Here is a 57,479-nt window from a genome sequence, read left to right as displayed (position 1 = left end):
TTGGCGCGCGGCGAGAAGCCGCCGGCAATGGCGACGGCGCTTTCGACCGTCATGTTCGGCACGTAGGGATATTGGCCGGGCGCCGTGACCTCGCCGAGAATGAAGAACGGGCGATAGGTATCGATCTCGACGGCGACCGAGGGTTCGCGGATATAGCCGTTGCGCAGGCGCGCGGCGATTTCGCCGGCGAGGCCCGCCGTGGTGCGACCGCGCGCCGGCACGGCACCGATCAGCGGCATGGTGATGGAGCCGCCGGCATCGATCGCGTAGCTGTTGGTGAGACCTTCCTGGCCATAGACCACGACGCGCAGCTTGTCGCCGGCATCGAGATGGTAGGAAGCGTCGTAGCGCATTGGTGCCGCCATAGGCGCGGCATAGCCGACCGGCATCGGCGCAGGCGAGGAGGCAAAGGAATTGGTAAGGGCGCCGATCGCGCCGCCGCCGTTGGCGACGACGACCGGCTGCGGAGCATTGTAGGGCTGGCCATAGGCCATGGAATCGAGATCGGGGCGCGGCTGCACATAGGCGACGGGGCCGGCGGTCTGCATGCAGCCGCCAAGGGTCAGCGCGGCGGACGCTGCCAGGGACGCTGCCAAGATCGACCATCGAAACGCGCGTGCAACCGGCACCGGACCTATCCCTCGAAACGAGACAGCTCCAGTGATGCACCGGTTATGGTTAATAAAGCGTTGAGGGGGCGTGTGTGGCGGGTCGCACCCTCCCCTGGAGGGGGAGGGTCGGCTCATATTGAGCGCAGCGAAATATGAGACGGGGTGGGGTGGTCTCTCAACACGGGCAGTGTTCGATGCGGAGAGACCGTCACCCCACCCCGCTTCGCATTGCGCTTCGCTTCATGCGAAGCGACCCTCCCCCTCCAGGGGAGGGTAAGTGACACCTCGTTCGCGGCTGGCTTACGCGCTCACACCGACGCCGATGGGACACGACACGCCGGTGCCGCCCAGTCCGCAATAGCCGGCGGGATTCTTGGCCAGATATTGCTGATGATAGTCCTCGGCGAAATAGAATTCGCCTGATGGCGCGATCTCGGTGGTGATGGCCCCGAGGCCCTTGGCTGCGAGCGCCTTCTGATAGAGCGCCTTCGACGCGTCGGCCGTTGTCTTCTGCGCATCCGAGGTCGTGTAGATCGCGCTTCGGTACTGCGTGCCGACGTCGTTGCCCTGGCGCATGCCCTGCGTCGGGTTGTGGCTCTCCCAGAACGTCTTCAGGAGCTTCTCGTAAGGCACCTTCCTGGGATCGAACACGACCAGCACCACTTCGGTGTGGCCGGTGCGCCCCGAACAGGTCTCCTCATAGGTCGGGTTCGGGGTGTGGCCGCCGGCATAGCCGACGGCCGTGCTGTAAACGCCATCGCCAAGCTCCCAGAACTTGCGCTCGGCGCCCCAGAAGCAACCGAGCCCGAACACCGCCTGCTCGAGGCCGGCGGGATAAGGCGGCTGCAATGTCGCGCCGTTGACGAAATGAGTGGTCGCGGTCGGGATGGGTTGCGCACGGCCAGGCAGCGCTTCGGCTGCGCTCGGCAATGCGGTGGTCTTGCGCATGAACAGCATGGACGGATCTCCGAAACGAGCTGTCCGTCGCCCGAGCCAAAGCGCTCAGGCGGCGTGCTCGCGATGAGGTGGGAATATAGGCATTTACGTTGGCAAGGGCAGCCCCGTTACGCCGCCCGCGCGCGGGGTCAGTGCCGGCGGGAATTGAAGATCAATCCCGGCGGGAATTGAAAGATCAATCCCGGCGGGAATTGAAAGATCAATCCCGGGAATAGCCGATCAGCGGTTTCCGCGGACGGAACAGGATCATCAGGAGGATGCCGAGAAGGCCGAGGACGGCGAACACCGGCTGGTCCAGCACGAGGCGGATCACCGAGGTCCAGAGCCAGGGCGCCTTGGCCTCGACCCAGGTCCGGAACGCCGACTGGCTGGCCTGATTGATGTCGTTCCAGAACTGGCCGAACCGGGTGAATTTGAGGGTCTGGTCGGCCACCCAGCGGGCACCGTCATAGACCATGAAGATGAACCCGCCGGCGAGCAGCAACAGCCCAATCAGTCGGAAAAAGCCGCGGATCATGCTCTACCTTATATGGTCGTCCGACCGGGAGATCCCTGGAAATGCCGTCAGGCAATAGCCGCAAGGCGGCAGAAATTCAACCTCTTCAGGGCGTTACGGCAGCCATTCAGGCCGCCAGAGCCGGTTTTGCGGACCTTGAAAGCGTTGACGGTGCCAAAGACCCTCTCTATAAGGGCGCCAACTGGCGGCGGGCGCAATCCTGCCGCCGCTGTTCTTTGAGCAGTTGCAGGCTCCTTGAGCTTAGAGCTCTTTGAGGCCTCATGTTCCGGGAACAGCCTTGAACCGAACACCCTAAATCCGAGCGTCGATTACGCGGTCAAGCAAGCCGGCGCTACCCGACCAAGACGCGACCGGTACCCGCAAAGGATATTGAGACCATGGCCAATACCACCTCCGCCAAGAAAGCGACGCGCAAGATCGCCCGCCGCACCGCCGTCAACAAGTCGCGCCGCACCCAGATGCGTGGCGCCGTGCGCACCGTCGAGGAAGCCATCAAGACCGGCGACCGCGCCGCCGCCGTGAAGGCGCTCGCGAGTGCCGAGCCCGCCTTGATGCGCGCCGCGCAGCGCAACATCATTCACAAGAACAATGCCAGCCGCAAAGTCTCGCGGCTCACCGCGCAGATCGCCAAGCTCGCCAAGTAAGTCTGCAGAGCAAGTCTGCCGGGTTCGTTCGCGAACCGAGTTCGCCAGGCGATTTGGTTGCGATCATCCGATGGATTGATCCGATCGACATCGCGCTCGTCAATCAGCCCGGCCTCGCGCCGGGCTTTTTGTTGCCTGTCATATTCACGCAAGCGGTCACGCGCCGATCAATCTTCGATTGGAAGATTTGCATCGTCCGCATTATGATGCGCTCCGTAATTCTACCTGCAGTCTTGCTTGCGGTTGATATTGCAACAGCGGAAACTTTCACCGCGCTGCGAAAAACCCTTGCGGGACGGGGCTAACTCGCATCCGCGCGCGCGCCGAGTTCTGCACACCGTAGTTCACCGGGGCGCGTCATGCGATGGAGTTACCCTGTGAAACGAGACTCAAAAAACGATGTCTCGCTAATCACTTATCGACATAGTGATCACAAGCATTTGGAAAATTCGCCCGCGCGTCGCGCGCATGACGCTTTTATAAAAATTTTTTGGCGGGTGGCGGAGAATTGTCACACGAGGCGCGGCATCTTCGATTCTGTGCACGAATCCAAAAACTTGCTTCAGAGCCTGTGCACAAGTCGCGCGCGGCATTAACGATGGTCAAGTTTTTAAACGCCTCAAGTGTGAATCAATTTCGTTGCGAGTCTTTCCGCTTGGTGTATTCCTTAGTCGTCCGCAGCGCCCACGATCTTGAGACCAGCGCGGTTTTGGAAACGGGGCGAGCGTGCAAATCGGCGGCGGTGTGCACGTTGGCGGCGCTTCAACAAGCGATTGTCGGTTCAAACCCATAGCAATATGGGAATGGTAGTTCTTTGTCTGAATGTCTCCAAGCGGGAATCTTATGCATCCCGTTCGCGCCAGACGCACATGAGAGACATCTTGAGGCTAACCCGACACGCGTGATTGGCGCGGCCGAGCGGACGACACGTACAGACGGGCAGGGCATCCGCGGCAGGAGTACGGCGCGGTTGTCTTTTACGCAGGACCTTGCCGTGGGCGATCACGGCAGGACGGGGAGGTATCATGTCCTACGGATTCAACGCGGTATTGACACAGATTCCATCATTCGACGATGCCGTTTCCGATCCGTCCTGCGTTCAGCCTCTGACGTATGAGGACGCGTCGAGTACGCGCTGACCTCGCGAACTCTCCATCCCAGACATCGCTGATCTGACCCGCGGCGTTTGCGCCGAACGGTCGAGCCGTGCCTGACGATGGACTCGCTCGAGGTCGCGCCATGCCAGGAACCCTATGGCAGGAACCCTGCATGGCGCTCACAACGCAACCTAATCTCTCAAGAGAAGTTTTTTGACGATGAACACATCGGAACAGGATCGCTGGTCACGCGTGAAGAGCCGGCTGCGCTCGAACGTCGGCGAGGACGTCTATACGAGCTGGTTTGCGCGCATGGATCTCGAAGGCGTGCAGGATGAGAGCGTGCGGCTCTCGGTGCCCACCCGCTTCCTGAAGAGCTGGATCCAGGCCCATTATGCCGAGCGCGTGCTGTCGTGCTGGCAGGCCGAGATGCCGGAAGTGCATCGGATCGATCTCACGGTCCGCTCCGCAGTGCGCCCGGTCGCGCAGCCGAAGGAAGCGCCCGCACCGGTCGAGACACGCCGCGCGCCCGCCACCGAGCTGCGCTCGACCGCAACCGCGCCGGTCTCGGCCAATCATGACGCGCTCGGCGGCTCGCCGCTCGATCCGCGCCTGACCTTTGCGAGCTTCGTCGTCGGCCGCTCCAACACGCTGGCGCATGCGGCCGCGCGCCAGGTCGCCGAAGGACGCCGCGGCGACCCCGTGATGTTCAACCCGCTCTACATCCATGCCGGCGTCGGCCTCGGCAAGACGCATCTGCTCCAGGCGGTGACCTGGGCCGGCAATTCCGGCAACGAGCGCAAGGTGCTGTATCTGACGGCAGAAAAATTCATGTACGGCTTCGTTGCCGCGCTGAAGACGCAGACGGCGCTCGCCTTCAAGGAAGCGCTGCGCGGCATCGATGTGCTTGTCATCGACGACCTGCAGTTCCTGCAGGGCAAGTCGACCCAGGCCGAGTTCTGTCACACGCTGAACGCGCTGATCGATGCCGGCCGCCAGGTCGTGATCGCGGCCGACCGTCCGCCGTCCGACCTCGAGAGCCTCGACGACCGCGTGCGCTCGCGTCTGGCCGGTGGCCTCGTCGTCGAGATGGGCTCGCTCGGCGAAGAGCTGCGCCACGGCATCCTCAAGTCGCGCGTCGCGGCGGCCCGCGCCCATCATGCGACCTTCGACGTGCCGGAGGAGGTGCTGCATTATCTCGCGCGCACCATCACCCATAACGGCCGCGACCTCGAAGGCGCGATCAACCGGCTGCTGGCGCATTCCAAGCTCAACAACCAGCCGGTGACGCTGGAGATGGCCGAGCGCGAGGTGCGCGACCTGGTCCGTCCGCAGGAGCCGAAGCGGATCAAGATCGAGGACATCCAGCGCGTGGTGGCGCGGCAGTATAATGTCAGCCGCTCCGACTTGCTGTCCTCGCGCCGCACCGCCAACGTGGTCCGCCCGCGCCAGGTGGCGATGTACCTCGCCAAGACGCTGACCCTGCGCTCGCTCCCCGAGATCGGCCGCCGCTTCGGCGGACGCGACCACACCACGGTGCTGCACGCCGTGCGCAAGATCGAGGCGCTGGTCTCCAAGGACACCGCGCTGTCGGAGGAAGTGGAGTCGCTGAAGCGCCAGCTTCAGGAATAAACGCCTATTTCTTCTTTTCACCTCTCCCCGCTTGCGGCAGGGAGATCCCGCTTGAATTTTCACAAGAGGTCGTCATGCCCGGGCTTGTCCCGGGCATCCACGTTCTCTGTGCTGCGTGGCAAGGCGTGGATGGCCGGGACAAGCCCGGCCATGACGCGTGGGGGGCGCCTGCGCCCCGCCGAGGACGTTGAGCTTCGGCACGAAAACATCGGTTAATCGTGGGGAACTGCCACCCAATCCCTTGAATCCGGGGGCCATCCGCGCCACCTTGCGCGACCCTGACGGCTTTGGTCATATCGGCTGGAGACCCCGGCCTGCCGGGGTCTTCGGTGCCGCGGCGCTCTTCGGCTGCCCGGCCTTTTCAACGTGATGTTCTCTTGGGGATCGGGCGAGTAGTGCAATGAAGGTTACGGTCGAACGCGCGCAACTCCTGAAATCGCTGGGCCATGTCCACCGCGTGGTCGAGCGCCGCAACACGATTCCGATCCTCGGCAACGTGCTGGTCCGGGCCGAGAACGCGAAATTGTCGCTGAAGGCGACCGACCTCGACCTCGAGGTGACGGAGACGCTGCCGGCGGAAACCGCGACCGCCGGTTCCACCACCGTGCCGGCGCATATGTTCTACGACATCGTGCGCAAGCTGCCTGACGGTTCGCAGATCGTGCTCGAGGCCGACGGCGACCGCGCCGTGCTGGCGATCCGCGCCGGCCGCTCGCGCTTCACGCTGCAGACGCTGCCGGAAAATGATTTCCCGGATCTGGCGGCCGGCGACATGTCGCATTCCTTCTCGCTCGCCGCCAAGGACGTCAAGCGGCTGATCGACCGCACCCAGTTCGCAATCTCGACGGAAGAGACGCGCTATTATCTCAACGGCATCTATCTGCACGCCGCCGGCACCGCCAAGGCCGCGACGCTGCGCGGCGTCGCCACCGACGGCCACCGCCTCGCCCAGCTCGACCTGGTCCAGCCCAAGGGCGCCGACGGCATGCCCGGCGTCATCGTGCCGCGCAAGACGGTCGGCGAGGTGCAGCGCCTGATCGAGGACACCGAAGCCGAGATGACGATCGAGCTGTCGCAGGCCAAGATCCGCTTCACCATCGGCAATGTGGTGCTGACCTCGAAGCTGATCGACGGCACCTTCCCCGACTACGGCCGCGTCATCCCGCAGGGCAACGACAAGGAGCTCGTCGTCGACAAGAAGGATTTCGAGAACGCGGTCGACCGCGTCTCCACCATCTCCAGCGAGCGCGGGCGCGCGGTGAAACTGTCGCTGTCGCCGGGCAAGCTGGTGCTGTCGGTGACCAATCCGGATTCCGGCAGCGCGACCGAGGAGCTCGAGGTCGAATACGCCTCCGACGCCCTCGATATCGGCTTCAACTCCCGCTATCTGCTCGACATCGCCGCCCAGATCGAGGGCGACGTCGCAACGCTGCGGCTCGCCGACCCCGGCTCGCCGACCCTGGTGCAGGACCGTGACGACAAGAGCGCGCTCTACGTGCTGATGCCGATGCGGGTGTGAGGGACGTGCTCCTCCTCTCGCGACACCTTCTATGTGGAGGCAACCCCTCACCCGGCTTCGCTGCGCGAAGCCACCCTCTCCCACAAGGGGAGAGGGTGAAGCTACCACCTTCCCCGTCGAAACAAGCGCGATGCACGTTGCTGTGCCCTCTCCCCTTGTGGGAGAGGGCATCTCCGCTGGCGGATACACACTCAGTCGGGTGAGGGGTTCGTGCCAGAGGAGCCGTCCCATCGGCCAGTCCCCAAGCGTCTCCGCCAATTCGCGAAGAACATGCGGCACAAGCCGACGGATGCGGAAGCCGCAATGTGGCGCTTGCTGAGAGATCGTCGGCTCTCCACATTCAAGTTTCGCCGACAGGAGCCGTTCAAGAACTACATTCTCGACTTCGTCTGTTTCGCGAAAAGACTCGCGATCGAGATCGACGGCAGTCAGCACGCGGAATCGCAGCGTGACGCGGCCCGCGAAGCCGCACTTTCCGCCGAAGGTTTCGTCATAGCGCGTTATTGGAACAATGACGTACTATAGCAACCCACTTCTGTGTTGGAAGACATCCTTGCAAAGCTTGCCGGGCGGTAAGATACCCCTCACCCGTCGCCTCACTTCGTGAGGCGCCACCCTCTCCCACAAGGGGAGAGGGGAAGAATCGCGTCCATGACGAAGAACTGATGACCCCTTCCCGCATTCATCGCCTGACGCTGACGCATTTTCGCAATTATCGGGCGGCGGGGCTCGAGACGGCGGCTGACATGGTGGCGCTGGTCGGGCCCAACGGGGCGGGCAAGACCAATTGCATCGAGGCGATCTCGTTCCTGTCGCCGGGGCGCGGCCTGCGTCGCGCCACGCTGGAGGACGTTGCCGACAACCAGGGCGACGGTTCCTGGGCCGTCTCCGCACAGGTCGAGGGCGCACTGGGCCTGGCCACGCTCGGCACCGGCATCGACGCACCACGCGCCGATACCGCGGTCAGCCGGCGCGTCCGCATCGACCGCGAGCCGGTGAATTCGGCGACCGCCTTCGGCGATCACATCCGCATGGTGTGGCTGACGCCGGCGATGGACGGGTTGTTCATGGGCGGGGCGTCGGAGCGGCGGCGCTTCTTCGACCGCCTGGTGCTGGCGATCGACAGCGAGCATTCCAGCCGGATCTCCGCGCTCGAGCGCTCCCTGCGCTCGCGCAACCGCCTGCTCGAGACGCGCAATTACGACGACCATTGGTGTGACGCGATCGAGCGCGAGACCGCCGAGCTTGCGGTCGCGGTCGCCGCCACGCGCGGCCAGACCGCAGCAAGGCTGACCGGCATGCTCAATGCGCGCGCGCAGGCCTCCGCGTTCCCGTCGGCGCAGATCGCGCTCGACGGCTGGATGGAGAACGCGCTGCTTAACGAAACCGCGACGTCGGTCGAGGACCGCTACCGCCAGATCCTGCGCGACAACCGCCCGCGCGATGCGATTGCCGGCCGCACCACCGACGGCCCGCATCTGACCGATCTCCAGGTCATCTACGCGCCGAAAGGCATGCCGGCGCGCGATGCCTCGACCGGCGAGCAGAAGGCGCTGCTGATCGGCCTGGTGCTGGCGCATGCGACGCTGGTCGCCGAGATGACCGGCATCGTGCCGCTGCTGCTGCTCGACGAGGTGGTCGCCCATCTCGATCCGAACCGCCGCGCGGCGCTGTTCGACGAGCTGCGCAAGCTCGGCGCGCAGGTCTGGCTGACCGGCGCGGACCCCGCCGCCTTCGCCGAGATTGGCGCAGGCGGCGAGGTGTTTGACGTCGAGAGCGGACGGGTGTCGGCCCGCCGATAATCCCCGCTCTTGAACCGGTCCCGTTGTCGCCGCGACTAGTTGGCCAGAGGCCGCGTCGACGGTGTCGCAGCCGTTACCCATCGCGCGATGACATCATGCGCGATATCTCTTGGAGAGTGAGATGCGGACGGTAGGGCCCGGGGCGCAAGCCTCGGCACGATGGCGGGCGTTTGCATGCGGCCTCGTCTTCCTCGCGAGCTGCATGCTCGCGGCGAGCGCCAGCGCATGGGGGCCGCGTCTCTCAGTGCTGTTTTCCGCCGAGCTGACACCGGATCCGGAGTCCAAGCTGCCGGCGCCGACCCGCTACAGCTACAGGGGCATCCACATCACCGTCGTCCAGGGCGTCGAGACGCCGCTCCGCACCCGGCTGGAGGCCACCGTGCGCGCCGATCTCCGCGACGTCCTCGCCTTCTACCGCACCGAGCTCGGGAAGCTCGGCTGGCAGGAACAGCGCGAGGGCGCGGTGGTCTCCACCGACCACGTCCAGCTCGCCTTCGTCTCCCCGCTCGGACCCGGCCTGCTGGCGCTCGACCGCAAGGACAGCAGCACGGCGGTCAACCTCGTGCAGAAGAACGCATCCGTCGCGACCAGCGCGAAGGTCATGCCCGAGCCGGGCCAGGCCATGCTGGTGTTCTCCAATATCAGCGAGACCGAAGCCACGCTCGCCATCCACGACAAGACCCTCACGCGAGCCGCCGGCACCCGTGCGGTGTCGCTGGATCTGCCGCCCGGCAAATATTCCTACGAACTGAGCGTGCCGGGCCATCCCGCCACCACGAACATCCTCGCCATCGCCGCCGGCGATACCTGGGAGCTCACGGTCGGGCGCGACGGAGAGGCATGGTCGCCGCTCCAGCTCTATTGAACCTCACGGGTTCCTGCCGCGACTCCTCGTCCAAGGGCCGCGCCGACGGTGTCGCAGCCTGCCATTGCGCAAGAAACGAAGATCCGCGCGAAATCCGGGAGTTTTGACGATGTCGACGATCCCGCGCGGGACGCAGGTCCCGGCACGCTGGCGGCTGCTTGCCTGCGGCCTTGTCCTGATGGCGAGTTGCTCGATCGCGGTCGCCGCCGATGGAGGCATCGTCGACGTCCACGCGCTGCCCCAGCTCGAAGGCGCGGTGGAAGACACCTCCCGTCCCGAATCCTACCGCCTCGAATATCGGATGCCGACACCGGAAGCCGTGACGTCGCCGGCCGTGAAAAAGCTCCTGAGCGCCGACGGCTGGGTGCCCTATGTGCGGCCGCTGGAGGAAAAGAGCACCACGCTGAATTTCAAGAAAGGCAGGCAGGGCCTTTCGGTCTATCTCACGCAGGCCCCCGGCCGGCCCGACCAGTCCGTCGTCCACTACTCGACCGACCGGATCTATTCGAACGTACCGTTTCCCGACGGCGCGAGCGACATCCTGTTCGACGGCACAAGGCCCTATCTCGGCTGCATCGCACCCGACGCGCTCGATGCGACCTCGGACTTCTACAGCCGCGAGATGGCTGCGATCGGCTGGCAGAAACTCACGCAGGAAACCGCCGCGCGATGGACCACCAGCCTGGACGAGACCGTTCCCAACGGTTTTCGCGCGTTCTATGCGCACGCCGATAGCAAGGAAGGCGGCTTCTATCAGCAGAGGCCGGTCATGCTGACGCTGACCCGCCGCGACGACGGCCGCACCAATGTGGACATCCGCGTCGCGCCCTTTGCCTTGCCGGGCGAGCTCCAGGCTGACGGCGATCTTGCCGGCCTGCCGCGGCCGAATCCGACCAAGACGGCGAGGGGCCTCGGCAGCGCGAGCTCCAACAAGCGCGAGATGTCGGCCGCCGCGATGGCCGAGCTGCCCGCCGTGCTCGCCTTCTATCATCGCGAGCTCGCCGCGCGCGGCTGGCAGGAGGACGGCAGCGCGCCGCTCGCCCCCGGCGACGAGGTGGCGATCAAGATCTCCAACGCCGAGGAAACCGGCGTGCTGCGGCTCGGCCGCAAGTATGATTTCACCATGGTCAGCCTGACCGCGCAGGTGAAGGAGTCCGCGCTCGCCGCCCGCGCCAGGGCGAAGAAGGAAGCCGACGAGAAGTTCCTTGGAGATGCGCTGGGCGCGGCCACGCAGCTCATCGCCGCCGACGAAGCGAGGCGCAAGGTGCAGTCGGCCGCGCTGTCGGATGCCCCGCTCAACGCACTCACCGACAGCAACACGCCGGTGCCGCTGCCGGAAAACGCCGAAGGCGTGAAGTTCGAAGGCGGCGACGGCCGGCTCGAATTCTCCTCGGCGTCGAGCGTGAAGGCGCTCACTGCGTTTTATCGGGCGGCGTTGAAGCCTGCAGGCTGGAAGGAGCAGCCCTCCGTCATCAACCAGCCCAACATGGCGGTGATGGCGTTCTCCAAAGGCGGCAAATCGATCTCGATGACCGTGATGCAGATGGGTCCGAAGGTGAATGTCAGCGCCACCGGCTCCGGCCTGGTGATGGCCGCAGCGAAGCCGGTCGAGACCAAATCGGCGGACGCCAGGCCGGTGCAAGCCAAATCGACCGAGCCGCTCAAGCCCGATCCCGATTCCGCGCTGCCCGTGCCGACGCAGCGCAGTTCGAGCGGGATCAGCTCGACGAAATTCCCCGGCAGCAACCAGCCGTTCCGCACCGAGCTCGAAGCCAGCATTCCCGCGGAGCTCTCGGACGTTCTCGCCTTCTATCGCGCGGAGTTGACCAAGCGCGGCTGGCAGGAAAAGGCCGACGGCGCGACGGTGACCACCGAGCGTGCAGAGCTCGCATATGCCTCGCCCGACGGGCCGGCCATGCTGAAGCTCGGCCGTGCCAGGGACGAAACCACGGTCAGCCTGGTGCAACGCAATCCGCAAGCCGCAGCCAAGGCCGACATCATGCCCAAGGCGGGACAGGCCAGGGTGATGCTCGGCAATATCGGGCCGAAGGAGGCATCGCTGACGATCAACAATCAAACGGTGAAGATCGCGGCCGGCGCCGGCGGCCCGCAATCGCCGAAAGGCCCGATGCTCGATCTGCCGCCGGGCAAGTACCAATACGCGCTACGCGTGCCCGGGCGTCCTGCGCGCAACGAGACCCTGACGGTGGCCGCCGGCGATGCCTGGGGCCTTCTGGTCGGTCCAACCGGGGACGTGCTGCCGCTGCAGATGTATTGAGCCAACCGCCGACTCCTTGATGCGGCGAGCGATGAAAATCCGACACGATGGTTAGCCTCCGAAGCACTGTCTCAAAGACAGCCGAGCACAGCCCGCTTGAAGGCGAAACGCTCGGTCTTGAAGTCCACACCGTAGCTCGCGGCGAACGGTGGTTGCGGATGGCATGACAGGGTCACGATCACGACATTCGCCGCGCGATTGACGTAGAGCGTCTGGCCCGCGAAGCCGGACGCGACCATGGCGCCATCCGGATCGATCCACCAACTGTAACCGTAGCCATCGGCGCCGTAGGAATTCGTCGCCGGATCGAGCGTGAAGGCGCGCGAGCCGGCGGCATCGAGCCATCCCTCCGGAAGAACGCGCTCGCCGCCGATCATGCCCTGCTGGAGCAGGAAGACGCCGAAACGGCCAAAGTCCCTCAGCGTCATGCCGGCGCGGCTTCCGCCGATCTCCTGCCCGCCCTCCGATTCGAGCGTATAGAACGCGTCGAACTCCATCCCGAACCGGGACCAGATCTTGCCAGACATATAGTCGGCCAGCGTCTGCCCGGTTGCCGCGGACAGCAGCGCACCAAGAACGTAGGAATCGCCGGTATTGTAGTTGAACTGCGTACCGGGCGAATGCAGGCCCCGCACGCCGCGCATCAACGCCAGCACCCCGCCGGGCACCTTGTCGCCCAGGGATTTGCTGTAGCGGTTCACATGCGAGTTGCGGTCGGTGTAGTCTTCGTTCCAGTCGACCCCGGACGACATGGTGATGAGGCTGCGCACGCTCACCGCATCGTAGGCGCTGCCGCCCAGCGCCGGCAGATGACGCGAGACCGCATCGTCGAGGCTCGCGATGGCGCCGTCCTGCAAGGCCGCGCCAACGAGCGTCGAGGTCAGCGACTTGATCATCGACATCGACGACCAGCGCAGCTGCTCCTCCAGCCCGAGCGCATAGCGCTCGAGCCGAATCGTGTCGCCGTGCAGCACCAGCAGCCCGGCGATATTGGTCCGATGGATGTAATCCTCGACGCCACGACGTTCGCCGTCCAGCTGGTATTCCGGCGCAATCTCGGAACCGCGCGCGAGGGGAAAGACATGTTGCCCCCGTGCGATGCGGCGCGTCGCGAACATGCTGTCGACATTGCGGTAGGCATAGGCCTGCCAGGTCGGCGAGAGCAGCAGGAAGTCCTCGCCGCGGGGAACGTAGCGGCGCGGTCGTGCGATGTCGGCGCTCATATCCTGCGTACTCCATAGAATAGCGGCAGCCCTTTCTGCACGCCCGTCAGATTGCTGCGATAGGCCGTCTGCTGGAAGTACAGGCCGGTCGGCGCGTAAGGCAGGGTTTCGAAGGCGACGCGCTGGATCTCGGCGCAGATCGTGGCCTGGGCTGACTCGTCCGGGGCCCGGAACCAATCCAAGCGCAGTTCTTCCAGACGCGGGATGTCGGACCAGCCGAAAATCGCGGACGCACCGCTGCCGCGCAGGAAATTGTTGCTCGACGGATTGAGCAGGCCCGCGCCGGCGGTGAAGGTGCCGACCAGATGCCAGCCGCCCTTGTCAGGCGCCTGGCGGTTGTTGGCACGGGCGAGCACCGTGCCCCAATCCATCACCTGCATGTCGATGTTGAAGCCGGCCTTCTTCAGGGCGTCCGTGACGACCTCGCCCTGGATCTTGAGCGTGGCGAGGTCTCCGGGCACGAGGTAGACCAGCGGCTCTCCCTTGTAGCCGGCTTCCTTGAGCAGGCGCCGCGCCGCATCCCTGTCCGGCGGCTCTTTCAGCGCGTCGAGGCCGACCCCGCTCGCCATCGGTGTGCCCGGGAGGAAGAAGCCGACCCTGTCCTTCCAGCGCTTGGGATCCTCGCCAATGACGGCGGTCATGACGTCCTTTTGGCTGATCGCCGCGAGCACGGCTCGCCGCACGAGCACGTTGCTGGTCGGTCCCTGCAAGAAGTTGAAGCGGATGACGCCCGCCGATCCAAACGTGTCGATCTGGTCGAGCTTGACGTTCCTGTTCGCCGCGAGGAGGTCCCAATAGTCCGAGGCGGGCTGCTCCCACCAGTCGATCTCGCCGGTCTGGAGAGCCGATGCCGCCGTGGCGACGTCCGGCATGACGATCCATTCGACACGGTCGAAATGGGCGAGCTTCGGACCGGCCAGTGCGCTGGTCGGCCCGCTCGGCCGTGGCACGTAGCCGGAGAATTTCTCGTAGACGAGCCGGCTGCCGGAAACACGCTCTCCCGGCACGAAGCGATAGGGACCGCTGCCGACCATCTCGGTGACCTGAACCGTAGGCTCCGTCAGCGCGAGCCGCTCTGGCATGATCACGGCGTTGTTGGTCCCGAATTTCCCGAGCGCATCCGGCAGCATCGGGAAGCGGGCCTTGAGCCGGAAACGAATGGCGCGATCGGACACCGCCGAGAGCTCGTCCGTGCTCGCCGCCAGCACCTGACCGACATTGTCGCGCTTCCACCATCGCTTCAGGCTGGCGACCACGTCGCGGGCGAGCACCGGCGTCCCGTCGTGGAACAGCAGCCCCTCGCGCAGGGTGAGCGTCCACTGAAGGCCGTCCTGCTCGACGAGATGGCCCTCGACCATCTGCGGCTGCGCGCGATTGTGCTCGTCGGCGCCATAGAGCGTGTCGAAGATCAGCAGCGCGTGATTTCGCGTGACGTAGGACACGCTCAGGATCGGATCGAGGATCGCCACGTCGGACTGCGGAGCGAACTTGAGAACCGACGCGCCCTGGGCGCGCGCGATGGAAGGCAGGCTCACCGCCGACGCCATGCCGGCGAGAAATCCGCGTCTTGTGATCATTGCCGATCCCCTCTTTCCTGATGATGATTGCCGCGTCAGACCGCACCGTCTCCCGGGCGTGCCGGGGCAGGGAGGTCGAGGTCGAGCAGCGCCGAGCTGAGCCCCTTGCCGTGGGCGTCCAGTGCCAGCGACCGGGTGACGCCACCGCCGAGCGCGCCCCTCATGACGAAGTTCAAGGCGCCGAGCCCCGGCAGCTCATAACGCGTGACCGGCCCTGTCACGACGCCGGCAAAGAGCTCGGCCACGCGCGCCGCCGTGACCTGCTCGGCAATGAGCGGGTAGTCCGCCTCGTCGAAGGCGATGACCGATATGGTCGAGACATTGCCCTTGTCGCCGGTTCGTGAGTGCGCGATCTGGCGTAGCTTCATCGCATCAGGCCTCGAACAAGCTCAATCGCGGCGCGACGAGTCCCTCGGGCACCAAGGCCGAGGCGATCGCCACGACCTGCCTCACCGACTTCCAGCCGCCGCCGCCGCCCGCGGGCCCGTTGGTGTAGAGCGCCTCGACCTCGTTGCCGACTGCCGTCGCGTCGGCGGCCGTGGCGGTGCGCGCGGCGGCGCGAACACGGATCTCGTAGGGCGATCCGCCGCCGGAGAGTTCGGCGCCGTGCAGCGCATCGAGGCCGATCAGGTCGAAGCGGACCTCCTGCAAGGGAACGCCGATCATCGCCAGTCGCTCGCGCAGGACGCCAAGCGCAAGACGGCCGCGCGCGACAGCGCCGGGGCCGGCATAGGACATCTGCCCCTCGCCGACGAAGCCGTCGACATAGCCGATCGAGACCTTGAGCAGACCGGTCTTCGCCGCGCCGGTCCCGCCATCGACGACGACGCGATCCGGTCCTGCGCTGCGCACGCGGACCTCGGAGAAGTCGGCGACGACGTCCGGCTGAAAATATCGGGACGGGTCCTCGATCTCGTACAGCAGCTGCTCCTTGACCGTCGCCGTCGTCACCGCACCGCCGCTTCCTTCGAGCTTGGTAACGATCAGATCGCCGTTCTCGGTCACCTCCCCGATCGGAAAGCCAAGGCGAGCAAGATCGGGAACGTCCTTCACGCCGGGGTCGGCGAAATAGCCGCCGGTGATCTGCCCGGCACATTCGAGAAGGTGGCCGACAAGGACCCCCTTGCCGAGACGTATCCAGTCCTCGGGGTGCCAGCCGAAGGCATGTATCAATGGCGCGAGAAACAAGGCCGGGTCGGCGGCGCGTCCGGTGACGACGACATCAGCCCCGGCGGCGAGCGCGTCGGCGATCGGCCCGGCACCGACATAGGCGTTGGCCGAAATGACGCGGTTGCCGAGGTCGGCCAAGGTGCCGCCTTCCAGCAGCGCGAGATCGCTGCCGCGTATGCTGTCGAGAACGTCGTCTCCCGTCACCGCGGCAACCTTGAGGCCGGCAAGACCCAGCTGGCGCGCGACGTCGCGGACGAGCTCCGCGGCCGCCAGCGGATTGGCGGCACCCATGTTGGTGACGATCCGCGTGCCGCCGGCGCGGCAAGCCGGGAGGACGGCGGACATCCTGCGCTCCAGCAAGGGATCGTAACCGCTGCTCGGATCCGCAAGCCGCGCCTGTTGGGCCAACGCGATGGTCCGCTCGGCCAGGCATTCGAAGACGAGATAGTCGAGTCTGCCGTGCCGGGCGAGCTCGACGGCGGGCTCGATCCGATCCCCCGCGAAACCTGCCCCTGCGCCGATCCGGATAGTCCGCATGCAGCCAGGGTGTGCCGCAACAGGCCATGAAACAATTGAAATGATTCAATGCCTTTAATAGCTTTAGGCTATGGATGTCAGCCTCCGGCAGATCAGGTCCTTCGTCGCCGTCGCACGATTGAACAGCTTCACGCGCGCCGCTGCGCTGCTGCATGTGGCGCAGCCGACCTTGACGGTGCAGATCAGGAAACTCGAGGAGGCTCTTGCCGTCCGGCTATTCGATCGAACCTCGCGATCGGTCGTGTTGACCCAGACCGGGCGCGACCTTCTGCCCGTGCTTGGGCGGCTCATCCAGGATATGGACGGCGTGCTCGACGAGGTTCGCAGCCAGGGAACTGGTTATCAGGGCATGGTGAGGATCGCTGCACTCCCCACGGCAGCGGCTGCCCTTCTGCCCAAGGCCATCAAGTCGTTCCGCGCCATGAACGCCGGCGTCGATTTCCGCGTCCGCGATGTCATTGCCCGGCGCGTGCTCGCGCTCGTCGAATCGGAGGACGTCGATATCGGCATCACGGGCGGTCCGACGAAGGCGGCCGATGTCGACGTGCTGCTCGCCGTCGAAGATCGCATGCACGTCGTCTTTCCACAGTCCCATCCGCTGGCACAGGTGAAGACCGTCACGCCAGAACTGCTGATGCAGCATCCGCTGATCATGATGGACCCCGACACCAGCGTCCGCGCCGTGGTGGAGGCGGGCTTCCACGCCGCGGGTCTCATCCCGCGGCCGGCGGGGGAAGCGACTTATATGATGACCGCGGTCGGAATGGTTCAGGCCGGGCTCGGCATCACGATTCTGCCGTCGTCGGCGCAAGAGATCGGCTCCGATCCGGCGCTGCAGTCGCGACCAATCGAGGCGGCTGGCTTCGTCAGGCAGATCAGTGTTGTGAAGAAGCGAGGGCGGATCCTGTCGCCGCTCTCGGCCCAGTTCGTCCACCACTTCCGCGAAATGACCACCAACTGAGAGCGGCGTCTCGCAACCTGCGAAACGCGAGCGACGCTCGGACCGTGGCGGCGGTTGCGCGGGGGGTCGATATCGTTCGCTCCAGGATGATCTGAACACCCCGGATTCACGAGCGCGCCGGTTGCAAAATCGTTTGGAACGGGTGGCCGAAAAAGCCCCTCGAATCGGGCTTTTCGCAGGCCCGGGAATCGGCCTTCGCGGGCCTTGAAAACCGGCTAAAAATCCCTATTTGATCAAAGGGTTGCCGGAGGATACTTTGCGCTAGGCGCAAGCGGTCTTTCATGGCACAAATAGCCTGCAAATCAGCGCCTTTTGCGCGGCTGATTCGGGCGACATCTCGAAGGCCTCTCATGACAGAACCTGCTCGGCAGACGCCTGCCGAAAACGAGCCCTCAAATCCAAGCGATTACGGGGCGGAATCGATCCGCGTGCTCAAGGGTCTCGATGCCGTCCGCAAGCGCCCGGGCATGTATATCGGCGACACCGACGACGGCTCCGGCCTGCACCACATGGTCTACGAGGTCGTCGACAACGCCATCGACGAGGCGCTGGCGGGCCACGCCACGCGCGTCGACGTGATCCTCAACGCCGACAATTCCGTCACCGTGCGCGACGACGGCCGCGGCATTCCCGTCGACATCCACAAGGGCGAAGGCATCTCGGCGGCCGAGGTCATCATGACCCAGCTCCATGCCGGCGGAAAGTTCGACCAGAATTCCTACAAGGTCTCCGGCGGCCTGCACGGCGTCGGCGTCTCCGTCGTCAACGCGCTGTCCAGCAAGCTCGGCTTGCGCATCTGGCGCGACAACAAGGAGCACTATATCGAATTCGCCCATGGCGATGCGGTCGCGCCGCTGGTGGTGGTCGGCGACGCGCCGGGCCGGCGCGGCACCGAGGTGACGTTCCAGGCCTCGACGGAAACCTTCAAGAACATCGAATATGATTTCGCCACGCTCGAGCACCGGCTGCGCGAGCTCGCCTTCCTCAATTCCGGCGTCAACATCGCCCTCTCCGACATGCGCCACGCGGTCGAGAAGCGCGAGGAGATGCACTATTCCGGCGGCGTCGAGGAGTTCGTCAAATATCTCGACCGCAACAAGAAGGCGATCGTGCCGGCGCCGATCATGGTGCGCGCGGAAGCCAACGGCATCGGCGTCGAGGCCGCTCTGTGGTGGAACGACAGCTACCACGAGAACGTGCTGTGCTTCACCAACAACATCCCGCAGCGCGACGGCGGCACTCATCTCGCCGGTTTCCGCGGCGCGCTGACGCGCCAGGTCAACGGCTATGCCGAGGCCAATGCCAAGAAAGAGAAGATCGCGCTGACCGGCGACGACTGCCGCGAAGGCCTCACCGCGGTTTTGTCGGTGAAGGTGCCAGATCCGAAGTTTTCGTCGCAGACCAAGGACAAGCTGGTGTCCTCGGAAGTGCGCCCCGTGGTCGAGAACGTGCTCAACGAGGCGCTCCAGGCCTGGTTCGAGGAACATCCCGGCGAAGCCAAGATGATCGTCGGCAAGGTGATCCAGGCGGCCGCGGCCCGCGAAGCCGCGCGAAAAGCGCGCGAGCTGACCCGCAAGAGCCCGCTCTCGGTCTCCTCGCTGCCCGGCAAGCTCGCCGACTGCCAGGAAAAGGATCCGGCGAAATCCGAGCTCTTCATCGTCGAGGGTGACTCGGCAGGCGGCAGCGCCAAGCAGGGCCGCAACCGCGAATTCCAGGCGGTGCTGCCGCTGCGCGGCAAGATCCTCAATGTCGAACGCGTCCGCCCCGACACGATGCTGAAAAGTGAGCAGATCGGCACGCTGATCACGGCGCTCGGCACCGGCATCGGCGACGAATTCTCGATCGAGAAGCTGCGCTATCACAAGATCATCGTGATGACCGACGCCGACGTCGACGGCGCCCACATCCGCACCCTGCTGCTGACCTTCTTCTACCGGCAGATGCACGACATCATCGACGGCGGCTATCTCTATATCGCCCAGCCGCCGCTTTATAAGGTCAACCGCGGCAAGTCCGAGCAATACCTGAAGGACGAGCGGGCGCTGGAAGATTATCTGATCGATACCGGGCTCGACGATTGCGTCTATATTCCCGGCACCGGCGGCGATCGCACCGGCCGCGACCTGCGCTCGCTGGTCGACGACGCCCGCGCCGTCCGCGGCATCCTGCGCAGCCTGCACACCCGCTACAATCGCAGGGTCATCGAGCAGGCCGCCATCACCGGCGTGCTCAACAAGGCGATCTACGGCGATCCGGAGAAAGCCGCCGCGGCCGCGCAATACATCGCCGCCCGCCTCGACACGCTCGCCGACGAGGTCGAGCGCGGCTGGGTCGGCCAATACGTGGAAGGCCAGGGTTTCCAGTTCGAGCGCACGGTGCGCGGCGTCAAGGAAGCCGCCGTGATTGACGACGCCTTCCTCGGCTCGGCCGAGGCGCGCAAGCTCGACGAATACACGGTGAAGCTCCAGGACGTTTATGCCCGCCCCGGCAAGCTCAGGCGCAAGGACGTCGAGCACATGGTCTACGGCCCGGTCGACCTGTTCGAAGCGGTCACCGACGCCGGCCGCAAGGGCGTCACGCTGCAGCGCTACAAAGGTCTGGGCGAGATGAACCCGGAGCAGCTCTGGGAAACGACGCTCAACGTCGACGCACGCTCGCTGCTCCAGGTGAAGGTCAAGGAGGTCGACGAGGCCGACGACATCTTCACCAAGCTGATGGGCGACGTGGTCGAACCGCGCCGCGACTTCATCCAGGAACATTCGCTGAGCGCGACGATCGATATCTGAGGCCGGTGGCTTTGGGTTTCGCACTGCCTGCCACATGCTCGCTGCAACCTCTCCCGCTTGCGGGGGAGGTCGGCGCGTAGCGCCGGGTGGGGGCTCTCTCCTCACGGAGATATTCTCCGTAGATTTCGGCAGCCCCACCGCGGTGATACCCCCACCCCGGCCCTCCCCCGCAAGCGGGAGAGGGGGCGCACTCTCCTCGTGCCGACACTGCGCCCCTGAACCTCGCCTCCCGCCATCGCGACGAAACGGCATGACCAGCTCTGCAACCACCAGTTCTGCCCTGCCACCCCGCCGTCTCGGCATCATCGGCAGCATTGTCGGCGTGCTGGCGCTGATCGCGGCCGTATTGCCGCACTGGATCGTGCCGGTGATCTATCCGCCGCCACCGGCAGACAAGGTGATTGTCGACACCGGGCACCGCCTGAGGGATCGCCTGATCGCGCGCGTCAAGGGCGTCGAGTATCAGGCACCGCCGCGGGAGAAGTCGACAGGCAGCCAGCTGCGGGAGGCATCCTCGATCGGTGCGATCTCGCTCGGCCTGCTCGCGATCCTGCTTTCCGTGCTCGCGCTGGTGTTTCGCGAGGAGAGGCTGTTGGCGGGCGTCGCGGCGGCGCTCGGGACCGGCGCCATCGCCATCGAGATATCGTTCCTGGCCATGGGCGTCTTGATGCTGATCGTGATCCTTTATGTGGTGGCGAATATCATCGGCTTGTTCTAAACGCCTGATACAGCGGGCCCGTTCGGGGCCACTGCGCGGCCTTCCGCCGCGACAAGTGCAGAATTGCTACCCTGCTCAATTCTCGGTAGTTTCCGCTTGCGAAGCAGCCCGCCCCACTGCAACAGGACGGAGAAAACCGACGTGGCGCCCATCCAATATATCGTCGAGGGCGGTCACCGGCTCTCGGGCTCGATCGAGCCGTCCGGCAACAAGAATTCGGCACTGCCCATCATCGCCGCCGCGCTGCTCACCGAGCATCCGGTGACGCTGGAGAACGTGCCGCGGATCCGCGACACCGAGACGCTGGTCGAGTTGATCCGCTCGGTCGGCGCGTCGGCGGAATGGACCGCCCGCAACACGCTTCACATTCACGCCAAGAGCATCCGCGCCGCCGATCTCGACCCCGAGCTGTGCGTGCGCATCCGCGCCTCGATCCTGCTCGCGGGCCCCCTGCTCGCGCGCTGCGGCGAGGTGATGCTGCCGCCGCCCGGCGGCGACGTCATCGGCCGCCGCCGGCTCGACACCCATGTGCTGGCGCTCGAACAGCTGGGGGCCAAGGTCACCGCCACCGACCGGCTCGAATTCCGCGCTTCGAAACTCACCGGCGCCGACGTGTTCCTGGACGAGCCGAGCGTCACCGCGACCGAGAACGCGCTGGTCGCGGCGGTCGCCGCCGACGGCGTCACCTATCTGCGCAACGCGGCCTCCGAGCCGCACGTGCAGGATCTCGCCAATTTCCTCGTGGCGCTCGGCGCCAGAATCGAGGGCATCGGCACCAACACCATGATCGTGCATGGGCCGGCGACGCTGGGGGAAGCGACCTACCGGATCCAGCCCGACCATATCGAGGTCGGCTCGCTGATCGGGCTTGCCGCCGTGACGCGCTCGCCGCTGCGCATCACACGCGCCGGCGTCGAGCATCTGCGCTCGATCCGCATGGGGTTCGAGCGGCTCGGCATCGTCTGCCGCGTCGAGGGCGACGATTTGATCGTGCCCTCCAACCAGACGCTGAAGATCCAGGACGATTTCGGCGGCCACGTACCGAAGCTGGAGGACCAGCCCTGGCCCGCCTTCCCGGCCGATCTGATGTCGATCGCGATCGTCACCGCCACGCAATGCGATGGCGTGATCCTGATGTTCGAGAAGATGTTCGAATCCAGAATGTTCTTCGTCGACAAGCTGATCGCGATGGGCGCGCGCATCGTGCTGTGCGATCCGCATCGCGCCATCATCGCCGGCCCCAGCCGCCTGCGCGGCGCCTCGATGATCTCGCCCGACATCCGCGCCGGCATGGCGATGCTGCTGGCCGCGGTCTGCGCCGAGGGCACCTCGACCATCAACAACGCCGACCAGATCGAGCGCGGCTATGAGCGCATCGACGAACGCCTCAACGCGCTCGGCGCCAAGATCAAGCGCGTGCCGGAGCGGAAGGGCTGAGGCTCTTTCTTCCCTTCTCCCCTTGTGGGAGAAGGTGGCGCGCGTAGCGCGCCGGATGAGGGGTTGCCTCCGCGTACTCGTTGCAAGAGAGCGCACGCGGATAGAGACCCCTCACCCGTCTCGCCGCAATGCGGCGAGCCACCCTCTCCCACAAGGGGAGAGGGTAACAAGCACGAGCCATGTTTTCGTCGCCTGCTCGTGCTAATGAGCCGCCATGCTCGACACCGTCCAGCCTCGTTCGCAGCCGCAAGCCGGCGTGCCGCAAGACCATCTCGCCGATGAATTCGTCGAGACGCTGCGGCTGGCCGTGCCGATGATGCTGACGCAGCTCGGGCAGATCGCGATGATCACGACCGATCTCGCGCTGATCGGGAGGCTCGGCGAGGACGCAGTCGCAGCCGCCGCGCTGGCGCATACGGTCTATTTCGTCAGCTTCACCTTCGGCCTCGGATTGATGGCTGCGGTGTCGCCGCTGGCGGCGCAGGCGTTCGGCGCCGGCGACATCAGGCGGATTCGCCGCTCGTTGCGCGTCGGCTTGTGGGTCGCGCTGCTGATCTCGCTGCCGATGATGGCCTCGCCGCTCTATGGCGAACACATCCTGATCGCACTCGGTCAAATGCCGCAATCGGCCGCGCTCGCCCAGCGCTATCTGAATGGCCTCGCCTGGGGCATCGCGCCGGCGCTCGGCTTCATCGCGCTGCGCAGCATGATGAGCGCGGTGAACCGGCCGCAGCCGCCGCTGTGGATCACGGTCGCGGCGATTCCCGTCAATGCCGCGCTGGTCTATGTCCTGATCCACGGCCTGTTCGGCCTGCCGGAGCTCGGCCTGTTCGGCGCGGGGCTTGCGACCACGCTCGTCAATCTCGGCACCTTCCTTGCCGTGCTCGCCATCGCCGCCTGGCGAAAACCGTTTGCGGACTACCGCCCGCTCGCCCATCTCTGGCGGATCGACTGGCCCCTGATGCACCAACTCATCGTGGTCGGCGCGCCGATCTCGTTTTCCCTGCTGCTGGAATACGGCCTGTTCTCGTCCGCCGCGCTATTGATGGGGCTGATCTCGACCGCGGCACTTGCCGCGCACCAGATCGCGCTCCAGGTGACGGCCGTGCTGTTCATGGTCCCGCTCGGCGTCGGCATGGCCGCCACGGTCCGCGTCGGCCATGCCTTCGGCCGCAACGACCCGGCCGCGGTGAAGCGTGCGGGCCTCGTCGCGGCGGGACTTGGCGTAGCGCTCGTCTCGGCGCTGACCATCGCCATCATCCTCGGCCGCTACGAGCTCGGACGGCTGTTCTTCGGCAGCAGCGAGGCCAGCACGGCAACTGTCGAATTGACGGCGACGCTGCTGCTGGTCGGCGCGACCTTCTTCATCGCCGACGGCCTCCAGACCATCATCGGCGGCGCGCTGCGCGGCATCAATGACACCAGGATGACATTGGTGTTCGCGGCGATCGGCTATTGGTGCGTCGCCTTTCCCGTCGCCTGGGTGCTGGCCTTCCACGCCGGGCTGGGCGCGGTCGGTGTCTGGATCGGGTTCTCGGTCGGGACGTTCGTCTATGCCGGACTCTTGATCTTGCGCTTCGGGATGCTGACGCGCAAACTGGCGGGATGACCGGACCCGTTCGCGAAATCACCCCCAATGTCGACGCCAGGACGGTACTGTCGGGCGCGCAGTTCATCGACGCGTTTCGTGCAGAGGTCGGCGCGAGGCAATTGAGCGCCCGCGAGGCCTGCACCCGAATGGTGCTGCACGGGCCGCGCTGGATCGATGCGCTGACGCGCTTGCGCAACGTTCTGGTGACACCCTTCGGCTTGAAGACATCGGGCGAAGGCACGCCGGCGCCCGGCGGCCTGATCGGCCTGTTTCCGGTGCTGAGCGAGACGCCCGAGCGGCTGATCGCCGGCTTCGACGACTATCATCTCGATTTTCGTATCGTGGTCGATGTCGCCGGCGAAGCGACGCTTCGCCACGTCACCGTGACCACTCTGGTCAAAACGAACAACTTCCTCGGACGGACTTATCTCACGCTCATCACGCCGTTCCACAAGCTCGTGGCCCGCAGCATGATGGGGAAGATCGCGGAGCCGGCCCGTTGAAGCTGTCCGTCGACCCGCAGTCCCTTCAGCTATCCGGCCCTGCCGGAGCCGCTCCAGCCTGGATCCGTTCATCGAAGAACGAGTTCGACTCCATCCTCTGCTTCGGCTCCGCCGGGACCATGGCGCCGGATTACCTCGACGAGCCAGTCGAATACTGTAGGTCCTTCGTGTCTCCGCGCCTCGGCGAGGTCATTTTCGACTGAAGCGATGTTCGAAGAGTGACATCCCTCCAACCTTTTCCGGAGTTGGCGAACGGTCTCCTCATATCCAAGATTTCGCCTCGATATGTCGTGGTTGTCCCAGCGGAAAATGAAGCCCTCGTCGGGCGTCCCAAAGCCACCACGCAAGATATCGTTGAACGCGTCGAGATTTTTGCCCCATTCGGCATCTGGGATCAGGTGAAGGCTGATCTGATCGTAAAATCCCTCCAGCGTCGAGAATTCAGACCCGTCGATGCGTAGCTCCGGCTTTGAGGCCGTCATGGTTGCACCTCTGATCCTTTGACTCATTCCGCCACGCGCGCGGACGTGTCGGACGAGGCCTCCGACCATTCCCCGACGACGCGGTCGAGATCGCAGAGATTCTGGTGCATCTGCTCCAGCGAGAAGCCGATCGCGAAGAAGCGCTCGGCGGTGTCGCCGGAATGGCCGCGGATCAGGCCGTCCTGGCGCACGGCGGCAACCGCCTCGGCGTAATGTTGGAGCGCGACATGCACGGGATGGATCGGCGGCGCGCCGGCGCCGGCCCGCAGCGCTTCGGCCGCCGACCGCAGGAAACGCACGATCGCCGCGCTGACCTCCGCCAGCGGGGCGGCAAGCCGCATCTGCACCTCGATCGGCAGCGGCACCACGGTGGCACGGCCGATCATCACGACGTCATGGCGCAGCCGCAGGACCGTTCGCAGCAAGGGACCGGTATCGGGTCCGCTCGACAGGCGCGCAGCGCGCTCGCGCTCGGCTTCGGCGCCGATCGCATTCATGCCGACCATCGCAGTGCCGATGCCGTCCTGGATCTGGTGCAGCGCGTCGTTGTCGCGGCCGCGCGTCAGGCCCGCGAGCAGCTCGGTGAAGGCATCCGCGATCAGCTCGAGCAGTCTTGCCGCGCTGGCTCGGATCTGCCGCACCGCGCGCGAGGGGAACACCAGGAAGGAAACGAGCAATCCCGTGATCGCACCGACCCCGACCTCGCTGACGCGATCGATCGCCGAGGTCATGGGATCGGAGTGATGCATGGTCGGCACCAGGAGCACGATGATCGCGGTCACCGTCGCCGCATTGAGGCTCGGGTTGATCGCGGCGACGAAGGCGAGTGGCGCGACCGCCAGCACCAGCAGGCCCAACAGGCCCGCCTCGGTCGAATAAGGGATCATAATCGCGATGGCACCGCCATAGATGGCGCCGCCGATCGTGCCGAGCACGTAGTCGCGCGTCGCCTTCAGCGAGCGGCCGACGCTCATCTGGGTCACGATCAACGAGGTCAGCACCGCCCAGAGCGGCAAGAGCAGATGCAGCGCGGTGGCGATCGCATAGGCCGCCACTGCCGCGACCGTGACCCGGATCGCCAATCCCAGTTGCGTCCGCCGCGCCCGGATCCGGTCGAACAGCTGCCTTGCGCGCGTCATACGAAATATCCCGATCCTCTTGCGCCTGCAAAAAGCATAGCTGATGCCCGCGCCCCCAAGGCCGCTTGAAAGGCCAAATCAGCCCGCCTAACTTGCGCGCCAAAACGAGGAAACACGATGGCCCACGAAACCGCAACGCTCGCCGCCTATGTCTTCAATCTGAAATACCAGGATATTCCGGCGGAGGTGCTGGATCGCGCCAAGGTGCTGACGCTGGACTTCCTCGGCAGCGCGATCCGGGCGCGCAGCGAGGCGGAATCGACCCCGTCGATCCTGAAGATGCTGGAGGCGCTCGCGCTCGACAGCAAGGGCAAGTCCACCGTGTTCGGCGATGCTAAGACCTGGACGCCGGCGGTCGCCGCCCTGCTCAACGGCGCGCTCGGCCATTCCCTCGATTTCGACGACACCCATGCGGATTCATCGTTGCATCCGAGCGCACCGGTCGTTCCGGCCGCCTTCGCCGTCGGCGAGATGGTCGGCGCTTCCGGGCGCGACGTGCTGACCGCGATCGTCGCGGGCTATGAGGTCTGCTGCCGGCTCGGCAACGCGCTCGACCCGACCTCGCATTACGCGCGCGGCTTTCACCCGACCGCGACCGCCGGCACCTATGGCGCGGCCGCTGCAGCCGGAAAACTGTTTGGTCTCTCCGAGCAGCAGCTCATTTCCGCGTTCGGCGTCTCCGGCAGCCAGGCCGCCGGCTCGCTGCAATTCCTGGTCAACGGCGCCTGGAACAAGCGCTACCAGGTCGGCGCCGCCGCGATGAACGGCGTGATCGCCGCGACGCTGGCGCGCAACGATTTCGTCGGCGCGACCGAATCGGTCGAGGGCAAGCACGGCCTGCTCGCCGGCTATACCGACGATGCGCATCCGGGCAAGGCTGTCGCCGAGCTCGGCAAGACCTACGAGACCATGAAGATCGGCGTGAAGCCGTATCCGAGCTGCCGCTACACCCATGCGGCGATCGACGCGCTGATCGCGATGCGGCGCGAGCACAATCTGACGCCCGACCAGGTCAAGCGCGTCGAGATCGGCCTGCATCGCAACGGCATCACGCTGACCGGCGATGCCGCGACCAAGCGGCACCCGACCTCGATCGTCGGCGGCCAGTTCTCGATGTTCTTCACCGGCGCGCTCGCGCTCGACCAGGGCTCGTTCGGCTGGGACGATTACAACCGCCTTGGGGACGCCGCCATCGACGCGCTCGCCGACAAGTTCGACGTGGTACAGGACGACCGGCTGGAGATCGGCCGCACCCACCCCTTTGGTGCGCGCGTCAGCATCACCACGGATGACGGCGTGCACGAGCGGCTCTATGCCGATCCCTCCGGCGAGCCGACCTCATTCCCCGACGCGCAGGCGATGCAGCAGAAATTCCTGACGCTGGCACGGCCGGTGCTGAACGCGCGCGCGGAAAAGTTTGCCGATGCGATCCTGACACTGGAGCGGTTCGACCGCGTGGCGAAGGCGACGGAGCTGGGGAGGTAGGGAAGTTCTCACCGCGCAGACGGTGCACCCTCGCCCCTTGCGGGAGAGGGTGGATGCGCGAAGCGCAGCCGGGTGAGGGGTCCCATCCGCGAGTCCCACTCTCATTGGAATGCGCGGAGAGAACCCCTCATCCGGCGCTTCGCGCCACCTTCTCCCACAAGGGGAGAAGGGAAGAGGAGTTCGCAGCTCAATTCACTCCCGCCATCTTTCCCTTCTCGCGCGTGGCGGCCACCACGTCGCGCACGAGATCGAACACGCCGTCGGCTTCCGGCGGCCAGTTCGGCGAGCGGCCGAGCCGCACGATCACGAGCCGTTCCGAGGGAATCATGATCGTGTACTGCCCGATCGTGCCCTTGGCGAAGAAGGCATCGCGCGGCCAGCCATGCTCGACGCGGAAATTCGCGCCGAAACTGCCGCCCTGGTTGGTCCAGAAGCCGGCGCCGACGCCGATCCAGGACTTCGGCGTGGCAGATGCCGAGTAGTTCACCCAGCCTTCCGGCAAGATGCGCTTGCCGCCGACGACGCCGTCATCGAGATAGAGCTGGCCGAACCGCGCCCAGTCGCGCGCGGAGGCCAGCATCTCGCTCGAACCCTCGATCGTGCCTGACCCGTCGACCTGAAGCGTGACATGGCGCATGCCGAGCGGCGCGAACAATTCGCGGCGCGCGAAGCGCAACGTGTCCGAAGGGTTGCCGCCGGCGGCGTTGCGGATCAGCTGCGAGAGAATGATGGTGTTGCCGTCATGATAATTCCACGCCGTGCCCGGCGCGGTCTCGAGCGGAATGCTCGCGGCATAGGCCGCCATGTCGCGCTCCATGAACTTCATGCGATTGACCGGCTCGAAGGCGGAGCCGAGCGAGGCCTCGAGCGAACTGCCGAGCGCAAGGCCCGCGGTGTGGCGCAGCAACTGGTCCACGGTGATGGCATGGCGCGGATCATTCGGATCGTTCCAGGCGGCGACCGGCGCGGGCCCGTCGAGCTTCAGCTTGCCCTGACGCACCAGCACGCCAATCAGCGCTGAAATGACTGATTTGGTCGCGGAGAAGCCAAGCAGCGGCGTGTCGATGCCGACGCCGTCCGCATAGCGCTCGGCGATGACGTGGCCGTCCTTCATGACGATCACCGCACGCGTGCGCCGGTATGGTGGCGACGCCGGCTCGGTGAAGGCACGATCGAGTGCGGCGGCCAATTGAGGGCTTTGCGGCGCGACGATCGAGGGCCCGGCGATCTCGGGCAACAGCGCGGGCTGCTTGTCATCCGGCGGCAAGGCGACGTCGGTCAACGCCGCGCCATGATCGAGCGTGCAGCCGAGCCCTTCGCGATAGACCGCATGGCTGCGGCCAAGGCCGAACAGCGTCACGGTGACATCCTTGCGCGAGCGATCGACCTGGTAGTCCATCGCCCAGGTGATCAGGCTGGTGCCCGGCATGGCGGCCATGGTGTCGGTGAAGGTCCGCCGAGGATCCAGGCCCGAGACGAACGTCTCGGCGCAGAGGATGTCGGCGACGAAGCCGGTCGCAACCTTCGGCACGTCGCGGGCCCGCGCCGCGCCGAGCGCGAGGCCGGCACAAGCGATGGTGGTGGTCAGGAGGATGATCTTGCGGCGGCGGGTCACGGGCTTTCTCCAGCTTCGAGGGGTGTGCGGGAGAGCAGGCCGGATGCGGGCGATACGCGCTCGCCGGATTTGGAAAACAGCGTGGCTGAAACTGAGCGGGGCTGGCCGATTCTGAAATAACTCAAATATTTCAAAGCAATGTGAAGATGCAGTCACGACGATGGTCCGCTCTCTCGCCCCGCTTGCGGGAGAGGCGAAGAGCCGGTCACGCCGCGTTCACCTTCAGCCGCCGGTACTCCGTCGGCGTCACGCCGGTCACCGCCTTGAAGGCACGGTTGAACGGGCCGAGCGACTGGAAGCCGGCGTCCATCGCGATGGTGATGACGGGGACCTCGGCCTGGGCGGGATCGGCGAGCGCGGCCTTGGCTTCCTCGATGCGGTGGTTGTTCAGGAACACATTGAAGTTGCGATAGCCGAGCCGCTGGTTGATCAGCCGACGCAGCCGGTATTCCGGAATTTTCAGCCGGCCCGCCAGCACGCCGATGGTGATGTTCTCCTGGCGATAGATCCGCTCGTCAGCCATCAGCCGCATCAGGGCGTCGACGAGCCTTTGATCGGCGGCGTCATCGGCCACAGGCTGGCTGAAAACAATCGGCGGTGCGGGCTCCGCCGCGGCCGGAAACAGATCCGCCCCGTCAACGCGCATCATGGCATAGACGATCGCCGCGACGGTGCAGGCGAGCGCGCCGGCATTGATGGTTTCGGCGACAGCGCCGACGTGGTGACCGGCGACGGCGATCTGGAGCACCGCGTTCAGCCCGCCATAGAGCGCGGTTGCGCAGACGATGAAGACACGAGCGCTGCGGCGGCGCTCGACCAGGTCGGTCGGCCAGGAGGCGATCATCTGCCCGACCGCAAGCGCGATGAAACCGAGCACGATCAGATTGACCACCGTCACCGAGAACCGCACATGGCCGCTGGGCGCAATCCAGACGCAGCCTGCGAAGCTGAAGGCCATCACCAGCGCCCAGACCGATCCGTGCCACCAGCGCAGGCGAAACTCGTCGTCGAACAGGGAGCGTGTGAACAGCCAGAACACCACGATGTCGCCGGTCGAGAGCGCAATCAGCGGAGCATGCCAGAGCGGGATCGGTGACGTGACATCCACCGAATAGCTCGCCGCATGCACGGCCGAGCCGAGCGCGAAGGCCGCACCGAGCCGGGCTGCCAGCACTTTGCGAAAGTCCTGTAACAGCGACACCGCCAGCATCAGCAGCAGCGCGACGCTGGCGGCGCGGAAGGCAAGCTCTGTTGCGGCAAGGGTCATCGGGTGACGCAATCGGTCGCGTTTGACATCCGCCGAACATCCTTCGTCAGGCCGCGCTTTTCAAGATCGATCACGCGGTCCCGATCCCGGGACCATCGACCTCGATCGAGCTTGCGCCCGGTTTGATCAGAGAAACCATCGCCCGCCCCTGTTTCCAGATTAGGTATCGCCGATATCGCACGATGACGGCAAATAGACCATCGCGGCGATGCGGCGGCGCCGCGACGGGGCCATCAAATCCTGTTACGCTCGCCGCAATAAAGAAGGAGTCCCCCCATGAGCTGGCAGCCCTCCAACGATCCCGTGCTCGGCGATCCCATGTCCTGCGATGCGCTCGACCTCGTCATCGTGCCGCGCACGCGCGATCTGGGCGATGGATTTCAAGTGCGGCGGGCGCTGCCGCATGGCAAGCGGCAGATGGTCGGTCCCTTCATCTTCTTCGATCATTTCGGCCCCGTGCAGTTCGTCTCCGGCAAGGGCATGGACGTGCGGCCGCACCCGCATATCGGGCTCGCCACCGTCACCTATCTGTTCGACGGCTCGATCATGCATCGCGACAGCGAGGGCAACGTCTGCGAGATCCAGCCGGGCGCGATGAATCTGATGACGGCCGGTCGCGGCATCGCGCATTCGGAACGCACGCCGGACGCGCAGCGCGCCTCGGGCCAGCAGATGCTGGGCCTGCAAAGCTGGATCGCGCTGCCGGCCGATTCGGAAGAGATCGCACCGTCGTTCCAGCATTACGGCGCCGGCGACCTGCCGATGATCTCCGAGCGTGACTTCACCGCACGGGTGATCGCAGGCTCGTCGTTCGGCATCACCTCGCCGGTGACGATGGTGTCGCCCTGGTTCTACACCGAGGTCACGGCCGTCGCAGGCGCCAGCGTGCCGCTCGACCCCGATCATGAGGAGCGCGCCATCTACATCGTGGACGGCGAGGTCGAGATCGCGAACGAGCGCTACGAGGCGCCGCGGCTGCTGATCTTCCGACCCGGCGACCGCATCACCGTGAAGGCATTGAAAGCCACGCGGATGATGTTTCTCGGCGGCGATGCGCTGGAGGGCCCGCGCCACGTCTGGTGGAATTTCGTCTCCTCCAGCAAGGAGCGGATCGAGCAGGCCAAGCAGGACTGGAAAACCGGCCGCTTCGCCGCGGTTCCGCAGGAACATGAGTTCATTCCTCTGCCGGAATAGGCTAATCCGGTGTCCGGCCGTGCCATCCGGTGCGGCCGGATTTCCTGTCGCAAGGCCCTGTTTCCGAAAGCTCTGCCGATGACCGCCATGCTCTCCAGCGACCTGCCCCTGCCCAAGATCGGCCGCGGCAAGGTGCGCGACATCTACGCCGTCGACGACGACCGCCTGCTGCTGCTCACCACCGACCGCATCAGCGCCTTCGACGTCGTGATGGGCGAGACCATCCCGATGAAGGGCGCGGTGCTCACGCAGATCAGCGCCTTCTGGTTCAACGAGCTCGAAGGCGTGGTGCCGCATCACATGATCAGCGCCGACACCGACGAGATCATTGCCGCCGTGCCGGCCTTGCAGCCGCACCGCGCCGAGATCCTCGGCCGCGCCATGCTGTCGCGCCGGACCACTGTGTTTCCGATCGAGTGCGTGATCCGCGGCTATCTCTCGGGCTCCGCCTGGAAGGAATATGCGGCCAGCGGCACGCTCGCCGGCGAGAAGCTGAAGGCCGGCCTGGTCGAGAGCGAGAAGCTGGATCCTGCGATCTTCAGCCCCGCGACCAAGGCCGAGACCGGCCATGACGAAAACATCACCATCGCGAAGATGCGCGAGGTGGTCGGCGACGAGACAGCCTACACGCTCGAGAGCATGACGCGTGCGATCTACACGCTCGGCGAGGAGCTGGCGCGCGAGCAGGGCATCATCATCGCCGACACCAAGTTCGAGTTCGGCCGCGACAAGGACGGCCGCATCATCCTGATCGACGAGGTGATGACGCCGGACTCCTCGCGCTTCTGGGCGGTCGATGCCTACAAGCCCGGCCAGCCGCAGGCGAGCTTCGACAAGCAGCCGCTGCGCGACTATCTCGACGTCGAGCGCCGCGCCGGCCGCTGGAACGGCGACGCCCCGCCCCCGCCGCTGCCGGCGAGCGTGGTGGATGCGACCAGCAAGCGGTATCTGGAGGCATATCGGCGCGTGACCGGGAAAGAGCTGAAGATTTAGCCAACGGCGGCGCGTCTCGCTCCGTCATTGCGAGCGCAGCGAAGCAATCCAGGCTGTCTCCGCGGAGGGATTCTGGATTACTTTGCTGCGCTCGCAATGACGGGCTGGGCGAAGCTCCCTCACACTCTCAACTGTCATCGCCCGGCTCGACCGGGCGATCCAGTCCTCCGAGACACCTGTGATTCACGGAGACGCCGCGGCGTACTGGATTCCCCGCTTTCGCGGGGAATGACAGCGGTGAACGTGGGACCACTTCCCGCCATGACATCGGGGGTGTGGCACGAGCTTCGGCTCTTATCTCAACCGTATGGTTGACCATTCACACGCCGTGAATGCAGATCCTCACCGTAAAACTGTCGGATACTTCATAGTTACAAGAATCCAGTTGCGCTAAGCCCGTAGTCGTCTACGTCTCAAACGGCACTTTTCAGGGGGCGAGCGCGACGGCGTGACCGATCCAGCAATTGTTCTCAGTCCGGCTCCGCGAGTCAGCCCAGCGCTCAAGCGTGCGCTGAATGATATGTTGGGCGGCAGCGCCGCCAGCGTCCTGACCGTCACATTCGGACTGTCCTACGCGCTGCTGATCTTCACAGGCCCGCTGTCGCCCTATCTGTCCTACGGGATTGCCGCGACTTTCATCAGCTCCGCGGTGCTCGCGGCCGTTATCGGGCTTGGCAGCTCGCTGCCTTTTGCCGTTGCCGCCCCCGACAGCTCGACCGCCGCAGTGACGGGCATCCTGGCAGCCTCGCTGGTCGAACGCATCGAGGCCGTCAATCCGTCGACGCAGCTGCTCGCGCCGGTTCTGATCACGCTTGGGCTGTCGACCGTGCTCACCGGGGTCGTGTTGTGCGGACTGGGCCTGACGCGGATGGGCCGCGCCATCCGCTACGTGCCCTACCCCGTGGTCGGCGGCTTCCTGGGAGCCACCGGACTTCTGATCGTCATGGGCGCGATCCGGGTGATCACCGGCCATCCGATTCAGCTCGCAACATTGTCGCGCTTTGCCGACGGCGTCACGCTTTCGGAGCTGGGTGCGGCCTGCGCGATGGCGCAGGTGCTGTACTTGACCTGGCATCGTTCGCGCAATTCGTTCGGACTGCCGATCATCCTGGTCGGCGGCATGCTCGTGGCGCACCTGGCCTTCTGGATCGCGGGCATCTCGACCGAGAACGCGCGCGCCTTGGGCTGGACTTTCCAGCCTCCGCCACCGGCGTCATTCATGCTGCCCTGGCATACCGATGATCTTGCCCGCTATCCCTGGTTTGCGGTTCCGGACCTGCTGGGCAATCTCGTCGCCGTCATCTTCGTTACGGCATCGAGCACCCTGTTCAACACCACCGGCATCGAGGTCGCCGTGCACCGCGAGGCCAATCTTGAGCGCGAGTTGAACGTCACGGGCGTCGCCAACATTCTGACCGGCGCGCTCGCCGGCTATGCCGGCTGCATCTCGGTCAGCCGCTCGATCCTGAATTTCAGCAGCGGCGGGCGCGGACGCCTGTCCGGACTCACGGTTGCGGCCCTGTCACTGCTGATGCTCGCGGTTGCGCCGGAGCTGCTCGGCTTCATGCCGAAATTCGTGCTTGGCGGCCTGCTGCTCTATCTCGGCGCAGACCAGCTCCACAAATGGCTCATCGAGTCGCGCAAGCGGCTCTCGAAGCTCGAATATTCGTCGCTGGTCGCCATCATCGCGATCATCGTCGTCTGGGGCTTCGTGCCCGGCATCCTGATCGGCGTGGTCATCGGCTGCGCGACCTTCGCGTTCAGCGCGGCGCGGGTCGAATCGATCAAATACAGCTTTGACGGCGCCGAATATCGCTCCTCGCTCGACCGCTCGCGCGACGACCAGGAGGTGCTGCTGGCTCATGGCGGCAAGATCCAGGGCCTCAACCTCCAGAGCTACCTGTTCTTCGGCTCCGCCAACCGGCTCTACCAGCATGTCAAGCAGCTGCTGCACGAACGCCCGGAGTGCCGCTACCTGCTGTTCGACTTCAAGCTGGTCACCGGCGTCGACTCGTCGGCGGCCTACAGTTTTGCGCAGATCAAGCGCAGCGCCGGTGACCTCGGCGTCGAGCTGATCCTGGTGCATCTGTCGGCCGCGGCGGAGAAGGTGCTGCGCTCAAGCGATTTCGTCGGCGACGGCGTCACCATCATTCCCGAGCTCGATCGTGCCCTGGAGTGGTGTGAGAACGAGCTCATTGCGCAGCATGCGGGGCTGGCGCAGGAAACGGCAAGCTTGCACGACTGGTTCGCGGGCATTCTCGACAGCGACGATGACGCCGACGAGCTGATCCGCCGCTGCCAGCGCCTCGAGGTGGAAGCCGGCGACATCATCGTGCAGGCCGGCGATCCCGCCGATTCCATGCACTTCATCCTCGACGGCCGCGTCGGCATCATGATTCCTGCCGAGGACGACCGCACCACGCGCGTGCGCAGCCTCGGCCGCTACACCACGATCGGCGAGATGGGCCTGGTGTCACGGACGCCGCGCAGCGCCACCATCCAGGCCGAGGTCGACAGCGTGCTGTATGTGCTGAACACGCACCAGTTCGACGCCATCAAGACCGAGGACCCCGCGCTCAGCCACAAGCTCTTGACCTATTTCGTGTCGGTCATGGCCGAGCGGCTGACATTTGCGAACCGGACGATCGCGGTGCTCAGGCGGTAGGCCTCGTCACCCGACCACAGACCCGGCGTCGTCCTGGCGAAAGCCAGGACCCATACCGCGAGGTCTATCGATTGCGAACGGTACAAGTACCGCACCGCCAATCTTCGCCAAACTTCTCCCTGGGGTAATGGGTCCCGGCTTTCGCCAGGACGACCAAGGAAGAGTACGGGCGTAATAGCGGCGCCTCACACCCCCGCCATCATCACGTATTTGATCTCGACATATTCTTCCATGCCGTGACGCGAGCCTTCGCGCCCGAGGCCGCTCTCCTTGACGCCGCCGAAGGGCGCGACTTCCGTGGTGATCAGGCCGGTGTTGACGCCGACCATGCCTGATTCCAGCGCTTCGGCGACGCGCCAGACGCGGCCGAGATCGCGGGAGTAGAAGTAGGAGGCGAGGCCAAACGGCGAGGCGTTGCACATCGCGACGACATCGGCTTCGTCCTTGAAGCGGATCACGGGTGCGAGCGGGCCGAAGGTTTCTTCCTGCGCCACCAGCGAATCCGGCTTGACGTCGGCAAGCACGGTCGGCTCGAAGAAGGAGCGGCCAAGCTCGCTGCGCTTGCCGCCGGTGACGATTTTGGCGCCGCGCTTCACAGCGTCCGCTATGTGCCGCTCGACCTTGTCGACCGCCTTCAAATTGATCAGCGGGCCCTGCGTGACGCCGCTCTCGGTGCCGTCGCCGATCTTCATCGCCGCGACCTTCGCCGACAGCTTCTTCACGAACTCGTCGTAGATCTTGTCCTGGGCGTAGATGCGGTTGGCGCAGACGCAGGTCTGGCCCATGTTGCGGTATTTCGAGACGATGGCGCCTTCGACTGCAGCATCGATGTCGGCATCGTCGAACACCACGAACGGCGCGTTGCCGCCGAGCTCGAGGCCGAGCCGCTTCACACCGACCGAGGCCTGCTGGTAGAGGATCTTGCCGACCGCGGTCGAGCCGGTGAAGCCGACGAAGCGCACCGCCGGATGCTCGCACAGCACCTTGCCGATCGGCGGCGCATCGCCGGTGATGATGTTGAGCACGCCCTTGGGAATGCCGGCCTTCTCGGCAAGCACGGCGAGCGCCAGCGCCGACAGCGGCGTCTCGTTGGCGGGCTTGAGCACCACGGTGCAGCCGGCGGCCAGCGCCGGCGAGACCTTTCGGGTGATCATCGAGTTCGGGAAATTCCACGGCGTGATGGCGCCGCAGACGCCGATCGGCTGCTTGATCGCGAGCAGGCGGGCATCGGGCCGCTGCGTCGGGATGGTCTCACCGTAGACGCGGCGGGCTTCCTCGGCGAAGAACTCGATATAGGCGGCGCCGATATCGACCTCGCCCAATGCCTCGGAGAGCGGCTTGCCCTGCTCGGAGGTGAGGATCAGCGCGAGGTCCTCGCGGTTGGCGGTGATCAGCTCGAACCATTTGCGCAGGATGTTGGAGCGCTGCTTGGCGGTGTGCTTGGCCCAGGCCGGGAACGCACGCTGGGCGGCTTCAACCGCCTTGGTCGTCTCGTCGGCACCAAGCTGCGGAACTTTTGCGAGCTCGATGCCGGTTGCGGGGTTGTTGACGGCGAAGACCGGCGTGCCGACCCAGGCGCCGTCGATATAGCAGGCTTCCTTCAGCAGCGAAGGGTCCTTCAACCGGTCGCGCAGGGTGGCGGTGGCGTGCTGGGCGCGTGCGGCGGCGGTTGGGGTCATGACGTTGCTCCCTGGGATGATCGGATCGGCCCGGAATATAGGGACAGCCGGCGCGCAATGCACCGTCCCGCAACGCACAGCTGCCTGTAGCTAAAGAGAGAGCGGCGATCTTATTGTTTGAGCATGATCTTTTCGGAAAACCGCTGCACACTTTTCCGGATCATGCTCTACGCCGCGCCGCTCATATAGGTCTCGCGCCGGCCGATCATGCGCTCGGCGGCGGCCTTGGCGTCGGCCTTCGAGGAGGTGGCACAGGTCCGGTATTCGAGATCGGGGACATCGGACGCGTTGCGGCGACCGAACCAGGATTTTGAGCCGACCGGCAGCAACGCCAGCGCCTGCGCCAGATTGTCGACCGCGCCGAACGAATAAAGCGCGCCGGTGCCGGCGATGCGGACCTCATAGATCCCGGGCGAGATCGGCGCCTCGAGATTCTCGCCCCGTCCGGGACGGGGATAGCGCTTCCATTCGCTCCAGGTCGAAATCATCTGAGGTCCCCCTCGCGGCCGGTGGCGGCCACCAAATTTGCATCAAGTCTTAACGTCGGCCGTCGATTGGGCCGAGTGCTGAACGCCGCATCGCACAAAATGTTTCAAGTGCTTCAAACGCTCGAAACATATCGCCAGAGCCCATCCACGGTCACGGTCGGTTGCGGCCATCCACCGCAGTTTGTGACGGAGTGTTGCAGTTCGGCCGCCTTGTCGTCCTGCGTGAGGCGCAGGCCGTCAAGTCACGACATCGCGACCGCCGCCGGCCCATGGCCGCGCTTGCCGCGCGGGGCATGTGGGAGGACAATCGACCGCTTCCAACAATAATCAAACCGGAGGAAACGCGCATGCGAAGCCAAGCCCAGATCGACGAGATTCTGCGTAAGACAAGCGACACCAAGGAGATTCCCGGCGTCGTGGCCGTCGCCGCCAGCGGTAACGACGTGCTGTATCAAGGCGCGTTCGGCAAGCGCGATCTGTCCAAGCCCGCCGCGATGACGGCGGACAGCGTGTTCTGGATTGCCTCGATGACGAAGGCGGTGACATCAGCGGGCGCGATGCAACTGGTCGAGCAAGGCAAGCTGTCGCTGGACGCGCCGATCGGTAACGTGCTGCCCGATCTCGCCCAGCCGCAGGTGCTCGAAGGCTTCGATGCCAAGGGCGAGCCGAAGCTGCGGCCGGCCAAGGGGCCGATCACGCTGCGCCAGCTCATGACCCACACCGCCGGCTTCTGCTACGACATGTGGAACGGCAATATCGGCACTTATCTCGAAAAGACCGGAACGCCCGGCATCATCACCTGCCAGAACGCCGCGCTGAAGACGCCGATCGCCTCCGACCCCGGCACACGCTGGGAATACGGCACCAATATCGATTTCGTCGGCAAGGCGGTGGAAGCCGTCAGCGGCAAGCGGCTTGATGCCTATCTGCGCGACAATCTTTTTGCCCCACTCGGAATGTCTGACACCGGCTTCAAGATCACCGACAGCATGCGTGAGCGGCTGGTCGGCATGCATGCGCGCGGCGAGGACGGCCAGCTTGCCGCGATCCCGTTCGAGCTCGAACAGAATCCGGAATTCTGCATGGGCGGTGGCGGCCTCTATGCGACCGCGGCCGACTACATCAAGTTCACCCAGATGATCCTGAACAAGGGCCGCGGCAACGGCAACCAGGTGCTGAAGGCCGAGACGGTCGCGACGATGGGGCAGAACCATATCGGCGATCTCAACGTCACCAAGATGACTTCGGTGGCGCCGATGTACACCAACGACGTCGATCTCTATCCGGACCAGGTGAAGAAGTGGGGCCTCAGCTTCCTCATCAACACCGCCAAGACGCCGGAAGGCCGCAGCCCGAACAGCCTCGCCTGGGCGGGCCTCGCCAACACCTATTACTGGATCGATCCTGCGCGCGACGTCACCGGCGTGATCCTGATGCAGCTACTGCCGTTCGCGGACGGCAAGTGCCTGGAAGCTTTTGCCGGATTCGAGCGCGGCGTCTATGCCGGGCTCGATGCGGGGAGCGGGCAGAAGGCGGCGTGAGAGGCTGAGCCACCTCGCCAGACGACGACTGTCATTCCCCGCCTTGTGCGCACTTGCGCACTGGAGCGGGGAATCCAGTACGCCGCGGCTTCTCGATAAACCATTGACGTCTCGGCGTACTGGGTCGCCCGGTCAAGGCCGGGCGATGACAGCGGAGAGTGTGGGAAGCGCGTGCCACAAGCTCGTCATTGCGAGCGTAGCGAAGCAATCCAGACTGCCGCCGCGGAGGGACTCTGGATTGCTTCGCTTCGCTCGCAATGACGGAGAAAGAGGCGAGCGTTACGCCGTCAGCCCGCGCTGCTCGGCCAGCTCCTTCAGCGACACAAGCGGACGTGCGCCGATGTGCTGGATCACTTCGGCCGCCGCGAGTGCGCCGAGCTCGCCGCACTGCTTGTACGGCAGGTTGCGCGCCAGGCCATAGAGGAAGCCGGCGGCGAAGAGATCGCCGGCGCCGGTGGTGTCGACGAGTTTTGCGATGGGAGCGGCCGGCGCGGCGACGGCGTCTTCAGCCGAAACCACCATGCAGCCCTTCTCGCTGCGGGTGACCACGCCGAGATTGACGTCATTGCGCAGCTGCTTCAGCGCGGTGTCGAAGTCCGAGGTCATGTAGAGCGAATGCAGCTCGGACTCGTTGGCGAAGACGATGTCGACGGTGCCGTTGCGCATCAAGGACAGGAACTCGTCGCGATAGCGATCGACGCAGAAGGAATCCGACAGCGTCAGCGCCACCTTGCGCCTGGCGTCATGGGCGATCTTGGCGGCCTTGACGAAGGCCTCCTTGGCGTTCTTGGGGTCCCACAGATAGCCCTCGAGATAGACGATGCCGGCGCCCGCGATCTCGGCCGGGTCGATGTCGGCGGGCGACAAATCCTGCGCGGCGCCGAGATAGGTGTTCATGGTGCGCTCGCCATCGCCGGTGACCAGGATGTAGGAGCAGCCGGTGGCGGGGCCGTCCTTGGCGGCGGGCGTGTTGAAGGCGACGCCGGCTGAGCGGATGTCGTGGACGTAGAGCTTGCCGATCTGGTCGTCCTTGACCTTGCCGACATAGGCGGCACGTGCGCCGAGGCTGCCGATGCCGACGATGGTGTTGGCGGCAGATCCCCCCGAGACTTCCGTCGCCGGGCCCATGTCGCCGTAGATGGCGGCGGCCCGCGCCTCGTCGATCAGCGACATGCTGCCCTTGGTCATGCCATGCTTGGCGAGGAAAGCCTCATCGGTCTTGACCAGCACGTCGAACAGCGCATTGCCGATCCCGAGAACGTCATATTTCACGTCAGCCATTCACCTTGATCCTCTTGCCGGATTGCGATTGCCGGGAAAATCCGCTTCCTGTCGGCCTGAAATCTGGCTCGCGGCCTATCACGACCGGGCCGGCACGGGCAAGCAACGGTATTATTAAAGAGCAATGATCCGCTCCTTCCTGACCGTCTCGACGGGAACACTGGCCTCGCGGCTGCTCGGTTTTGCCCGCGATTCCCTGATTGCGGCCCTGCTCGGCACCGGCGCGGTGGCGGATGCGTTTCTGGCCGCCTTCCAGCTCGTCAACGTGGTGCGGCGGCTGCTCAGCGAGGGAGCCCTGAACGCGGCGCTGATCCCGGCCTGGCTGCGCGTCCGTGACCGCGATGGCGCGGAAGCCGCCTCCGCCTTCGCGGGACGCGTGCTCGGCACGGTCAGCGCGGCCCTGATCGCGATCTCGGCCGTCATTGCGCTGGTGATGCCGCTGATCATCACGGTGATCGCGCCGGGATTTCTCGGAAGCCCCACGCTCGATCTCGCCGTCCAAAACGCGCGGCTGATGCTGCCCTATCTTGCCTTCGCCGGCCCCGTCACCGTGCTGATGGGGCTGCTCAACGCGCGAGGGCGCCTTGCGCTCACCGCGTTCTCGCCGCTGCTGTTCAACATCGCCCTGATCGCCGCGATTGCGGTGCTGCTCGTCTGGCACGCCGATGCAACCTCCGCCGCGTGGATGCTGGCGGCGACCGTCGGCATCGCCGGCCTTCTGCAGCTCGCCATGCTGCTGTCACAGCGCAGTGGACGGCTTGCGACCCCGTTGCGCGTCAGCTTCGACAAGGAGATGCGCGGCTTCTTCGCCAAGGCGATTCCCGGCATGATCGCGAGCTCAGGCCCGCAATGGCTGATGGTGGCAGGCGCGATCATCGCATCCGCCACGCCGTCCGCCGTCTCCTGGCTCTACTTCGCCAATCGCCTGATCGAACTGCCGCTCGGCATCGTCGGCGTCGCCATGGGCACGGTGCTGGTGCCGGAGCTGACGCGCGCCGTCACCGGCGGCGACCGCGACGCGGTGGCGCATGCGGAATCGCGCGCGCTGGAGCTCGCAGCCGGGTTGGCGCTGCCGGCAACCCTCGGCCTGATCGTGCTGGCCGGGCCGATCGTGCGGCTGTTGTTCGAGCATGGCGCCTTCAGCGCCGATGACAGCGCGGCCACCTCGCGCGCGCTGATGTGGCTGGCACTGGGCCTGCCGGCCCACGTGCTGATCAAGGCGCTGTCGCCGGCGTTCTATGCCCGCAGCGACACGATGACGCCGCTGCTCGCAACGGCCAAAGGCTTTGCGGTCGCGATCGCGCTCGCAGTGCTGCTCGGCCATTTTTTCGGCGCGAGCGGGATCGCCGCAAGCATCGCGGCCGGGGCCTGGAGCAGCGCGCTCTCGTTGCTGCGGAAGGGCACGGCCGAATTCGGCTTCTCGATCGACGCGAGCGCCCGCAAGCGGCTGCCGCGGATCGGGCTCGCCGCTGCCGCCATGGGCGCCCTGCTCTGGCTGACCGCGGGCCTGGCGCCTGCCGAAGCGCATGGCCTCGTCAAATTCATCGTTCTGGGCGTGCAGATCGCGGCCGGCATCGCCGTCTACGGCCTGCTCCTGCAAACCCTCGGCGCGGCCTCCTGGCGCGAGGCGGCTGCCGCATTCAGGCGGCCCGCACATTAGAGCGTCCGTCGGCCGGGTCTTCACCTCTCCCATGGGAGAGGTGGAATTACCCTTGACGGGGCAGCGCCGCTGTTGGAAACGACGGCCCGAATACATCCAGGAACACTCGCCATGCCATTCGTTGAACGGGTCTTTTCGGGCGTCCAGCCGACGGGCAATCTGCACCTCGGCAATTACCTCGGCGCGATCGTCAACTTCGTGAAGATGCAGGAAACCCACAACTGCATCTATTGCGTCGTCGACATGCACGCGATCACGCAGGGCGTGGACGTCTGGGGCGGACCGGCCGAGCTCGCGCGCAACACCCGCGAGGTGACCGCGGCGTTCATCGCCAGCGGCATCGATCCGAACAAGCACATCGTGTTCAACCAGAGCCAGGTCTCCGGCCACGCCGAGCTCGCCTGGATCTTCAACTGCGTCGCGCGCATGGGCTGGCTGGGCCGCATGACCCAGTTCAAGGAGAAGGCCGGCAAGGACCGCGAGAACGCGTCCGTGGGTCTGTTCGACTATCCCGTGCTGATGGCCGCCGACATCCTGCTTTACCGCGCCACCCACGTTCCGGTCGGCGAGGACCAGAAGCAGCATCTCGAGCTCTCGCGCGACATCGCGCAGAAGTTCAACAACGACTTTGGCGACTCGATCCGTAACCTCGGTGCCAATGACGGCCTGTTCTTCCCACTGCCGGAACCCCTGATCACGGGACCGGCGACGCGCGTGATGAGCTTGCGCGACGGCACCAAGAAGATGTCGAAGTCGGATGCTTCTGACAATTCGCGCATCAACCTCACCGACGATGCCGACACCATCGCGCAGAAGATCCGCAAGGCGAAGACCGATCCGGAGCCGCTGCCGTCAGAGGAAAAGGGCCTGGAAGCGCGTCCCGAGGCCGACAATCTCGTCGGCATCTTCGCGGCGCTCTCCGGCCGTCCCAAAGCGGACGTGCTCAGGGAATTCGGCGGCGGGCAGTTCTCCAGCTTCAAGAACGCGCTGGCGGAGCTGTGCGTCACCAAGCTCGCGCCGATCGCCGGCGAAATGAAGCGCCTTGTCGCCGACCCCGGCCATATCGACGCCATCCTGAACGAGGGTGCCGACCGGGCCCGCGCCATCGCCGACGAGACCATGAAGCTCTCGAAGGACATCGTCGGCTTCATCCGCCGGCGCTGACGATCGCTGCTGCGAAGTCTGGCCGATGCTACGGCGTCGGCCGACGTCCCCTCTCCCAATCGAACAGGGAGTGTGGCAGCATGCCAGTTGTGCACACGCCGGAACATGCATGACCAGCAAGCGACTTTGCTTCGAGCCGGGTCACAAGCCCAAATGCCTCGTCATCGTCGACGACACCGCCGAATGGGACCGCGCGGTCTATTACGCCAGCCGCTGGGCGATCCGCGCCGGCGGCGGCGTGGTGATGCTGCGCATCATCGAGCCTGAACAACAGACCCAGGAATGGCTTGGTGTCGCCGACATCATGCGCGCCGAAGCGCGTGAGGCTGCGGAAGCCGCACTCGACCACGCCGCCGGCCGTGCCAACGGCATCGCCGCGATCACGCCGGAACGGGTGATCCGAGAAGGCGCGGCGATGGAGCAGCTGCTCGCGGTGATCGACGAGGACCCCGACATCGCCATGCTGGTGCTCGCCGCCAGCCCCGGCGCAGAGGGGCCGGGACCTCTGGTCAACCTGCTGGCGCATACGCTGGGCACGTTTCCGGTGCCGGTGACGGTCATTTCCGGCGCACTCAGCGACGAAAGCGTGGATTCGCTATCGTAGCGCTTTGCACGGAGCGAAGCGACACGCGAAGCGGGGTGGGGTGGGGTGACGGTCTATCCTCATCGAACAGTGCCCGTGTGGAGAGATCACCCCACCCCGCTCGCGCTTCGCGCAATCGACCCTTCCCCTCCAGGGGAGGGTAAGCGGAGCTCAACCCTCTGAGAATCTTGAACTAATATCCCACGTCCCCTTGATCGTGCGTTCGCCGTCGCCATCTGCTAGGAAATAGGCCACGCGCCGGCCTTGAACCGGCGACGTCTGGAGAAAACCATGTTCATTCAAACCGAAGCCACCCCCAATCCCGCCACGCTGAAGTTCATTCCTGGCCGCACCGTGGTCGACGGCAGCCCGATGGAATTCGCGAGCCGCGAAGCGGCCGCGCAGTCGCCATTGGCCGAAAAGCTGTTCGAGGTGCCCGGCGTCACCGGCGTGTTCTACGGATCGGACTTCATCACCGTGACCAAAGCGAACGGTGAATGGCAGCAGCTCAAGCCCGCGATCCTCGGCGCCATCATGGAGCACTACATGTCCGGCGCGCCTCTGCTCGCCGACGGCGCAGCTCAGAGCGCTGCCGATCTCGACGACGAGGACGAGTTCTTCGACGAGTCCGATGCCGAGACCGTCGACATGATCAAGGATCTGATCGAGACCCGCGTGCGGCCCGCCGTCGCCAACGACGGCGGCGACATCACCTTCCGCGGCTTCAAGGACGGTATCGTCTATCTCAACATGAAGGGCTCCTGCGCCGGCTGCCCGTCCTCGACCGCGACGCTCCAGCACGGCATCCAGAACCTGCTCAAGCACTTCGTGCCCGACGTGGTCGAAGTCCGGCCGATGTGAGCGGTAGGTGAGTAGCGAATGGCGAATAGGATTCCGATCGGCTAGACTATTCGCTGTTCGCCAACCGCCAACCGCTTTTCCATGCTGATCCTTGCCATCGATACCGCGCTCGAGGCGTGCGCGGCCGCCGTGCTCGATACCGACGCCGGCGAGCTGCTTGCGCAGGAGCAGCTCCTCATGAAGCGCGGTCATGCCGAGGCGCTGATGCCGATGATCGCGCGCGTGATGCAATCGGCCAATCTCGCCTTCACCGCGCTCGGCCGCATCGCCGTCACAATCGGCCCCGGCAGCTTCACCGGCCTGCGCGTCGGCATCTCGGCCGCCCGCGGCCTTGCGCTCGCGGCGAAGCGGCCGGCCGTCGGGCTGACGACGTTGTCGGCCTACGCGGCCGCCGTCGTCGGCCAGAGCAAATCGGCACCGGTGATCTCGGCGATCGATGCGCGGCACGATCACGTCTATTTCCAGATCGTCGCCGGCGACGGCAGCCAGCTGGTGCGGCCGGCCGTTGCTTCCATCGACGAGGCGATCGCGGCCTCGCAATTCGGCGCGCCGCATCTGGTCGGCAACGCCGCAAACATCCTCGCCGATCGCTGGCCGAAGGATGCACCGCAACCCGTCGCGGTCGACGCGCAGGCCGCGCCCGATATCGGCTGGGTCGCATGGCTTGGCGCGGCCGCCGATCCCGAGACAAATCCGGCGCGGCCGTTCTATCTGAAGGCGCCCGATGCAAAGCCGGCCGCACAGCCGCCGCTCGCGGCTCAAGCCGCAACCCCATGATGAGATGGCTGTCGGAATGGTGGCGCGGCGGCACGGCCGCCGTCGAGCCCGCTTCCGCGCGTGATGCCGTGCGGCTCGCGCAGCTTCACGGCGCCTCGTTCGCGCACGGCTGGGGCGAAGGCGAGTTCGAGACCATGCTCAGCGAGCGCAATACGCTGGTGCATCGGCTGCGCCTCGGTCGCAAGACGATCGGCTTTGCGGTGTCGCGGATCGGCGCAGACGAAGCGGAGATCCTCTCGATCGCGGTCGACCAGGCCCATCGCGGCCGCGGCCTCTCCCGCACCCTGCTGATGACCCATCTCGGTCATCTCGCCGGGCGCGGCGTGCGCACGATATTTCTCGAAGTCGAGGAAAATAACCAGCCGGCGCGGCGGCTCTACGATCGAGCCGGATTCATGGTGGTCGGACGCCGCGAACGCTACTATAAGCAGCCGAACGGGGAACAATTGAACGCCCTTCTGATGCGACGTGACTTGTCGTAATATTGATGGCAGATAGCGCCCCGTCAGGCAGACAACACATGACCGGACTTAAAGCTTCCGCCGCATCCAAGGCCTCCGGCATCGAGGCGCGCTGTGCCGCCACCGGCATGCGCATGACCGAGCAACGCCGCGTCATCGCGCGCGTGCTGGCGGAGGCTGTCGATCATCCCGACGTCGAGGAATTGTACCGGCGCTGCGTCGCCGTCGACGACAAGATCTCGATCTCGACCGTGTATCGCACCGTAAAACTGTTCGAGGATGCCGGCATCATCGAGCGGCATGACTTCCGCGAAGGCCGCGCGCGCTACGAGACGATGCGCGACAGCCACCACGACCACCTCATCAATCTGCGCGACGGCAAGGTGATCGAGTTCACCTCCGAGGAGATCGAGAAGCTGCAGGCGGAGATCGCCCGCAAGCTCGGCTACAAGCTGGTCGACCACCGGCTCGAGCTCTATTGCGTCCCACTCGACGACGACAAGCCGACGTCTTGATGGGCAAAGCTTTCGGTGACCTCTCTTCACCTCTCCCCAACGGGGAGAGGTCGATTTGCGAAGCAAATCGGGTGAGGGGCCTCCGGTCCCACGAGAGATCAGATCCCCTCACCCGGCGCTTCGCGCCGACCTCTCCCTTTGGGAGAGGTGGCACCGTCCGCACCGCACCAAGTCATCTCAATCTCACCGCGAACTGATGTCCATCGACCTCATCATCTTCGATTGCGACGGCGTGCTCGTGGACAGCGAGGTCATCTCCTGCCGCGCGCATGCCGATGTGCTGACGCGGCACGGCTATCCGATCACATCCGAGCAGGTGTTCACGCGCTTCCTCGGCCGCTCGACAAAACAGGCGAATCTCGAGATCGAGACCGAACTCGGTCGCAAGCTGCCCGAGGCCTATCACGGCGATCTTCAGGACGAGCTGTTTCGCGCATTCGAAGCCGACCTCGAAGCGATCCGCGGCATTCACGACGTGCTCGACGTCGTGACGCAATCTGTCTGCGTTGCCTCGAGCGGCTCGCATCAGCGCATGCAGGTAAGCTTGGGGAGCACCGGCCTCCATGAGCGCCTTGCGCCAAACATCTTCTCGTCCTCGCAGGTCAAGAACGGCAAGCCGGCGCCGGACCTGTTCCTGTTCGCAGCCAGCGAAATGGGCGTGCCGCCCGAACGTTGCGTCGTGATCGAGGACAGCCTGGCCGGCATCGCCGGGGCGCGCGCGGCCGGCATGACCGTGTTCGGCTTTTACGGTGGCAGCCATTGTGGGGCCGGTCATGACGAGACCCTGCGCCAGGCCGGCGCCGACCTGACCTTTGCCGACATGCATCAGCTGCCCGAGCTGGTCCGGCGCGTCGAGGCGGACGCCCTGACGGGCTGATTTGGGGGCAAAACCTCTGGATTCGGCACCTCACGCTGGCGCTCGCCCGGAATGACGGCCCAACGACCCCCATTCGCTGGATTTTCCCCCCTCCAACCTATATCTGAGGGCCGTCCTCCACCTCCATTCCGGGTTCCATGACGCCGCCGCGCAAGCTGCACATCAAATCTTATGGCTGCCAGATGAACGTCTACGATGCCCAGCGCATGGTGGACACGCTGGCCCCGGAAGGATTCGTGGAGACGGCCAACGCCGAGGACGCCGACCTCGTCATCCTCAACACCTGCCATATCCGCGAGAAGGCGTCGGAAAAGGTCTATTCCGAGCTCGGGCGCCTGCGCGTCGCCAAGAACGAGGCCGCACGCGGCGGCCGGACGATGCAGATCGCAGTCGCGGGCTGCGTGGCGCAGGCCGAAGGTAGCGAGATCGCGCGCCGCGCGCCCGTCGTCGACGTCGTGGTCGGTCCGCAGAGCTATCATCACCTTCCGGAGCTTCTGAAGCGCGCGCGCGACGAAGGCCGCGCGATCGAGACCGAATTTCCGGCCGCGGACAAGTTCGGCTTCCTCGCGCAGCCGAAACCCGATGCGATCCGCGCCCGCGGCATTTCCGCCTTCGTCACGGTGCAGGAAGGCTGCGACAAGTTCTGCACCTTCTGCGTGGTGCCCTATACGCGCGGCGCGGAAGTGTCGCGTCCTGTGGCAAGGATCGTCGACGACGTGAAGCGGCTTGCCGACAACGGCGTGCGCGAGCTCACGCTGATCGGGCAGAACGTGAACGCCTATCACGGCGACGGACCCGACGGAAAAACCTGGCCGCTCGGCCGGCTGCTCGAACATCTAGCGGCAATTCCCGGCATCGCGCGGCTGCGTTATTCGACCAGCCATCCAAGCGACGTCGATGACAGTCTGATCGCGGCCCATCGCGATCTCGAGGCCTTGATGCCGTTCGTGCACCTGCCGGTGCAGTCGGGCTCGGACCGGATTCTGGCGGCCATGAACCGGAAACATACCGCCGATGATTATCTTCGTGTCATCGACCATTTCCGGGCCGCGCGCCAAGACATTGCTTTTTCATCAGATTTTATCGTGGGCTTCCCCGGCGAGAGCGAGCAAGATTTTCTCGCCACCCTCGCGCTTGTCACGCAAATCGGCTACGCTGCGGCTTATTCGTTCAAATACTCCGCCCGGCCGGGAACGCCGGCCGCGGACATGCAGGAGACGGTGTCCCCTTCCGAGATGGACCAGCGATTGGAGCGGCTCCAGGAACTGATCGACAGCCAGCAATCGGCCTTCAACAAGGCTGCGATTGGCTCAACGGTCGACGTGCTGTTCGAGCGTCCGGCCCGCAAGGACGGCCAGATCGTCGGCCGAACCGCCTTCCTCCAGCCTGCGCATGTGATGGCCTCGCCCGACATCATCGGACAAATCCTGCCGGTCCGGATCGACAGCCTCGAGCGCTACAGCTTCCTCGGCGAGCTCGCCACACCGCGCACCGCGCGCGAGCCCGCTTTATCAACCATCGCCACGGGAGCCTGAACCCTTGCCAAAAAGCGCATCGGATTCGCCTTCGTTCGCTCCCAGCCGCAAATTTGACCGCGACATGCAAGTTCCGCCCGAGACCCAGGTCGTCATCGACTTCGACGACAATCGCGCCGCATCGGCGCTGGTCGGCCCCTACGGCCAGCACCTCGCGCAGATCGAGCGACGGCTCGGCGTCGTCGTCGATTCCAAGGGCAACCACATCACCATCGGTGGCTCGCGTGACGGCTGCGATGCCGCGCGCCGCGTGCTGGAAATGCTCTACGCCCAGGCGGTGAAGGGGCAGGACCTCGACCAGGGCGAGGTCGAAGGCGCGATTCGCGCCGTGATCGCGCAGGGCTCGCTGTTCGAGTTCGACGCCAAGTCGGCCAAATCGACCTTCGACAGCATCAATTTGCGCAAGCGCCCGGTGCGCGCGCGCACCGCCGCACAGGACTCCTACATCCGCGCGCTGAAGCGCCACGAGCTGGTGTTCGGTATCGGGCCTGCCGGCACCGGCAAGACCTGGCTCGCGGTTGCGCATGCCGCGCAATTGTTCGAGCGCAAGGAGGTCGACAAGATCATCCTGTCGCGCCCGGCGGTGGAAGCCGGCGAGCGGCTCGGCTTCTTGCCCGGCGATCTCCGCGAGAAGGTCGATCCCTATCTGCGCCCGATCTATGACGCGCTGTACGATCTCATGGACGCGCGCATCGTCGAGCGCGCGCTCCAGACCGGCGAGATCGAGATCGCGCCGCTCGCCTTCATGCGCGGCCGCACGCTCACCAATGCCGCCATCATCCTGGACGAGGCGCAGAACACCACGTCGATGCAGATGAAGATGTTCCTGACCCGTCTCGGCGAGAACAGCCGCATGATCGTGACCGGCGACCCCTCGCAGATCGACCTGCCGAACGGCCAGACCTCGGGTCTCGCCGAGGCGACCCGTCTGCTGGGCGGCGTCGAAGGCATTGCGCAAGTTCATTTCAAAGCCGAGGACGTGATCCGCCACGAGCTCGTGGCGCGGATCGTCGCCGCCTATGAAGGGTCGCCGCAGCGGCCGGCCAACGGCAAATCCTGACGAGACAGCAACCGGACCATGCGGGCGCGGACGCCGGCGCCTTTTCGTTCCGAACAAAGACAATGTCACACCCCAACCTTCCCATGACCGAGGTCCTCGTCGTCGCCGATTGCTGGCAGCGCGAACCCGATTCCGAAGCCGTGATCCAGCGCGCGGTCGCGGCCGCCGCCGAGAGTGTCGACGAAGACGTTGCGGAGGCGGAAGTGGCCGTGATGCTGACCGACGATGCCGGCATCCGCACGCTCAACAGCAACTGGCGCGGTATCGACAAGCCGACCAACGTGCTGTCGTTTCCCGCACTCCAGCCCGAAGGCGAATGGAAGGAAGGCGATGCGCCGCGCATGCTCGGCGACATCGCGATCGCCTACGAGACCATGCGGCGCGAGGCCGACGAGGAAAAGAAGCCGTTCGACCACCATCTGAGCCATCTCGCCGTGCACGGTTTCCTGCACCTGATCGGCTACGACCACGAGAACGACGACGACGCGGAGGAGATGGAAGCGCTGGAGACGCAGATCCTGGCTCATCTCGGCATTCCCGATCCCTATGCCGACCGCGCGGGGACGCACTGACATGCCGGATTCCGAGCCGATCCACGACAATCCCCGCAACACGCCCAATTTGCCCGCCGTGGTGACGCCAGGCGAGGTGCTGCGCCCGACCGCCGAAGGCTGGCTACTGCGCGCCATCCGCACGCTGTTCGGCTGGAAGGCGGGATCGGTACGCGACGATCTCCAGGTCGTGCTCAACGCCGCGACGCCCGACGACACCGGCTTCTCCGCCGTCGAGCGCACCATGCTGCGCAACATCCTCGGTCTGCACGAGCGCCGCATCGCGGACGTCATGGTGCACCGCGCCGACATCATCGCGGTGAAGCGCGACATTCCGCTCGGCGAGTTGATGGACCGCTTCGAAAGCGCCGGCCATTCGCGCCTCGTCGTCTACAACGAGACGCTCGACGATCCCGTCGGCATCGTCCATATCCGCGACCTGCTCGCGTTCATGACCGCGCGGGCACGCGTGTCGGACGCCGCCAAGACCAAGCGCAAGAAGCCGCTGCCGGCCGGCCTCGACCTTCGTACCGTCGATCTTGCGCTGCCGCTCGAGGATGCGCGCATCATCCGCAAGCTGCTCTACGTGCCGCCGTCGATGCGGGCGATCGACCTGCTCGCGCAGATGCAGGCCACGCGCATCCATCTGGCGCTGGTGGTCGACGAATATGGCGGCAGCGACGGACTGGTCTCGCTCGAGGACATCGTCGAGCAGATCGTCGGCGAGATCGACGACGAGCATGACAGCGACGAGCCGCCCTCGATCGTGCGCCTGCCCGACAACGCCTTCATCGCCGACGCCCGCGCCAGCCTCGACGACGTCCGCACCGTGATCGGCGAAGACTTCGTCACCGGCGAAGCCGGCGAGGAAGTCGAGACGCTGGGCGGCTATCTCGTCAGCTTCGTCGGGCGCCTGCCGGTGCGCGGCGAGGTGATCTCGGGCCCCGGCAATTACGAGGTCGAGGTGCTCGACGCCGATCCGCGCCGCGTCAAGCGGCTGCGGATCGCGACGCGGAAGGAACGCCCCGCGCCGCGCACCCAGCGCGAGAGCCGACGCCGCGAGGCCGCGCCGGACAGCGGTCAACCGCCGGCCAGTGACACGCCGACCCCGCCGCCGAGCGACGGGACCGGTCCACAGTGAGCGCGTTCCAGCGACTCCGGCAGATTGCGCTTGCCATCATCCTCACCTGGGGATGGAAGCGCGCCCTCATCGCGATGGCCGCCGGCGCGCTGTCGGTGCTGGCGCTGGCGCCGTTCAACGCCTTCCCGGTGCTGTTCCTCACATTCCCGGTGCTGGTCTGGCTGATCGACGGCGCCGGCGCCGGACGATACGGCGGGGTCCCCGCCGCGGCGCTGACCGGCTACTGGTTCGGGCTCGGCTATTTCGTCCCCGGCCTCTACTGGATCGGCTACGCCTTCTTCGTCGACGCCGACGTGTTCGCATGGCTGACGCCGTTCGCCGTGCTGGGCCTGCCGGCCTATCTGTCCATCTTCACGGCGATCGGATTTGCGCTCGCCCGCCTGCTCTGGACCAAGAACGCCACGCGCGTGCTTGCGCTCGCGGCAAGCCTCACCATCGCCGAATGGCTGCGCGGTCACGCGCTGACCGGGTTCCCCTGGAACGCGTTCGGCTATGCGCTGTCCGAACCGCTGCCGCTGGCGCAGACGGCGTCGCTGATCGGCCTGTGGGGCATGACGTTCCTGACGGTTGCGATCTTTGCGAGCCCTGCGACGCTGATCGACCGCACGCCAGACCGCCGCGTAGCCTGGCACGCGTCGGCCGCCGCAGTTGCGCTTCTGATTGTCATGAGCATCTTCGGCGCGATCCGCCTGTCGCTGCATCCGACCACGATGGTCGCGGGCGCCAAGCTGCGCCTGATGCAGCCGAACCTCCAGCAGGACGCAAAATTCAACTACGCCGCCAAGGCGGAGGTGATGAAGAAATACCTGGCGCTGTCGGACCGCGCCTCCGGACCGCAATCGACCGGCGTGCGCGATGCCACTATCCTGATCTGGCCGGAATCCGCCTTTCCGTTCTTCCTGACCCGCGAAGCCGACGCGATGGCGCAAATCGCCGAGCTGCTGCCGAAGGGCACGGTGCTGATCACGGGTTCGGTCCGCGCGCCCGACCTGCCGCGGGGAACACCGATCACGCGTGCCTATAACTCGATCTACGTGATCGATCACGATGGCAGCGTGCTCGCGGTCTACGACAAGCTGCATCTGGTGCCGTTCGGAGAATTTCTTCCCTACCAGGACCTGATGGAGAAGCTCGGCTTCGAACAGCTCACGCGTGTGCGCGGCGGCTTCATCGCCGGCACCGTGCGGCATGCGCTGCAGGTCGCGGGCGCGCCGCCCGCGCTGCCGCTGATCTGCTACGAAGCAATCTTTCCCGGCGAGGTTGCCGGACGCAACGAGCGTCCGGGCTGGATCGTGAACCTCACCAATGACGGCTGGTTTGGCATTTCGACCGGACCCTATCAGCATCTGGAGCAGGCGCGGATGCGCGCGATCGAGCTCGGCTTGCCGCTGGTCCGCTCCGCCAATACCGGCGTCTCCGCGGTGATCGATCCGGCGGGACGAACCGTCGCCAGCCTCGGTCTCGGCGTCGAAGGCATTTTGGATGCAACCCTGCCCGCCGCGATCCCGCCGACGATCTATGCGCGGGTGGGCGACGTGCCCGCAGCCGTGCTCGTCGCGCTGGCCATGCTTCTCGCGGTCCGCCGACGTGTTGCCAAACGGCACCCCTGATCCCGCCGTCACCGCCGAGGCGGCCGGAATCCTTTGACAACCGTGGTCCCACGGTTGACAGACTGCACGCGGGTTCCTCATTCTGCACCGGCTGCGAAAGACAGCGGTGCATTGCTAAATTTCTCCGCAATGTTTCCCAATAACAGGGTTTGATTTTGACGATGCTTGCACCTGAGGCATTCTTTCTGATTGCGCCGAAGGTGATGTTTGGAGGGCTGAGGAAATGTCGAAAGCGCCCAACCCTGTTGACAAGTATGTCGGCAGTCGCGTGCGAATGCGCCGCATCATGTTGGGCATGAGCCAGGAGAAGCTCGGTGAAGCTTTAGGCCTGACTTTCCAGCAGATCCAGAAATACGAGAAGGGCACGAACCGGGTCGGCGCGAGCCGCATCCAGCAGATTGCCGAAATTCTCCAGGTGCCTGTGTCTTTCCTGTTCGAGGGCGGACCGAGCGGTGTGGCCGGGCCGGACGGCTTCGCGGAAGGCGCCTCGCCCTCCTACGTCTCCGACTTCCTCGCGACCTCCGAAGGTCTCGCTTTGACCAAGGCGTTCACCCGAATCACCGATTCGAAGATGCGCCGCTCCATCGTCGATCTCGTCGAGCAGATCGCCGCCCGCGAGGGTCCCGACAAGCGCTGAGGCGCGCCAGCTCAATCCGAATTGAGGCTGCGCCAAATCTGGCCTATGTCGTCATTTGCGGCCGCGCCTTGATGCGCGTTCTCCCGGATGATGCGATTCAAAGGCATAGATGCGCCCATGGCGAGCTCCAACTGGTTCGATACCCAAACTATTCTCGACGGCATCCGACGCTGGGTGGAGATCGAGACGCCGACGGAGGCGCCCGAACAGGTCAACAGGCTGGTGTCGCTGGTCGCGGATCATTATCGCGATCTGCCCGTCACGCTCGAGCGCATCGCCGGCGTCGACGGCTGCGGCGATCATCTCCTGGCACGCTCGGCCTGGGGCCAGGACCAGCCCGGCATCCTGGTGCTGAGCCACCTCGATACCGTTCACCCCCTGGGATTCATCGAGCGCCTGCCGTTCAAGGTCGAAGGCGACATCGCATTCGGTCCCGGCATCTACGACATGAAGGGCGGCGCCTATATCGCCCATCACGCGTTTGCGGCGCTTTGTGCCACGGCCGAGCGTTCGCCGCTCGGCATCACCCACTTGTTCACCTCCGACGAGGAGATCGGCAGCCCCACCTCGCGCGCACTGATCGAGAAGGAAGGGCGCAAGGCCAAATACGTGCTGGTGACGGAGCCGGCGCGCGACGGCGGCAAGATCGTCACCGGACGCAAGGGCGTCGGGCGCTTCCAGGTGTTCATCAAGGGCGTGCCGGCGCATGCCGGCTCGCGGCCCGAGGACGGCCGCAGCGCCGTCCGCGAGCTCGCCAACGTCATCCTGGCGCTGGAGGGGATGAACGACCCGGCGCGCGGCGTCTCCGTGAATGTCGGTGTGGTCCGCGGCGGCACGCGCCCCAACGTGACGCCGGAAGAGGCCTATGCCGAAATCGATCTGCGCGTGCCGAGCTTCACCGATGCGGACGAATTCGTCGGCAAGATCCTCGGGCTGAGGTCGAAGACGGACGGCGTCACCGTCAAGGTCACGGGCGAGCTCAATCGGCCGCCCTACGAGAAGGGCAATGCAGGCGCCTCGCTGTACGAGCACGCCAAGACGCTCGCCGCGGAGATCGGCTTCGATCTGGTCGACACCTACACGGGCGGCGGCTCGGACGGCAATTTCACCGCTCCCTACACCGGCACGCTCGACGGGCTCGGCGTCGACGGCAAGGGCGCGCACACCCATTATGAGCAGCTCTATGTCTCGTCGCTCGAACCGCGCGCGCGGCTGCTCCATCGCCTGTATCAGACGCTGCGATGAGCGAACGCAAGTCGGATCCCGAGCGCGACGACAGCGAACGCGCCTTCTTCGGACGCCGCAAAGGCCACAAGCTCAGGCAGCACCAGGCCGAGTTGATCGATCATCTGCTGCCGCATCTTGCGCTCGACATCGCTGGCGAGAGGCCGGCTGAGGCCCGCGAGATCTTCGATCCTGCGGCGGAGGATGTGCGGCTCGAGATCGGTTTTGGCGGCGGCGAGCATCTCGCAGCCGAGGCACAGAACTTCGCCACGACCGGCTTCATCGGCTGCGAGCCCTATGTCAACGGCATGGCGAAGATCCTCGCGCAGATCGAGGCCGCCAACATCGCCAATATCCGCCTGTTCGCCGGCGACGCCGCCGAGCTGCTGGCCTGGCTGCCGAAGGAATCGCTGTCGCGGATCGACCTGATCCATCCGGATCCCTGGCCGAAGCGGCGGCACTGGAAACGGCGTTTCGTCCAGGACAGGACGATCGCCGCAATGGCGCGCGTGCTGAAGCCCGGCGGCGAATTCCGCTTCGTCTGCGACATCGACGATTATTGCGCCTGGACGCTGTCGCATCTGGCGCGCTCGGCGGATTTCGAATGGCTTGCGGAGCGCGCCGACGATTTCCGGCAGCCATGGGACGGCTACACGATGACGCGCTACGGCCGGAAGGCCGCGCGCGAAGGACGCAAGGCGGCTTACCTGCGGTTCAGGCGGCTCTAGATCGTCTGCCGGTTGCGCCAGAAATTCACGACGCGTTCGGCCGTCGTCGGCATCAGGCGCGTGAAGTTCATGCGGGCGGCCTCGAGGTCGGCATCGGCAGGGGTGCGATGCGGACCGTACCACAGCAGGATGAGTGCGCGCACCGTGGGCCAGCCGAGATTCAGCACGCGCCCCAGGATCAGGATCGGATCGTAGCGGTCGCCCGCGATCAGGCGGTCGAGGATCGCGAGGCGGACGCCGGCCATCGCCGAAAGCGAGGCGATCGATTCCTCGTATTTGTTTGCCTTGGCAAAGCCGAGCAGCGCGCTCTCGCCGAGATGCCCCTCGCGATGCAAGGCGAGCACCGTGCGCTGCGCCGCCGAGAAATCGCGCCGCGGTCCGGGCGGCAGCGCGGCCTCCTCGATCGCCGCCATGGCGCGTTTGATCTCGACCTTGCGCGCGGGATTGACCACGCTGGAGAGGCGGCGGCGGATGACGTCGAGCGTGCCGTCGAGAAGCTCTTTGAGGTGCTCGCCCGAAAGATCGTTGCGCTGGCCGATCCTGAGCGTCAGCACGCCGTCCTGCGCGGCACGCTTGATCAGCTCGGAATAGCTGCCGGGCGAGAACACGGCCCCGGCATTGCCCGCGGCGCGGCGCACCACGTCGCGATCGCCGCGCTCGACCAGCACGTCGGTGACGACAGAGGGCAGGACGGGGCGTTCCGTCATCGCCAGCAGATGACCCTGGCCCTTCAGCCGCGCGATCTCGACCAGCGCGGCCTCGTCGAGCACGGGCGAGCGGCGCAGCACGGGGCCTGCCACCATGATCTCGTTTTCGCGCGCGAGCTGATTCACCAGGTGCCGCGGCGCGTTGTCCAGGTGCGAGAGGCGCTCGGCGAGATCGACGCGCGAGGCGAGCTCGGCATGCGGGACGAGATCGATCAGGAGATCGTCGAAGAGATCGATGAGCTCGGGCCGGAGCTTGGCAGGATCCTGGAAGAACAGCTCGGCGATGGCCCGCGCGATTTCGCCACGGCGCCTGGGGTCGCCGCGTTTGACGATATCGTCCAGTCCGGGAATGAGCGACGTGGCAACGGTCATGGAAACGCAAACTCGTACAGGGCACGCCGCGGGTGCGCCCTTGGTCCAAGTCGCCCCACAATCAGGGAATTTAGGCTTGGTTGATGAAGGAAGCGTTGCGCGCGGGACCGCTCGACGGGCGCAAAAAGCCTCGCCTGCCCTGCGATGGGCCTTGTCCGGGAGGGCGGAACGGGCTATATCAGCGCCAATTCATCTTCTCATACGATCCGCGTAGTGAGAGTGGGCCCGAAAGGACCCGCTCTTTTTTGTTACCTGAGCGCGGCTTGGCGGAAGATGTGGCCCGGCGAGCTGCCGGGAGAGTTCCGAAGCGGGCTTTGAAATCTTAATCAAGCCTTAACCATCGAGCGCCTTGACCCTGGATATGACCGAACCGACCACTGGTTCCACGGATGCCGAGTTGCTGGCCGAGCCGAGGCTCGTGGTCGAGCCGGGCGTCGCGGCACGGGTGTCCGCGGTGGCAGCTCCCGTGCTCCAGGGCATGGGATACCGCCTGGTGCGGATCCGTATTTCCGGGGAGGCCGGCTGCACCGTGCAGATCATGGCCGAGCGGCCGGACGGCACGATGCAGATCGAGGATTGCGAGGCGATCTCGCGGGCGCTGTCGCCCGTGCTCGACGTCGCCGACCCCATTGATCGCGCCTATCGGCTGGAAATCTCCTCGCCGGGGATCGACCGCCCCCTGGTGCGGCGGTCCGATTTCGAGCGCTATGCCGGGCATCTGGTGAAAGTCGAGATGGCGGTCGCCCATGAGGGCCGGAAGCG

At 65.6% G+C, this 57,479-nt stretch carries 51 protein-coding genes (2 of these 51 only partly in view); 36 read left to right on the top strand and 15 right to left on the bottom strand.

Annotation, left to right across the window (positions count from 1 at the left end; genetic code table 11):
* From AC1RUR_RS19280 to AC1RUR_RS19270, 3 genes are all read right to left on the bottom strand, one after another.
* On the bottom strand, positions 1 to 629 hold the 5' portion of the coding sequence (locus tag AC1RUR_RS19280; RefSeq protein WP_492846774.1) for a polysaccharide biosynthesis/export family protein. The gene continues 118 nt to the left of window position 1, outside the view; 629 of the gene's 747 nt are visible here — the first part of the coding sequence; the start codon lies at positions 627 to 629; the stop codon falls past the left edge of the window.
* A gap of 282 nt (positions 630 to 911) precedes the next feature.
* Entirely contained in the window at positions 912 to 1,568 is a 657-nt protein-coding gene (gene msrA / locus AC1RUR_RS19275) for a peptide-methionine (S)-S-oxide reductase MsrA (protein WP_492846772.1), read from the bottom strand.
* Between the two features lie 199 nt (positions 1,569 to 1,767).
* Entirely contained in the window at positions 1,768 to 2,085 is a 318-nt protein-coding gene (locus tag AC1RUR_RS19270; RefSeq protein ID WP_492846770.1) for a hypothetical protein, read from the bottom strand.
* A gap of 377 nt (positions 2,086 to 2,462) precedes the next feature.
* Between AC1RUR_RS19270 and rpsT the strand changes: the two genes are divergently transcribed.
* From rpsT to AC1RUR_RS19230, 8 genes are all read left to right on the top strand, one after another.
* A complete protein-coding gene (rpsT, locus tag AC1RUR_RS19265; RefSeq protein ID WP_028178125.1) occupies positions 2,463 to 2,729 on the top strand; it encodes a 30S ribosomal protein S20 in 267 nt (88 codons plus the stop codon).
* Positions 2,730 to 2,782: 53 nt separating this feature from the next.
* The gene (locus AC1RUR_RS19260) at positions 2,783 to 3,034 is read left to right on the top strand and encodes a hypothetical protein (protein ID WP_492846768.1); all 252 of its coding nucleotides are present in this window, start codon (positions 2,783 to 2,785) and stop codon (positions 3,032 to 3,034) included.
* A 1,011-nt stretch (positions 3,035 to 4,045) separates the two neighbouring features.
* Positions 4,046 to 5,458 carry a chromosomal replication initiator protein DnaA gene (gene dnaA, locus AC1RUR_RS19255; RefSeq protein ID WP_492846766.1) on the top strand — a complete coding sequence of 471 codons (1,413 nt, stop codon included), beginning with the start codon at positions 4,046 to 4,048 and terminating at the stop codon, positions 5,456 to 5,458.
* Positions 5,459 to 5,858: 400 nt separating this feature from the next.
* A complete protein-coding gene (gene dnaN / locus AC1RUR_RS19250) occupies positions 5,859 to 6,977 on the top strand; it encodes a DNA polymerase III subunit beta (RefSeq protein WP_492846764.1) in 1,119 nt (372 codons plus the stop codon).
* Positions 6,978 to 7,187: 210 nt separating this feature from the next.
* On the top strand, positions 7,188 to 7,502 hold the full coding sequence (locus tag AC1RUR_RS19245; RefSeq protein WP_492846762.1) for a DUF559 domain-containing protein: 315 nt from the start codon (positions 7,188 to 7,190) through the stop codon (positions 7,500 to 7,502).
* Between the two features lie 140 nt (positions 7,503 to 7,642).
* The gene (gene recF, locus AC1RUR_RS19240) at positions 7,643 to 8,779 is read left to right on the top strand and encodes a DNA replication/repair protein RecF (protein ID WP_492846760.1); all 1,137 of its coding nucleotides are present in this window, start codon (positions 7,643 to 7,645) and stop codon (positions 8,777 to 8,779) included.
* A gap of 121 nt (positions 8,780 to 8,900) precedes the next feature.
* On the top strand, positions 8,901 to 9,644 hold the full coding sequence (locus AC1RUR_RS19235) for a hypothetical protein (protein WP_492846758.1): 744 nt from the start codon (positions 8,901 to 8,903) through the stop codon (positions 9,642 to 9,644).
* A gap of 109 nt (positions 9,645 to 9,753) precedes the next feature.
* Positions 9,754 to 11,922 carry a hypothetical protein gene (locus AC1RUR_RS19230; protein ID WP_492846756.1) on the top strand — a complete coding sequence of 723 codons (2,169 nt, stop codon included), beginning with the start codon at positions 9,754 to 9,756 and terminating at the stop codon, positions 11,920 to 11,922.
* 71 nt (positions 11,923 to 11,993) lie between these two features.
* On the opposite strand, the gene AC1RUR_RS19225 is transcribed toward AC1RUR_RS19230, so the two are convergent.
* From AC1RUR_RS19225 to AC1RUR_RS19210, 4 genes are read right to left on the bottom strand one after another with little or no spacing between them, the layout of a single operon-like run.
* Complete coding sequence (locus AC1RUR_RS19225) at positions 11,994 to 13,145, bottom strand: serine hydrolase domain-containing protein (RefSeq protein ID WP_492846754.1); 1,152 nt, start codon at positions 13,143 to 13,145, stop codon at positions 11,994 to 11,996.
* Complete coding sequence (locus AC1RUR_RS19220) at positions 13,142 to 14,722, bottom strand: ABC transporter substrate-binding protein (RefSeq protein ID WP_492846752.1); 1,581 nt, start codon at positions 14,720 to 14,722, stop codon at positions 13,142 to 13,144. Before AC1RUR_RS19220 ends, AC1RUR_RS19225 begins: the two co-directional genes overlap by 4 nt.
* 35 nt (positions 14,723 to 14,757) lie before the next feature.
* Complete coding sequence (locus tag AC1RUR_RS19215; RefSeq protein WP_492846750.1) at positions 14,758 to 15,090, bottom strand: AtuA-related protein; 333 nt, start codon at positions 15,088 to 15,090, stop codon at positions 14,758 to 14,760.
* 4 nt (positions 15,091 to 15,094) lie between these two features.
* Positions 15,095 to 16,429: an acyclic terpene utilization AtuA family protein gene (locus AC1RUR_RS19210; protein WP_492846748.1), complete on the bottom strand. Its 1,335-nt coding sequence runs from the start codon at positions 16,427 to 16,429 to the stop codon at positions 15,095 to 15,097.
* Between the two features lie 70 nt (positions 16,430 to 16,499).
* Between AC1RUR_RS19210 and AC1RUR_RS19205 the strand changes: the two genes are divergently transcribed.
* The 6 genes from AC1RUR_RS19205 (at position 16,500) to AC1RUR_RS19180 (ending at position 24,425) form a co-directional block, all read left to right on the top strand.
* The gene (locus AC1RUR_RS19205) at positions 16,500 to 17,390 is read left to right on the top strand and encodes a LysR family transcriptional regulator (protein ID WP_492846746.1); all 891 of its coding nucleotides are present in this window, start codon (positions 16,500 to 16,502) and stop codon (positions 17,388 to 17,390) included.
* 350 nt (positions 17,391 to 17,740) lie between these two features.
* Positions 17,741 to 20,176 (top strand): DNA topoisomerase (ATP-hydrolyzing) subunit B, encoded by a 2,436-nt coding sequence (gene gyrB, locus AC1RUR_RS19200; protein WP_492846744.1) that lies wholly within the window; start codon positions 17,741 to 17,743, stop codon positions 20,174 to 20,176.
* A gap of 250 nt (positions 20,177 to 20,426) precedes the next feature.
* On the top strand, positions 20,427 to 20,894 hold the full coding sequence (locus tag AC1RUR_RS19195) for a hypothetical protein (RefSeq protein WP_492846742.1): 468 nt from the start codon (positions 20,427 to 20,429) through the stop codon (positions 20,892 to 20,894).
* A 141-nt stretch (positions 20,895 to 21,035) separates the two neighbouring features.
* The gene (gene murA / locus AC1RUR_RS19190) at positions 21,036 to 22,331 is read left to right on the top strand and encodes a UDP-N-acetylglucosamine 1-carboxyvinyltransferase (RefSeq protein ID WP_492846740.1); all 1,296 of its coding nucleotides are present in this window, start codon (positions 21,036 to 21,038) and stop codon (positions 22,329 to 22,331) included.
* Between the two features lie 214 nt (positions 22,332 to 22,545).
* Positions 22,546 to 23,940, top strand: coding sequence for an MATE family efflux transporter (locus AC1RUR_RS19185; RefSeq protein WP_492846738.1), 1,395 nt, complete (start codon positions 22,546 to 22,548; stop codon positions 23,938 to 23,940).
* Positions 23,937 to 24,425 carry a DUF2867 domain-containing protein gene (locus tag AC1RUR_RS19180; RefSeq protein WP_492846737.1) on the top strand — a complete coding sequence of 163 codons (489 nt, stop codon included), beginning with the start codon at positions 23,937 to 23,939 and terminating at the stop codon, positions 24,423 to 24,425. Before AC1RUR_RS19185 ends, AC1RUR_RS19180 begins: the two co-directional genes overlap by 4 nt.
* A 68-nt stretch (positions 24,426 to 24,493) precedes the next feature.
* Here AC1RUR_RS19180 and AC1RUR_RS19175 read toward each other — a convergent pair whose 3' ends face one another.
* Together AC1RUR_RS19175 and AC1RUR_RS19170 are read right to left on the bottom strand one after the other, a co-directional pair.
* Positions 24,494 to 24,907: a barstar family protein gene (locus tag AC1RUR_RS19175; RefSeq protein WP_492846735.1), complete on the bottom strand. Its 414-nt coding sequence runs from the start codon at positions 24,905 to 24,907 to the stop codon at positions 24,494 to 24,496.
* 23 nt (positions 24,908 to 24,930) lie between these two features.
* Entirely contained in the window at positions 24,931 to 26,046 is a 1,116-nt protein-coding gene (locus tag AC1RUR_RS19170) for an FUSC family protein (RefSeq protein WP_492846733.1), read from the bottom strand.
* A 117-nt stretch (positions 26,047 to 26,163) separates the two neighbouring features.
* Between AC1RUR_RS19170 and AC1RUR_RS19165 the strand changes: the two genes are divergently transcribed.
* A complete protein-coding gene (locus AC1RUR_RS19165; RefSeq protein ID WP_492846731.1) occupies positions 26,164 to 27,531 on the top strand; it encodes an MmgE/PrpD family protein in 1,368 nt (455 codons plus the stop codon).
* Between the two features lie 187 nt (positions 27,532 to 27,718).
* On the opposite strand, the gene AC1RUR_RS19160 is transcribed toward AC1RUR_RS19165, so the two are convergent.
* Positions 27,719 to 29,146, bottom strand: a complete 1,428-nt coding sequence (locus AC1RUR_RS19160; RefSeq protein ID WP_492846729.1) for a serine hydrolase domain-containing protein — start codon at positions 29,144 to 29,146, stop codon at positions 27,719 to 27,721.
* Between the two features lie 205 nt (positions 29,147 to 29,351).
* Entirely contained in the window at positions 29,352 to 30,413 is a 1,062-nt protein-coding gene (locus tag AC1RUR_RS19155; RefSeq protein ID WP_492846727.1) for a helix-turn-helix domain-containing protein, read from the bottom strand.
* A gap of 276 nt (positions 30,414 to 30,689) precedes the next feature.
* On the opposite strand from AC1RUR_RS19155, the gene AC1RUR_RS19150 reads away from it, so the two are divergent.
* The 3 genes from AC1RUR_RS19150 (at position 30,690) to AC1RUR_RS19140 (ending at position 35,265) form a co-directional block, all read left to right on the top strand.
* Positions 30,690 to 31,607, top strand: a complete 918-nt coding sequence (locus AC1RUR_RS19150) for a pirin family protein (RefSeq protein ID WP_492846725.1) — start codon at positions 30,690 to 30,692, stop codon at positions 31,605 to 31,607.
* 78 nt (positions 31,608 to 31,685) lie between these two features.
* Complete coding sequence (locus AC1RUR_RS19145) at positions 31,686 to 32,600, top strand: phosphoribosylaminoimidazolesuccinocarboxamide synthase (protein ID WP_492846723.1); 915 nt, start codon at positions 31,686 to 31,688, stop codon at positions 32,598 to 32,600.
* Between the two features lie 448 nt (positions 32,601 to 33,048).
* Entirely contained in the window at positions 33,049 to 35,265 is a 2,217-nt protein-coding gene (locus tag AC1RUR_RS19140; RefSeq protein WP_492846722.1) for an SLC26A/SulP transporter family protein, read from the top strand.
* Between the two features lie 185 nt (positions 35,266 to 35,450).
* On the opposite strand, the gene AC1RUR_RS19135 is transcribed toward AC1RUR_RS19140, so the two are convergent.
* Both AC1RUR_RS19135 and AC1RUR_RS19130 read right to left on the bottom strand, forming a co-directional pair.
* Positions 35,451 to 36,944 (bottom strand): NAD-dependent succinate-semialdehyde dehydrogenase, encoded by a 1,494-nt coding sequence (locus AC1RUR_RS19135; RefSeq protein WP_492846720.1) that lies wholly within the window; start codon positions 36,942 to 36,944, stop codon positions 35,451 to 35,453.
* Positions 36,945 to 37,111: 167 nt separating this feature from the next.
* The gene (locus AC1RUR_RS19130; RefSeq protein WP_211395159.1) at positions 37,112 to 37,432 is read right to left on the bottom strand and encodes a hypothetical protein; all 321 of its coding nucleotides are present in this window, start codon (positions 37,430 to 37,432) and stop codon (positions 37,112 to 37,114) included.
* Positions 37,433 to 37,779: 347 nt separating this feature from the next.
* Between AC1RUR_RS19130 and AC1RUR_RS19125 the strand changes: the two genes are divergently transcribed.
* On the top strand, positions 37,780 to 38,973 hold the full coding sequence (locus tag AC1RUR_RS19125; protein ID WP_492846718.1) for a serine hydrolase domain-containing protein: 1,194 nt from the start codon (positions 37,780 to 37,782) through the stop codon (positions 38,971 to 38,973).
* A gap of 279 nt (positions 38,974 to 39,252) precedes the next feature.
* On the opposite strand, the gene AC1RUR_RS19120 is transcribed toward AC1RUR_RS19125, so the two are convergent.
* Entirely contained in the window at positions 39,253 to 40,254 is a 1,002-nt protein-coding gene (locus tag AC1RUR_RS19120; protein ID WP_492846716.1) for an adenosine kinase, read from the bottom strand.
* A gap of 124 nt (positions 40,255 to 40,378) precedes the next feature.
* Here AC1RUR_RS19120 and murJ point away from each other — a divergent pair, with 124 nt between their 5' ends.
* The 16 genes from murJ to trmB all read left to right on the top strand — a co-directional run bounded on the left by murJ (position 40,379) and on the right by trmB (position 55,638).
* Positions 40,379 to 41,914 carry a murein biosynthesis integral membrane protein MurJ gene (gene murJ / locus AC1RUR_RS19115; RefSeq protein ID WP_492846714.1) on the top strand — a complete coding sequence of 512 codons (1,536 nt, stop codon included), beginning with the start codon at positions 40,379 to 40,381 and terminating at the stop codon, positions 41,912 to 41,914.
* A gap of 111 nt (positions 41,915 to 42,025) precedes the next feature.
* On the top strand, positions 42,026 to 43,078 hold the full coding sequence (gene trpS, locus AC1RUR_RS19110) for a tryptophan--tRNA ligase (protein ID WP_492846712.1): 1,053 nt from the start codon (positions 42,026 to 42,028) through the stop codon (positions 43,076 to 43,078).
* 109 nt (positions 43,079 to 43,187) lie between these two features.
* Positions 43,188 to 43,682: a universal stress protein gene (locus AC1RUR_RS19105; RefSeq protein WP_492846710.1), complete on the top strand. Its 495-nt coding sequence runs from the start codon at positions 43,188 to 43,190 to the stop codon at positions 43,680 to 43,682.
* Between the two features lie 270 nt (positions 43,683 to 43,952).
* A complete protein-coding gene (locus AC1RUR_RS19100; RefSeq protein WP_492846708.1) occupies positions 43,953 to 44,522 on the top strand; it encodes a NifU family protein in 570 nt (189 codons plus the stop codon).
* A gap of 81 nt (positions 44,523 to 44,603) precedes the next feature.
* Complete coding sequence (gene tsaB, locus AC1RUR_RS19095) at positions 44,604 to 45,299, top strand: tRNA (adenosine(37)-N6)-threonylcarbamoyltransferase complex dimerization subunit type 1 TsaB (RefSeq protein ID WP_492846706.1); 696 nt, start codon at positions 44,604 to 44,606, stop codon at positions 45,297 to 45,299.
* Entirely contained in the window at positions 45,296 to 45,781 is a 486-nt protein-coding gene (rimI, locus tag AC1RUR_RS19090; RefSeq protein WP_492846704.1) for a ribosomal protein S18-alanine N-acetyltransferase, read from the top strand. Before tsaB ends, rimI begins: the two co-directional genes overlap by 4 nt.
* A 38-nt stretch (positions 45,782 to 45,819) precedes the next feature.
* A complete protein-coding gene (locus tag AC1RUR_RS19085) occupies positions 45,820 to 46,275 on the top strand; it encodes a Fur family transcriptional regulator (protein WP_008540193.1) in 456 nt (151 codons plus the stop codon).
* A 196-nt stretch (positions 46,276 to 46,471) separates the two neighbouring features.
* On the top strand, positions 46,472 to 47,152 hold the full coding sequence (locus AC1RUR_RS19080; protein WP_492846702.1) for an HAD family hydrolase: 681 nt from the start codon (positions 46,472 to 46,474) through the stop codon (positions 47,150 to 47,152).
* A gap of 137 nt (positions 47,153 to 47,289) precedes the next feature.
* The gene (gene miaB, locus AC1RUR_RS19075) at positions 47,290 to 48,687 is read left to right on the top strand and encodes a tRNA (N6-isopentenyl adenosine(37)-C2)-methylthiotransferase MiaB (RefSeq protein ID WP_492846700.1); all 1,398 of its coding nucleotides are present in this window, start codon (positions 47,290 to 47,292) and stop codon (positions 48,685 to 48,687) included.
* A gap of 64 nt (positions 48,688 to 48,751) precedes the next feature.
* On the top strand, positions 48,752 to 49,747 hold the full coding sequence (locus AC1RUR_RS19070) for a PhoH family protein (RefSeq protein ID WP_492846698.1): 996 nt from the start codon (positions 48,752 to 48,754) through the stop codon (positions 49,745 to 49,747).
* Positions 49,748 to 49,830: 83 nt separating this feature from the next.
* A complete protein-coding gene (gene ybeY, locus AC1RUR_RS19065; RefSeq protein WP_492846696.1) occupies positions 49,831 to 50,319 on the top strand; it encodes an rRNA maturation RNase YbeY in 489 nt (162 codons plus the stop codon).
* 1 nt (position 50,320) lies between these two features.
* Positions 50,321 to 51,439 (top strand): hemolysin family protein, encoded by a 1,119-nt coding sequence (locus tag AC1RUR_RS19060; RefSeq protein ID WP_492846694.1) that lies wholly within the window; start codon positions 50,321 to 50,323, stop codon positions 51,437 to 51,439.
* The gene (gene lnt / locus AC1RUR_RS19055) at positions 51,436 to 53,049 is read left to right on the top strand and encodes an apolipoprotein N-acyltransferase (RefSeq protein WP_492846692.1); all 1,614 of its coding nucleotides are present in this window, start codon (positions 51,436 to 51,438) and stop codon (positions 53,047 to 53,049) included. Before AC1RUR_RS19060 ends, lnt begins: the two co-directional genes overlap by 4 nt.
* Positions 53,050 to 53,272: 223 nt before the next feature.
* The gene (locus AC1RUR_RS19050) at positions 53,273 to 53,686 is read left to right on the top strand and encodes a helix-turn-helix domain-containing protein (RefSeq protein WP_008131807.1); all 414 of its coding nucleotides are present in this window, start codon (positions 53,273 to 53,275) and stop codon (positions 53,684 to 53,686) included.
* 87 nt (positions 53,687 to 53,773) lie between these two features.
* A complete protein-coding gene (locus AC1RUR_RS19045) occupies positions 53,774 to 54,931 on the top strand; it encodes a M20 family metallopeptidase (RefSeq protein WP_492846690.1) in 1,158 nt (385 codons plus the stop codon).
* Positions 54,928 to 55,638, top strand: a complete 711-nt coding sequence (gene trmB, locus AC1RUR_RS19040; protein ID WP_492846688.1) for a tRNA (guanosine(46)-N7)-methyltransferase TrmB — start codon at positions 54,928 to 54,930, stop codon at positions 55,636 to 55,638. The genes AC1RUR_RS19045 and trmB overlap by 4 nt, the downstream gene beginning before the upstream one ends.
* Here trmB and AC1RUR_RS19035 read toward each other — a convergent pair.
* On the bottom strand, positions 55,635 to 56,717 hold the full coding sequence (locus tag AC1RUR_RS19035) for a DUF2336 domain-containing protein (RefSeq protein ID WP_492846686.1): 1,083 nt from the start codon (positions 56,715 to 56,717) through the stop codon (positions 55,635 to 55,637). The two genes, trmB and AC1RUR_RS19035, sit on opposite strands and share 4 nt — an antisense overlap.
* Before the next feature lie 361 nt (positions 56,718 to 57,078).
* Between AC1RUR_RS19035 and rimP the strand changes: the two genes are divergently transcribed.
* Positions 57,079 to 57,479, top strand: partial view of a ribosome maturation factor RimP gene (gene rimP / locus AC1RUR_RS19030; RefSeq protein ID WP_492846684.1) — the 5' portion only. It continues 355 nt past the right edge of the window; 401 of the gene's 756 nt are visible here — the first part of the coding sequence; it begins with the start codon at positions 57,079 to 57,081; the stop codon falls past the right edge of the window.

It is taken from the genome of Bradyrhizobium sp. GW821-FHT12B03, assembly GCF_058807535.1.
Note: the sequence above shows the minus strand (reverse complement) of the source record. Positions and strands in the feature narration are given on the sequence as shown.

Coding starts and splice junctions, on each gene's coding strand:
- AC1RUR_RS19235 (WP_492846758.1), top strand. CDS start 8,901: ATGCGGACGGTAGGGCCCGGGGCGCAAGCCTCGGCACGATGGCGGGCG.
- AC1RUR_RS19230 (WP_492846756.1), top strand. CDS start 9,754: ATGTCGACGATCCCGCGCGGGACGCAGGTCCCGGCACGCTGGCGGCTG.
- AC1RUR_RS19135 (WP_492846720.1), bottom strand. CDS start 36,944: ATGACCCCAACCGCCGCCGCACGCGCCCAGCACGCCACCGCCACCCTG.
- AC1RUR_RS19120 (WP_492846716.1), bottom strand. CDS start 40,254: ATGGCTGACGTGAAATATGACGTTCTCGGGATCGGCAATGCGCTGTTC.
- murJ (WP_492846714.1), top strand. CDS start 40,379: ATGATCCGCTCCTTCCTGACCGTCTCGACGGGAACACTGGCCTCGCGG.
- AC1RUR_RS19215 (WP_492846750.1), bottom strand. CDS start 15,090: ATGAAGCTACGCCAGATCGCGCACTCACGAACCGGCGACAAGGGCAAT.
- AC1RUR_RS19225 (WP_492846754.1), bottom strand. CDS start 13,145: ATGAGCGCCGACATCGCACGACCGCGCCGCTACGTTCCCCGCGGCGAG.
- AC1RUR_RS19220 (WP_492846752.1), bottom strand. CDS start 14,722: ATGATCACAAGACGCGGATTTCTCGCCGGCATGGCGTCGGCGGTGAGC.
- AC1RUR_RS19100 (WP_492846708.1), top strand. CDS start 43,953: ATGTTCATTCAAACCGAAGCCACCCCCAATCCCGCCACGCTGAAGTTC.
- AC1RUR_RS19060 (WP_492846694.1), top strand. CDS start 50,321: ATGCCGGATTCCGAGCCGATCCACGACAATCCCCGCAACACGCCCAAT.
- AC1RUR_RS19165 (WP_492846731.1), top strand. CDS start 26,164: ATGGCCCACGAAACCGCAACGCTCGCCGCCTATGTCTTCAATCTGAAA.
- trmB (WP_492846688.1), top strand. CDS start 54,928: ATGAGCGAACGCAAGTCGGATCCCGAGCGCGACGACAGCGAACGCGCC.
- ybeY (WP_492846696.1), top strand. CDS start 49,831: ATGACCGAGGTCCTCGTCGTCGCCGATTGCTGGCAGCGCGAACCCGAT.
- AC1RUR_RS19180 (WP_492846737.1), top strand. CDS start 23,937: ATGACCGGACCCGTTCGCGAAATCACCCCCAATGTCGACGCCAGGACG.
- AC1RUR_RS19045 (WP_492846690.1), top strand. CDS start 53,774: ATGATGCGATTCAAAGGCATAGATGCGCCCATGGCGAGCTCCAACTGG.
- AC1RUR_RS19175 (WP_492846735.1), bottom strand. CDS start 24,907: ATGACGGCCTCAAAGCCGGAGCTACGCATCGACGGGTCTGAATTCTCG.
- dnaN (WP_492846764.1), top strand. CDS start 5,859: ATGAAGGTTACGGTCGAACGCGCGCAACTCCTGAAATCGCTGGGCCAT.
- rpsT (WP_028178125.1), top strand. CDS start 2,463: ATGGCCAATACCACCTCCGCCAAGAAAGCGACGCGCAAGATCGCCCGC.
- AC1RUR_RS19145 (WP_492846723.1), top strand. CDS start 31,686: ATGACCGCCATGCTCTCCAGCGACCTGCCCCTGCCCAAGATCGGCCGC.
- AC1RUR_RS19170 (WP_492846733.1), bottom strand. CDS start 26,046: ATGACGCGCGCAAGGCAGCTGTTCGACCGGATCCGGGCGCGGCGGACG.
- recF (WP_492846760.1), top strand. CDS start 7,643: ATGACCCCTTCCCGCATTCATCGCCTGACGCTGACGCATTTTCGCAAT.
- miaB (WP_492846700.1), top strand. CDS start 47,290: ATGACGCCGCCGCGCAAGCTGCACATCAAATCTTATGGCTGCCAGATG.
- AC1RUR_RS19270 (WP_492846770.1), bottom strand. CDS start 2,085: ATGATCCGCGGCTTTTTCCGACTGATTGGGCTGTTGCTGCTCGCCGGC.
- AC1RUR_RS19080 (WP_492846702.1), top strand. CDS start 46,472: ATGTCCATCGACCTCATCATCTTCGATTGCGACGGCGTGCTCGTGGAC.
- AC1RUR_RS19150 (WP_492846725.1), top strand. CDS start 30,690: ATGAGCTGGCAGCCCTCCAACGATCCCGTGCTCGGCGATCCCATGTCC.
- AC1RUR_RS19050 (WP_008131807.1), top strand. CDS start 53,273: ATGTCGAAAGCGCCCAACCCTGTTGACAAGTATGTCGGCAGTCGCGTG.
- gyrB (WP_492846744.1), top strand. CDS start 17,741: ATGACAGAACCTGCTCGGCAGACGCCTGCCGAAAACGAGCCCTCAAAT.
- AC1RUR_RS19085 (WP_008540193.1), top strand. CDS start 45,820: ATGACCGGACTTAAAGCTTCCGCCGCATCCAAGGCCTCCGGCATCGAG.
- tsaB (WP_492846706.1), top strand. CDS start 44,604: ATGCTGATCCTTGCCATCGATACCGCGCTCGAGGCGTGCGCGGCCGCC.
- AC1RUR_RS19130 (WP_211395159.1), bottom strand. CDS start 37,432: ATGATTTCGACCTGGAGCGAATGGAAGCGCTATCCCCGTCCCGGACGG.
- AC1RUR_RS19035 (WP_492846686.1), bottom strand. CDS start 56,717: ATGACCGTTGCCACGTCGCTCATTCCCGGACTGGACGATATCGTCAAA.
- rimI (WP_492846704.1), top strand. CDS start 45,296: ATGATGAGATGGCTGTCGGAATGGTGGCGCGGCGGCACGGCCGCCGTC.
- AC1RUR_RS19210 (WP_492846748.1), bottom strand. CDS start 16,429: ATGCGGACTATCCGGATCGGCGCAGGGGCAGGTTTCGCGGGGGATCGG.
- AC1RUR_RS19155 (WP_492846727.1), bottom strand. CDS start 30,413: ATGACCCTTGCCGCAACAGAGCTTGCCTTCCGCGCCGCCAGCGTCGCG.
- AC1RUR_RS19205 (WP_492846746.1), top strand. CDS start 16,500: ATGGATGTCAGCCTCCGGCAGATCAGGTCCTTCGTCGCCGTCGCACGA.
- AC1RUR_RS19195 (WP_492846742.1), top strand. CDS start 20,427: ATGACCAGCTCTGCAACCACCAGTTCTGCCCTGCCACCCCGCCGTCTC.
- AC1RUR_RS19105 (WP_492846710.1), top strand. CDS start 43,188: ATGACCAGCAAGCGACTTTGCTTCGAGCCGGGTCACAAGCCCAAATGC.
- AC1RUR_RS19125 (WP_492846718.1), top strand. CDS start 37,780: ATGCGAAGCCAAGCCCAGATCGACGAGATTCTGCGTAAGACAAGCGAC.
- msrA (WP_492846772.1), bottom strand. CDS start 1,568: ATGCTGTTCATGCGCAAGACCACCGCATTGCCGAGCGCAGCCGAAGCG.
- dnaA (WP_492846766.1), top strand. CDS start 4,046: ATGAACACATCGGAACAGGATCGCTGGTCACGCGTGAAGAGCCGGCTG.
- AC1RUR_RS19070 (WP_492846698.1), top strand. CDS start 48,752: ATGCAAGTTCCGCCCGAGACCCAGGTCGTCATCGACTTCGACGACAAT.
- AC1RUR_RS19185 (WP_492846738.1), top strand. CDS start 22,546: ATGCTCGACACCGTCCAGCCTCGTTCGCAGCCGCAAGCCGGCGTGCCG.
- trpS (WP_492846712.1), top strand. CDS start 42,026: ATGCCATTCGTTGAACGGGTCTTTTCGGGCGTCCAGCCGACGGGCAAT.